The organism is Amycolatopsis sp. NPDC114484 (assembly GCF_055633755.1).
On sequence record NZ_JBVKDQ010000016.1, the window covers coordinates 1 to 55,357 of the forward strand.

Sequence of the window (55,357 nt, forward strand, 5' to 3'; positions counted from 1 at the left end):
CCAAACCCTCGGCTGGCACACACCCGCCGAAGCCCTCGCCACGCTACTCTCAGGCCACCAGACACCAGGTGTTGCAACCACCACCTGAATCCGCCTTCCCCTCACGGACATCCATCGCGGACCAGGCCAGTCAGCCAGGGAACTCCCGCGCCCCGCCGCCACCGCACCGGCTACTGAGAAAACCTCATCACGGCAGCCGGGAATCCCTCAGCGCCTCGGCCGCCCGCAGTTCTTCGGCGGTGAGCTGGTCCGGGGAAACCCGGGCAACACCGCGGAAACGGTGGCACACCGGGCATTTCTGCACCCGCCGGTCGCCGAGCCGGATCGCCTTGAGCGACACGAACGGGAGCCAGATGGCGGAGAAGTAGTGGCCTTGGCTGCACTGAACGATCGTGTAGTCCGGCATAGCCACCTCCCTCGGAAGCGATGCGGCTCAGTATCCGCTATTCGAGCACCGCCAGAAACTCAGCCGGTACCGCCGAGGTAAGCCACACCCCGTTGTCACTCACCTGAAACGCGTGTCCGCGCGCGGCCATTTCCCCTGCCGCGACCGTCAGCACCACCGGTTTCCCGTGCCGCGACCCGACTTTCCACGCCGTCTCGCGGGTCGCCGACAAATGCACCGCGTGCCGTTTCATCGGCCGTAATCCCTCCGCCCAGATCGACGGCAGGAACCGTGTCGCTGTGCCGTGGAAGAGGATTTCCGGCGGCGGCGCGTCGGACAGTTCCAGATCCACGCGGACGCTGTGCCCCTGGCTGGCGCGGATCAACGTCCCCGTCTCGTCAAAGGCGAACCGCTGTTTGACGCAGTTCGCGACGACCTCGTCCAGCTCCGCCCGGCTCACCGGGAAGCGGTGCCGGGCGAGTGCGGCGAGCAGTTCGGCGACCGGGACCCAGCCGCCGGGGGAGAGGGTCAGACCGAGTCCGCCGGGATCGTGGCGCAGGTGCCGGGACAGTCGTTTCGATACCCGGGTTCGATGTTTCTCGTTCATTGCGAACCGCAGTAACCCACACCGACACCCTGTCGCGCAACGGAATTCAGATGCCGCCCTCCAAGACTGGGCGGAGTTTGCTGGCTCCGGGTCCGAAGCGGGCGAGTTCGTCCTCCGCGTTGTACAGGCCGCAGCTGCGCAGCGACAGGCATCCGCAGCCGACGCATCCGGTCAGCCGGTCCCGCAGCCGCTGCAGCGCGTCGATCCGGGCGTCGAGTTCGGTCTGCCATTCGCGCGACAGCCGCGCCCAGTCCGCTTTCGTCGGCGCGTGGTCCGCGGGGAGCGTCTCCAGCGCCGCGCTGATGTCTTCCAGCGACAGCCCGACCCGCTGCGCGGCGCGGATGAACGCGATCCGCCGCAGCACCGAGCGCGCGTAGCGGCGCTGGTTGCCCGCCGAGCGCTCGGACGTGATCAGGCCGCGCTCCTCGTAGAACCGCAGTGCGGTGTGCGGCACCCCGCTGCGTTCCGCGACCTGCCCGATGCTCAGCTTGTCCGCCAACCTCGTCATTGCTTCAGGTTAGCGCTTGACCTTCAGTTTGGTCGAGGTTGCATTGTCGGGACCATGACCACGACGACCTCGCAGCCGGGCTACGCGGACCTGCCCCGGCTGATCTCGCTGATGACCGGCGACGACAAACACCACGCGGCCGCGGAGTCCACAGTGGACGTCCTGTGGGTGCTGTTCGACCGCGTCCTCGACCTCGGCCCGGAGACCGCCCGCCGGCCCGGGCGCGACCGGTTCCTGCTCTCCAAGGGGCACGGCCCGATGGCGTACTACGCGGTGCTCGTCGCGAAGGGCTGGCTGGACGAGGACGAACTCGCCGACTGGAGTTCGGCGCGTTCGCGGCTCGGCCACCATCCCGACCGCGTCCGCGCGCCCGGCGTCGAGATCTCCAGCGGCTCGCTCGGGCACGGACTGCCGATCGCCATCGGCACCGCGCTCGGCCTGCGAGCCCGCCGGTTCAGCTCGCGCATCGTCACGCTGATCGGCGACGCCGAACTCGACGAGGGCTCCAACCACGAGGCGATCGTCGTCGCGGCCCGGCTCGGGCTCGACAAGCTGACCGCGGTGGTCATCGACAACCAGTCCTCGACCCACGGCTGGCCGGGCGGCATCGCGCGCCGCTTCGAAACGGAGGGCTGGGCCGTGCGGACGGTGTCCGGCCGCGACCACGAAGCGCTGTACGACGCGTTCACCACCCCTCATCCCGGACGCCCGCTCGCGGTCGTCGCCGTCGTGGAACCGAAAGGCGCGCACTGATGCCGAACATGCGGGACACCTTCCTGGCCACCGCGGAAGAAATCGTCAACACCGACCCGGACGTGGCGGTCGTCCTCGCCGACATCTCGGCCGCGGCGCTCGCCGAGGCCGCGCGACGGCATCCGGACCGGGTGATCAACGTCGGGATCCGCGAGCAGCTGCTCGTGAGCACCGGGGCCGGCCTCGCGCTCGCCGGGCTGCGGCCGATCGTGCACACCTTCAACGCGTTCCTCGTGGAGCGCGCGTTCGAACAGATCAAATTGGACCTCAGCCACCAGGAACTCGGCGCGGTGCTGGTGTCCTGCGGCGCTTCCTACGACATGCCGATGGAAGGCCGCACGCATCAGGCTCCCGGCGACGTCGCGCTGATCGATTCCCTGCCCGGCTGGTACGTGCACGTTCCCGGCCATACCGAGGAAGCGCGGCGGTTGCTGCTCGATTCGGTGCCGGGGGACAGCCGGACGTATCTGCGCCTGTCCGCGCAGGAGAATTCCGCACCGCACCTCGGCGTCGGGCTCCAGACGATCCGGCAGGGCGCCCGCGGCGTGGTGATCGCGGTCGGCCCGATGCTGGACCGGGTGCTGCAAGCGACCGAGGGCATGGACGTGACGGTGCTCTACACCTCGACGGTGCGCCCGTTCGACGCCGAGGGGCTGCGCGCCGCGATGACCGACGTGGCCGAGGTGGCGCTGGTGGAGCCGTATCTCCAGGGAACGTCCGCGCACTGCGTCGCCGACGCGCTGGCCGGCCGGCCGCACCGGCTGCTGAACCTCGGCACCCGCCGGGACACCGAGATCCGGATCTACGGCACGCTCGCCGACCACGATCTCGTGCACGGGCTCGACCCGGATTCGATCGCGTTGTCCCTCAAGGAGTTTTTCACCGGATAGGGAGGGATTTCGGCAGCGGGCAACCGCCCGCGCTCACCAGCCGCTGTCGGCGCGTCGCACGGGGTTCGCCGTGCGCGCGGTCGACCGGCGCGCCAGGTCGATCTCCGCGCGGGTCTTCTGCAGCGGGATCGTCAGTTCCCTGAACTGCGGGAACGGCACGCTGTCGATGTCTTCCCGCCAGGCTTGGAACATCCGGCACAGCAGATCGGACTCGGACATCTCGTCCTCTTTCCGGGTCCGGGGGCACCGGCGGTGCCACACATAGCTTGGTGGGTACCCGTTCGCCGCGCGGACCAAACGGGGTCGGAACGAAAATCTCCGGGGGACTACGCTCGGGAGCGTGTCTCGTGTGGTGATCCTCGATTACGGTTCCGGAAACCTCCGTTCAGCCGAGCGCGCCGTCGCGCGCGCGGGCGCCGAGGTGGAGGTCACCGCCGACCCGCACGCCGCGCTCGAAGCCGACGGCCTCGTGGTGCCCGGCGTCGGCGCGTTCTCCGCGTGCATGAGCGGGCTGCTGGGCGTGCACGGGCACCGGATCATCGGCAAACGGCTGGCGGGCGGGCGTCCGGTGCTGGGCATCTGCGTCGGCATGCAGATCCTGTTCTCGCGCGGCGTCGAGCACGGCGAGGAGACCGAGGGCACCGGCGAATGGCCGGGCACGGTCGAGCGCCTGCACGCCGACGTGCTTCCGCACATGGGCTGGAACACCGTCCGCGCGCCCGCCGATTCGCGGCTGTTCGCCGGGATCGACCCGGAAGAGCGGTTCTATTTCGTGCACTCCTACGCCGCGCGGAAGTGGGAGCTGGACTCCGGCCTCGCCGGACTGCAGCCGAAGGTGACGTGGGCGAACCACGGCGAGGATTTCGTCGCGGCGGTGGAGAACGGTCCGCTGTGGGCGACCCAGTTCCACCCGGAGAAGTCCGGCGACGCGGGGGCGCAGCTGCTGCGCAACTGGCTCGGCACGCTGGCGTAACCGGAGTTCCGGCGGGTTCGCAGGGCCGGGACGGGCAGGCGCTGGCCGCGGAACGCCGCGGCGACAGGCGGATGTGCTGCTGCTCACTTCGCCGGTTCCGGCGGGCGGCCGCCTCGCCCAGATCGCTGGGGCCGTCGGGCTGAGCGGATATCCCCCGGACGGTGCGCCGGACCCCGCCGCATAGTCTGTGCGCGTGACTTTCACGCTCCTTCCCGCAGTTGATGTTGCCGGCGGCCAGGCGGTCCGACTCGTCCAGGGCGAGGCGGGCACCGAGACCTCCTACGGCAGCCCGCTCGAAGCGGCCCTGCAGTGGCAGCGCGACGGCGCCGAGTGGATCCATCTGGTGGACCTCGACGCGGCGTTCGGCAAGGGCAGCAACCGCGAACTGCTCGCCGACGTCGTCAAGCGGCTCGACGTGCAGGTGGAGCTGTCCGGCGGCATCCGCGACGACGCGTCGCTCGAGGCCGCGCTCGCCACCGGCGCGCGCCGGGTCAACCTCGGCACCGCGGCGCTCGAGGACCCGGACTGGACGGCGAAGGTCGTCTCCGAATACGGCGACCGCGTCGCGATCGGGCTCGACGTGCGGATCACCGAGGCCGGGCACCGGTTGTCCGCGCGCGGCTGGACGTCCGACGGCGGCGACCTGTGGGAGGTCCTGGAGCGGCTCGACCGCGACGGGGCCAGCCGGTACGTCGTCACCGACGTGAGCAAGGACGGCACGCTGCGCGGCCCGAACCTGGAGCTGCTGCGCGAGGTCACCGCCCGCACCGACGCACCGGTGATCGCCTCCGGCGGAGTGTCCAGTGTGGACGATCTGCGCGCGCTGGCCGGGCTGGCTTCCGACGGGGTCGAGGGTTCGATCGTCGGGAAGGCGCTGTACGCGGGCGCTTTCACGCTGCCGGAGGCGCTCGCCGCGGTTCGCTGACGGCGGGAATTGGTGCTGGGCAACGGAAATCACCCACTGGTGGCCCGGTCGAGTTGTCACGGCGGCGGGTCAGTCCGTCGATCCAGCCGTGGCAGAGCGCTTCGTCGCTGAAGATCCTCACGACCGCACCAGCGTTTCCCGGACCGAGACGTAGTGCGGGTTGTACATCAGCCCGAGGACGTTGCCCCACGGGTCGATCACCGACGCGGTGATGAACCCGGTGCCGCGGTCGCGCGGGGCGTCGTGGACCTTCGCGCCCATCGCGACCACCCGATCCAGCGTCGCGGGGACGTCCTCGACGTGCCAGAAAACGACCGCGCCCGCAGGCTGCCCGACGGTGGCGAGGTCGGCGGTCCGGGACAGCTCGCTCGTGGCGTAGGAGCTGTGCACGATGCCGAATTCGTGCTGGTAGTCGCCGATGCGCCACTCCAGATACGCCGGGGTGTCCATATACGGCGCGACGCCCAGAAGATCGGTGTACCAGCGCTTCGCCGCCTCGAAGTCGGGGGAGTAGAAGGTGACGGTGCTGAGTCCTCGAAGCATCTCTGATTCCTTGTCTGCTCGGTTACCGGACTAGCTTCTCCGGCAAAGTGCTCATCTTCTGAGCACTTTTGGCGGGAGAATCGAAAACATGCGCGCTGACCGTCTTGTCGCTGCCGTCCTGCTGCTGCAGGCCCGCGGCCGGGTGACCGCTGCCGAGCTGGCTGCGGACCTGGAGATCTCCGTGGCGACCGCCCGTCGCGACCTGGAAGCGTTGTCGGCGGCCGGGATCCCGGTCTATCCGCAGCCCGGGCGCGGCGGCGGATGGTCGCTCGTCGGCGGGGCGCGCACCGATCTCAGCGGGCTGACCGCGGCCGAATCCCAGGCGTTGTTCCTGCTGCTGGGCCCGGCGGCGGCCGGCGGGCCGGAACTGTCGTCGGCGTTGCGCAAGCTCGTCCGCGCGCTGCCCGCCACGTTCCGGGCCGACGCCGAAGCCGCCGCGCGGGCCGTCGTGTCCGATCCGGCGGGGTGGGGCGAGCGGGATCGCGAGCCGCCCGCGCTCGTGCGGTCCCTGCAGCAGGCGGTCGTGCGGCGGCGCAAGGTGCGGTTCGACTACAGCGGCAAAGGGCGGCTAGCCGATCCGTACGGTCTCGCCGACAAGGACGGCGTTTGGTATCTCATCGCCGGAACCCCTGCGGGACAACGGACTTTCCGCGTCGACCGGATCTCGGCGGCGGAGACCACGGACGTGCCTTCGGAGCGGCCGGACGACTTCGATCTCCGGGAACAGTGGGCGCGGGTCGTGGAGGAGATGGAGCAACGGCGCTCGCTCGTGTCCGCCACCGTGCTGATTGACGCGCGGTACTTGTCCGTCCTGCGATCGCATTTCGGGCGGCATTGCGAGGTGGTCGGGGAGCGGGACGGCCGGGTTAAGGTGAAGGTGGCGGCGCACTGGGCGCGCTCTGTCGCGGAACAGCTGGCGGGGTGGGGAGACCTGGTCGAGGTGGTGGAACCGGAGCCGGTCCGGGCCGAACTCGCCCGCATCGGACGGGAACTGACGGCTCGCTACGGGAGCTGAACGATTACCCGCGACGTAATCGACGCTGTGCACCGAAGCGGACAGGATTGCTTGGCAGGCAACGGAATCGACCCGAGGAGCCGGACATGCCCGCCTACGCCATCGCCCACCTTCGCCAGCCCGGAATCGTGGACGCCGAGGTCTACGAGTACATGGAGCTGATCCAGGCGACGCTCGACCCGTTCGAGGGCCGGTTCCTGGTCCACGGCGGACGCACCCGGGTGCTCGAAGGCGCCTGGCCGGGCGGGACCGTCGTGCTCGAATTCCCGGACTTCGCCGCCGCCGAGGCGTGGTACGAATCGGCCGGCTACCGCAAGATCCTGCATCTGCGCACCGACCATCTGGTGGGCGACGTGGTCCTGGCCGAGGGCTGCGGGCCGGACCACGATTCGGCCGCCATGGGCGCCCAGCTCCGCGCGACGGCCCGGTAGCTCACCCGGCGAGCTTGATCGCGATCCCGATCGTCCGCTCCGGCCCGCCGCGGAGCCGGCTGAAGAACATTGTCACCCGCCCGACGATGCCGTAGTCCCGGGCGATCACGCCGCGAACGCGGTCGCTGTCGGCGGCGTCGAGCAGCCGGGCCGTCCCGCTCGCCTCGGTGCCGTGCACCCGGCGGCCGCGGACGTCGCACGCCTGCAGCCGGACCTCGCCGTTGTTGCGGATCCGCTTGACCTTGCCCGCGGTGCGTTCGGAGAACAGCACCAGTTCGTCGCCGTCGCGGGACGCCCACACCGGGGTCGGGACCGCGCGGCCGTCGCGGCGGAAAGTGGTCAGCACGACGTACTTCTCGGCGCCGAGACGCTCCAGTTCGGACATAGCCCTACGGTAGACGGCGTCACAGCCCTTGGCAGCGGTCGGCGGGCTGCTGCCCGCCGGGTGCCGTCGGCACGGCGACCGAGGTGCCGTGGTCGGCCACCTTGTGCATCACCACGTGGGTCGTCGCCACGTAGCCCCAGGTGAACAGGACGACCAGAGCCGCGCAAATGCCGACAGCCGTCTTGCGCACCCAGATTCGTCCGAGGAGCGCGGAAATCCCGGCTCCGGCGAGCAGGAACAGCACAAGAGAACTGACCTGCCACAGCGTCACGCCCAGTCCTGACCACGGCAGGAGATTGCGCAACCGGCAGATCAGCTGCTCGCCCGCGGTCAGCTGCGCGAGGTAGTTGGCGCCAACGCACCAGGCCACCAGAACGGCGATGATCGCGGCGCCGATCCCGACGGCGTACGCCACTCGCGAAAGCGTGCTCCGAGACTCCCCCAGTTCGGACATGGCTTCACGGTAGTGGTCAGCGGGCGCCGAGCCAGGCGTAATCCGGCGCCGAATCGAGCACGATCCCGTCCGCCACCGCGACGAGCTGTTCGCGCGGCAACCGGCCGGAAGCGGTCAGCCAGCGTCCGGACGACAGCCGCACGGTGACCTGCGCGTCGGCCGGGCCGGAGGCGGGGACGTAAGCCCCGGGCAGGCCGCGCACCTGCACCGGTCCAGACCCGCTGAGCGCCGGGGAGCCGCCGCCGATCGTCACGCGCACCTTGCCGGTCGGACCGCTGGCGTCGAGCACCGTCGTCGCGTTGTCCGAGTTGCTTCCGCGCACCGTCGTGGACTCTTCGCGCATTCCCTCGGGCAGCGGTCCGAACCGCGCCTCACCACGGACCAGCACTGGCTCCTGGGTGACCGAATCGGCCACTTGCTCGGCCACCGTGCGCGCGTCCGGGACGCCTTCCACCTTGGCGGTGAGCACGTGCCGGTCGTCCGGCATCCAGGTCAGCGTGGCGATCGTGTCGCTCGGGCCGGTCACCATGGCGACCCGCCCGTGCACCACGACCTGGTCCTTCAACGCCGAGATGCGCAGCGCGGTCTGTGCCCATTCCGGATAGGCCGTGGAGTGCGCCGCGAGCTCCACCCGGCTCGCCCCGTCCTGCCATTGCCGCACCTGCGCGGCGTTCCCGGGCCCGCCCGAGCGGTACTGCTCGGTGAAGCCGTCCGGCAGCCAGCCCGGCGTGTACGCGAGCACCGGCCGCCCGGCGGCGGGCGTGAGCTGCGCGGGCGCTTCGGTGACGGTGTTGACCACCAGCGGCACCCCGGCGGCGACCGCGATCACCGCGGCGGCCGCGGCAGCGAGCGCGAGGCGAGGACGGCGTCGGCGCTGGCGGGCTCGTGCGAGCGCGTTGAGGACTTCATTGCCGTCCGGTGCCCGCTCCGCGAGCCGTTCGAGGCTGTCGCGCACCAGCGTCTCGGTCTCGTTCGACGGGGTCATTCTCCTGCTCCGGTGGTGAGGACGGGCGGCAACGAGGGCATGCCGGCGCGCAGTGTCGCCAGCGCGCGCGAGATTTGGCTGCGCACGGTCGAGACGCCGCAGCGGAGGAAAGTGGCGATTTCGGCGTCGGTGTAGTTCTCGTAGTAGCGCAGGACGACCGCGGCGCGCTGTTTCCGCGGCAGCGTGGCCAGCAAAGCGAGCATTTCGTCGCGTTCGTCGTAGGCGGTGCTGGGATCGGCGGTCGGCGGCCCGAGCGAATCGAGCACCGAATGGTTCGACGGGACCACGCGGCGGGCGGCGCGGCGGCGCCACGAGAGGTACTCGTTGGTGATCATCCGGCGGACGTAGGTGGGCGGCGAGCCGATCTTCGCCCAGCGCTGCTGGGCACGCAGGAGCACGTCCTGCACGATGTCCTGCGCCAGATGCGGGTCGTCGGCGAGGACGGTCGCGTAGCGCAGCAGCCCGTCGAGGCGTTCCGCCACGAAATCGTCGAAACCGGTGGTCACGATCATCAGACGCGCGACGGTCCGGTTTTGATGCTTCGGAGCGCGAATTGGTGACGAAGCCGTGGTGGCGGGCTTGACCGAGCGGCCGACTAGGCTGCGGGGCATGGCTGTGGCGGTTCGGGTGATTCCCTGTCTCGACGTCGACGCGGGCCGGGTCGTGAAGGGCGTCAACTTCGCCGACCTGCGCGACGCGGGCGACCCGGTGGAGCTCGCGCGCCGGTACGACGCCGAGGGCGCCGACGAGCTGACCTTCCTCGACGTCACCGCGTCGTCGGGCGACCGCGAAACCACCTTCGACGTGGTCCGCCGCACCGCCGAGCAGGTCTTCATCCCGCTCACCGTCGGCGGCGGCGTGCGCTCCACCGACGACGTCAACCGGCTGCTGCGCACCGGCGCGGACAAGGTCAGCGTCAACACGGCCGCGATCGCCCGCCCGGAGCTGCTGCGCGAGGCGTCGCGCCGGTTCGGGGCACAGTGCGTCGTGCTGTCCGTCGACGCGCGGCGGGTGCCGGAAGGCAGCGAACCGACGGCGTCCGGCTTCGAGGTCACCACGCACGGCGGCCGTCGCGGCACCGGGATCGACGCGGTGGAATGGGCCGCGCGCGGCGAGGAACTCGGCGTGGGCGAGATCCTGCTCAACTCGATGGACGCGGACGGCACCAAAACCGGCTTCGACCTCGAACTGATCGGCCTGGTCCGCAAGGCGGTGCGAGTCCCGGTGATCGCCAGCGGCGGCGCGGGCGCGACCGAGCACTTCCTGCCCGCCGTGGAAGCGGGCGCCGACGCGGTGCTGGCGGCGAGCGTATTCCACTTCGGGCAGCTGACGATCGGCGACGTGAAGGGCGCGCTGCGCACCGGCGGGGTGGTCGTGCGATGAGCCTCTCGCCGGAACTTTCCGCACGGCTGAAGCGCAACGCGGACGGGCTGATCGCCGCGGTCGTGGTGGACCACGCGACGTCGGACGTGCTGATGATGGCGTGGATGAACGACGACGCGCTGGAGTCCACGCTCACCACGCGGCGCGGGACGTACTGGTCGCGCAGCCGGCAGGAGCTGTGGGTGAAGGGGGAGACCTCGGGGCACGTCCAGCACGTGCGAGAGGTCCGCATCGACTGCGACGGCGACACGGTGCTGCTGCGGGTGGACCAGACCGGCCCGGCTTGCCACACCGGGACGCACACGTGCTTCGACACCGACGAGCGGCTGCTGCTCGCGGACGAGAGGGCGTCATGACTGTCGTCGCGAACGTGCTGATCGGGCTGGTCGCCCTGATCCACCTGTACATCGTGGTGCTGGAGATGGTCCTGTGGACCACGCCGCGGGCGCGCGCGGCGTTCGGCACCACCGAGGAATTCGCCCGCGAGAGCAAGACTTTGGCGGCGAACCAGGGGCTGTACAACGGATTCCTCGCCGCCGCGCTGATCTGGGGGCTGATCGCGGCCGACCCGGCGGGCTTCCAGCTGAAGCTGTACGGCCTGGCGTGCGTGATCGTGGCCGGTCTCTACGGCGCCGCGACGGCGTCGAAGCGGATCCTGTTGGTGCAGGTCCTGCCGGGCGCGCTCGCGCTGGTCTTCCTGTTGCTGTCGCGCTAGTCGATGTCCCCGGTCAGATAACGCTGCAACGTCGGAGCCACCGCCGTGATCAGCGTGTCCGCCTCCGCCGCCACCATCGGCGGGAACCGCGCCACGTACCGGATCAACCCCATCCCCACCAGCTGCGAAGCGCACAACGCCACCCGCAGCTCGCGCCGGTCGCCGCCGAGTTCGCTCAGCAATTCGGTGAAGAACTGCGAGAAGAACTCGCGCAGCACCGTGCTCGCCGCCTCGTGGCTGGCGATGCTGCGGATCAGTGCCTGGAACGTGTCGCCGCCGACGCCGTCCCAGCGGGTCAGGAAGGTGTGCGCGATCCGGACTCCCAGTTCGTCGGCCGGCCCGTCGCGCAGGACCGTGACCAGTTCCGCCGGTTCGAACGGCAGTTTCAGCACCGCTTGGGCGAACAGGCCTTCCTTGCCGCCGAACCAGTGGTTGACCATGGCCGCGTCGACCCCGGCGCGCCCGGCGATGGAACGGACCGTCGCGCGTTCGTAGCCGTTCTCGGCGAACACCGTGCGGGCGGCTTCGAGCAGCACCGCGCGGGTGTCCTGACCAGCGGGGCGGCGGCCGCGGCGGCGCGCGGTAGTGTCTTCGGTGCTCACCGGACCATCTTGACTGGTCGCCGCCTCGAATTCAACAGTCATTGAATTGAGAGCCCGCCGACCGGCGGACGCGGCGGTAGCGGCACAATGAGAGGCATGGTCAGCTCAGCAGCCACGTCCACGGCCGGGCCCGGCCCGGTCAGCCCGTCCCGTGCGGACTTCCGCGCGCTGGCCGAGAGCCGCCGCGTGATCCCCGTGGTGCGCCGGGTGCTCGCCGACGGCGAGACCCCGCTGGGGATTTACCGCAAACTCGCCGCCGACCGGCCCGGCACGTTCCTCTTCGAATCCGCCGAGAACGGGAAATCGTGGTCGCGCTGGTCGTTCGTCGGCGTGCGCAGCCCGGCCGCGCTGACCGTCCGCGACGGCAAAGCGGTCTGGACCGGCACCCCGCCGGACAACCTGCCCACCGAGGGCGACCCGCTGCAGGTGCTGCGCGCGACCGTCGAGGCGCTGCACACCGAACCGCTGCCCGGCCTGCCCCCGCTGACCGGCGGGATGGTCGGCTACCTCGGCTACGATTCCGTGCGCTGGCTGGAAAAGCTGCCCGAGCTGGCCGAACGGGACCTCGACATCCCCGAGCTGACCATGCTGCTCGCCACCGATCTCGCCGCGTTCGACCACCACGAGGGCACCGTCACGCTGATCGCCAACGCGGTCAACTGGGACGACTCGGCCGAACGCGTGGACGCCGCGTACGACGACGCGCTGGCCCGGCTGTCCGCGATGACCGAGCAGCTGCGGGTGCCCGCGCCGCCGACCGTCGCGACGTTCGACCGGCCCGCGCCGGAATTCCGCCGCCACCGCAGCAAGGAAGACTTCCACGCGGCCGTCGACAAGGCGGTCGAGGCGATCAAGGCGGGCGAAGCGTTCCAGGTCGTGCCGTCGCAACGGTTCGAGATCGAGACCGGGGCCGACGCGCTCGACGTCTACCGCGTGCTCCGCACCTCCAACCCGAGCCCGTACATGTACCTGCTGCGGCTGGAGGGCTTCGACATCGTCGGCTCCAGCCCGGAATCGCTGGTGACGGTCCGCGACGGCCGCGCCACCACGCATCCCATCGCGGGCACCCGCTGGCGAGGCGCGGATCCGGAGGAGGACGCGCAGCTGGCCAAGGACCTGCTCGCGGACGAGAAGGAGCGCGCCGAGCACCTGATGCTCGTCGACCTCGGCCGCAACGACCTCGGCAAGGTCTGCAAGCCGGGCACCGTGCACGTGGTCGACTTCTTCCAGATCGAGCGCTACAGCCACGTCATGCACATCGTGTCCACGGTGACCGGCGAGCTGAAGGACGACGCCACGGCCTTCGACGCGGTCACCGCCTGCTTCCCGGCGGGCACGCTCTCCGGCGCGCCGAAGGTGCGGGCGATGCAGCTGATCGAGGAACTGGAACCGGTCCGCCGCGCGCTGTACGGCGGCGTGGTCGGGTACCTGGACTTCGCGGGCGACGCGGACACGGCGATCGCCATCCGCACCGCGCTGATGCTCGACGGGACCGCGTACGTGCAGGCAGGCGGCGGCGTGGTCGCGGACTCGGTCCCGGACTACGAGGACACCGAATCGCTCAACAAGGCCCGCACCGTGCTGTCCGCGATCGCCGCGGCGGGCACGATGATCCCGGCGGGGGAGCTGGACCCGGCTGAGGACTCGGCCGGTGTCTGAGCGGTCCGGGGAGGCGGAACCGCGGCGCGGCGGTGCCGCGGCGCACGAGGCCGCGGCTCTTCCTGATGCGGCCGAATCGGCGGATGTCGGTGAAAAATCGCCTGGCTCGGGGAAAACCGCTGCCGGAGAGTCCTCGGACAGCGGGAAATCGCCGACGACGGCCGAACCCGCCGCTTCGCCCCGCCGTCCACTGTGGACGATCATTCTCGCCCTCCTGCTCGGCGCGCTGGCCCTCTGGGGAGCGTCCCGGATGGTGTGGTTCGCCGAATTCCGCGACGAGGGCGTGCGCGGCACCGTCCTGTACACCGAACCCGGCGAGCAGCGTTCCACCGCGCTCGTGCCGCTCGCGATCCTCGCGCTCGCGGGCGTCGCCGGGGCCGTCGCGACCGGCGGCTGGCTGCGCCGCGTGCTCGGGATCGTGCTGGTGCTGGCCGGTGTGGCGGGCGTCTGGAGCGGCGTCGACGGGATCTCCTTCGGCGGGTTCGCGCCCGGGCTGCCCGGCACGGAAATCGTGCTCGGCCACCTGATCGCGGTGCTCGGCGGAATTCTTGTCGCGTTCGGCGGGTTGGCAGCGATCAAGTGGGCGGGAGCCGCGCGGAAGCTCGGAGCCCGTTACGCCGCACCGGGAGCCAAGGCGGCGCGCAAGGATCCGGACACCGAATTGTGGGAGGCGCTGTCGGAGGGGGACGACCCGACCGACGGCCGGGATCCGCGTCGCTGAGCAACCCGGGACCGGCCGGTCATCGAGCGGGGGTTAGCATCGTTTCGGCGGGAAGGGGAAGGTTTTTGTGAGCGAGCTTGCGAGTGGACCCAGGAGTGCGGCAGCGGGTAGGGGCGTCCGATGAGCGTGCTCGAAGACATCGTCGCCGGCGTGCGCGAGGATCTCGCGCAGCGGGAATCCGCGCTGCCGTTCGACGAACTGAAGGCCAGGGCGGCCAAGGCCGTCCCGCCGCGTGACGTGATGGCGGCGCTGCGCGAATCCGGCATCGGCGTCATCGCCGAGGTGAAGCGGCGCAGCCCGTCGAAGGGCGAGCTGGCCACGATCCCCGACCCGGCCGCGCTGGCCCGCGACTACGAGGACGCCGGCGCGCGCGTGATCAGCGTGCTCACCGAGCAGCGCCGTTTCGGCGGATCGCTCGCCGACCTCGACGCGGTGCGCGCCGCGGTCGACATTCCCGTGCTGCGCAAGGACTTCATCGTCAGCCCGTACCAGGTGCACGAGGCCCGGCTGCACGGCGCGGACATGGTCCTGCTGATCGTCGCCGCGCTGGAGCAGAACGCGCTCGCCGCGCTGCTCGACCGCGTCGAATCGCTCGGCATGACCGCGCTCGTGGAGATCCACAACGCCGAGGAGGCCGACCGCGCGCTCGAAGCGGGCGCGAAGGTCATCGGCGTCAACGCGCGCAACCTGCACACCCTCGAAGTGGACCGCGACGTGTTCTCCCGCCTCGCGCCCGGCCTGCCGATGGACGTGTTCAAGGTCGCCGAGTCCGGCGTCCGCGGCCCGGGCGACCTGATGTCCTACGCCGGCCACGGCGCGGACGCGGTGCTCGTCGGCGAGGGCCTGGTGGCCTCCGGCGACCCGAAGGGCGCGGTCGTCAAGCTGGTCACCGCCGGTTCGCACCCCGCCTGCCCGAGGCCCTCGCGGTGACCGAGCGCGGCAAGCACGACCCGGACGAACGCGGCTACTACGGGCCCTACGGCGGCCGGTTCATGCCGGAAGCGCTGATCGGCGTGGTCGACGAGGTCGCGGCGGAGTACGAGAAGGCCCGCCACGACCCCGCGTTCACCGGCGAACTGAACCGGCTGCTCACCGAGTACGCGGGCCGTCCGTCGCTGCTCACCGAGGCCAAGCGGTTCGGCGAGCACGCCGGCGGCGCGCGGGTGTTCCTCAAGCGCGAGGACCTCAACCACACCGGTTCGCACAAGATCAACAACGTGCTGGGCCAGGCGCTGCTCACCGTGCGGATGGGCAAGAAGCGCGTCATCGCGGAGACCGGGGCGGGCCAGCACGGCGTCGCGACGGCCACCGCGTGCGCGCTGCTCGGCCTCGACTGCGTCGTGTACATGGGCGAGGTCGACACCGAGCGGCAGTCGCTGAACGTCGCGCGGATGAAGCTGCTCGGCGCCGAGGTCATCCCGGTGAAGACCGGATCGCGCACGCTGAAGGACGCGATCAACGAGGCGCTGCGCGACTGGGTCACGAACGCGGACACCACGCACTACCTCTTCGGCACCGCCGCCGGCCCGTACCCGTTCCCGATGATGGTGCGCAATTTCCACCACGTCATCGGCGAGGAGGCGCGGGCGCAGATCCTGGAGAAGGCCGGCCGGCTGCCGGACGTCGTCGCGGCGTGCGTCGGCGGCGGGTCCAACGCCATCGGCATCTTCTCCGGCTTCTACGACGACCCGTCCGTGCGGCTGGTCGGCCTGGAGCCGGGCGGCGAGGGCATCGAGGGCAACCGGCACGGCGCGACGCTCACCAAGGGCACTCCCGGCAACCTGCACGGCGCGATGTCGTACCTGCTGCAGGACGAGGACGGCCAGACGGTCGAATCGCATTCGATCTCCGCCGGGCTCGACTACCCGGGCGTCGGCCCGGAGCACGCGTGGCTCAAGGACTCCGGCCGCGCCGAATACCGCCCGGTCACCGACGCGGCGGCGATGGACGCGTTCCGGCTGCTGTCGCGCACCGAGGGCATCATCCCGGCGATCGAATCGGCGCACGCGCTCGCCGGGGCCCTGGAACTGGGCCGCGAGCTGGGCCCGGACGGGCTGATCGTGGTCAACCTGTCGGGCCGGGGCGACAAGGACATGGACACCGCGGCCCAGTGGTTCGGGCTCGTGGACGGGGAGGGCAAGTGAGCGGCCTCGACGAGCTGTTCGCGGCGACGCGGGCGGAACAGCGGGCCGCGCTGGTCGGCTACCTCCCCGCCGGATTCCCGTCCGTGGACGGCTCGAAAGACCTGCTGGCCGCGACGATCGACGGCGGCGCGGACCTGGTCGAGGTCGGTGTCCCGTACTCCGACCCGGTCATGGACGGCCCCACCATCCAGGCGGCCGCCGAGTCGGCGCTGGCGAGCGGGTTCCGGCTGAAGCAGCTGTTCGAGGTCGTGGAATCGGTGTCCGCGCGCGGCGGTCGCGCGGTGGTGATGACGTACTGGAACCCGGTGCACCGCTACGGGGTCGACGCGTTCGCGCGCGACCTGGCGTCGGCCGGCGGCCTGGGCTTGATCACGCCGGATCTGATCCCGGACGAGGCCGACGAGTGGCTGGCCGCGTCCGCGGAGCACGGTTTGGACCGGATTTTCCTGGTCGCGCCGTCGTCGTCGGAGGAGCGCCTGGCGAAGACCACGGCGGCCTCGTCGGGCTTCGTGTACGCGACCGCGGTGATGGGCGTGACCGGTGCCCGCGACGCGGTCGGCGTGCACGCCGAGGACCTCGTGCGGCGGACGCGGGCGCACACGGAACTGCCGATCGGGGTGGGCCTCGGGGTCCGCTCGCGGGAGCAGGCCGCGCAGGTGGCCGGGTTCGCGGACGCGGTGATCGTCGGGTCCGCGCTGGTCACGGCCGCGGCGGACGGTCCGGACGGGGTGGCGAAGCTGGCTTCGGAGCTGGCGCAGGGGGTGCGTGAGGCGGTCGCTCCGGCCTGACCTTCGGGTCGGAGGACGGAAACTGTCGGTGGTCGTTCGTATTCTCTCGGTATGCGGACCAGCGACATCAACCCAGGTGAGGCTCCGGGGTTGGCGGAAGTACTTGCCCTGCCGAACGAACAGCTCCTCGGCAACCGGATAGAAGGCGTCGACGGGACCCTGGTGATGGTCCCGGCTCCGGCCGCGCCGCACCAGAAGTGGTTGTAGCTCGCACTCGTGCCAGTCTTGCCGAAGGGCGGCGAGTTGCTCCCCGGCGTCGCGGTCCGTTGCGGCGAAAGCCGGCTGCTGATCCCGGACTTCGTGATCGTCACCTGCCCGGACGTCGCGACGACCTGGTACCCGGCGTCCGAGGTGCTGCTGGCCGCGGAGATCGAATCGCCCTCCACCAGGGTGCAGGACCGGATCTTCAAGAAAGCCCTCTACGCCGAAGCGCTCATCCCGTACTACCTGCTCGTCGACCCGGAGCAGGAAGCCGCCACCGTGTACGCGCTTTCCGGCGGCGACTACCTGCCGCACGCCACAAGCGAGGGCGGCGTGCTCACCCTGGCCGAACCGTTCGCCGCGGAGCTGGATCTGCGCGCCTGAGCGGCCGGTTGTACGCATCGTGTACGCCGTCCGCGCACAGTGCGGCGCATGGCTTTCGACATCGGACAAGTTCCCCGGAGGACGTTCCTGCGCGGGGCGGCCGGCGTGAGCGCTGCCGCGGCGGCGGGGCTCGTGCTGCCCGGTCTCGCGGACGCCGCGACCGCGCCGCGCGTCTACAGCTGTGCGGAATGGGGTGCGCGCCCGCCCGCGGATCCGCTCACCACGCTCGACCATCCGGCCAATCGCGTGCTCATCCACCACATCGACTGCCCGAACAGCACCGACTACTCGCTCGAGCACGCGTTCCAGGTCGCGCGCGACGACCAGGCCGACCACATCGACAACAACGGCTGGTCCGACACCGGCCAGCACTTCACGGTCTCGCGCGGCGGTTACCGCCTCGAAGGCCGGCACGGCAGTCTGGACGCGTTGCGCAGCGGCAAAAAGATCGTCCGCGCGGCGCATTGCCCCGGACAGAACGACAACGCGATCGGCATCGAGAACGAGGGCACCTACATGCAGGTCGCCCCGCCGAAGGCGCAGTTCGATTCGCTGGTCGTGTTCGTGGCGTACGTGTGCCGCCAGTACGGCATCCCGGTGAAGGAAATCAAGGGACACCGCGACTTCTACAACACCGACTGCCCGGGCGACAAGCTGTACGCGATGCTGCCGGAACTGCAGTCCCGGGTGGCGGCACTGCTTCGTTGAGCGGGCGTCAGTGGAGGAAACGCATCGCGCGGCACAACTCCGCTGGCTCCAGGGATCCCAGCTCGGCCACCTCGGCGCGGCGCACGTCCGCCAACGTCGTGGCCAGCTGGGATCCGAACGCGCCCGTCAGCACATCGTCGGCCTCGAACGCGGCGATCGCCTCCGGCAGCGATTGCGGCAGCCGCGCGACTCCGGCCGCCGCGGCGTCCGCGGGGGAGAGCGAGCCAGGGTCCACACTGACCGGTTCCGGCAAGCGCGCCTCGGCGTCGATGCCTGCCTGTCCGGCGAAAAGCAGCCCCGCCACCACCAGATACGGGTTAGCGGTGAGGTCGAAGCACTTCACCTCCAGGTTCGCCGCCGTGTCGCGCTGCCCGGCCGCGCCGCGGATCAGCCGCAATGGTGCTTCGCGGTTTTCCAGTCCCCACGCGGTGAACACGCCCGCCCAGTGGTGCGGTTCCAGCCGCAGATAGCTGACCACCGACGGCGCGCCGATCGCCAACAGCGCGGACAACCGGCGGAAAATGCCCGCACCGAAGGATTCCGCGGTCGAGGTCAGTCCGAACGCTCCGGTCCCGCCCGCGCACCGATTCCGTTCGCTGTCCCAGAGGCTCAGGTGCACGTGCCCGCCATTGCCGACGCCGCCGGGCTCGAACTTCGGCGTGAACGACGCCCGCAGCCCGTGCGCGGCGGTCACCGTTCGCACGGTTTCCCTTGTCAGCACAGCTAAATCGGCCGCACGTACTGGATCCGTCGCGGCGATCGACAGCTCGAACTGGCCCGCCGCGTATTCCGGATGGATCTGCTCCGCCTCGATGCCCTGACTATCCAAAGTGGACACAATCGCGCGGAGATACTCGTGGTTCGCGCTCAGCCGGGAGTATCCGTAGGCGGGACCGGGCAGCGGAACCCCGTCCGAGTCGGTCGCGATCCACTCCAGTTCGAAGGCCATCCGCGCGGTCAGTCCGCGATCGGCGAGCTGCGCCACGGCGGTCGCGGCGAGAACCCGGGTGTCCTGCGGGTGCGGCTGGCCGTCCTGGTCGAAGCGCCACGCCGGGGCCCACGCCCAGCCGGGTTGGGCGGCGAGGACGGTGAGCGCGTCGAGGTCGGGGTGCAGCCGCAGGTCGCCGACTGGGCCGAGGGAGTGCTCGCCGTTCGCGATGCTGTCGGTGCCGAGGAAGAAGTCGAACGAGTTCGACGCGCCGACGCCCCACGCCGCGACCGACGCCAGTCTCGCCACCGGCACCGCCTTGACTCGCGAAATGCCGGAGTTGTCCACGAAACTCAGCGCGACGAGGTCGACGCCCGCCTGCTCCATTCGACCGGCGGCAGCAGCGCCGAGTTCAGCGAGCCGGTCGCGGTCGAGCCCGGCGGAAGACGAGAAAGGGGACGGCAAGGTTTGCTCCTTCAACGCTGGATGGGGTTCGGCCGAGTTGGCGGGAGACGGGGGAGTGGATGGCCGCGTGTTTCTGGCGGGGCGGGGGGTGTGGTCGGGCTTGGCGGGTGTCGAGAGGGGCGCTCCTTCGACGTTGGAGGGGGTTCGGCCGAGTTGGCGGGAGCCCGGGGGAGTGGATGGCCGGGCGTTTCTGGCGGGGCGGCGGGTTGTGGTCGGGGTTGGCGGGTGTCGAGAGGGGCGCTCCTTCGACGTTGGAGGGGGTTCGGCCGAGTTGGCGGGAACGGGGAAGCGGATGACCGAGCGTTCCCGGCGGGCCACCCGGGTCACGGTCGGACCTGGCGGGAATCGAGAGGCGCTCCTCATCGCCACACGAGAGGTTCAGCCGGTCGGCGCTCGCTCTCCGTGCCGCCCGGACGGTTCACTGTGTACTCCTCGGGAAAGGAGCGCATCCGTGTCCGGAGACCGTCCCGAATTGCGGCGCACCCTCTCGGTCTGGCAGGCCGTCGGGCTGTCCGTCGCGCTCATGGCACCCAGCATGGCCGCGAACATCAATCCACAGCAAACAGCCGCGGCCGCCGGGCGCGCGGTTCCGCTGGCGTTCCTGCTCTCGGCGGCGGGAGTGCTGCTGGTCGCGTACGGCTTCGTCCAGCTCTGCCGCCACTATCAGCACGCGGGATCGGTCTACGCGTTCGTCGGCGCGACCCTCGGTCCGCGCGCGGGCGTCGTGTCCGGCATCGGGCTGCTCGGCACGTACACCTTCTACGCCGTAGTCACTAGTTCCGCGGCTGGTGTGCTCGGTACGGCGTTTCTGACGCAGGTCGGGATCTGGCCGCATCCGCCGTCGTGGGGGCCGTTCGTGCTGACCGCGGTCGCGCTGATCGGCAGCTGGCTGCTCGCGGTCGCCCCGGCCCGGCGCGGCACCAGCACGTTGCTCGCCGTCGAAGGCGCGACTATCGCGCTCATCTTGCTGGTCACCGTGGTCATCCTGGTCCGGCTCGTCGCGGGCGACGCCCCCAGCGGCCGGTTCACGATGCAGGTTTTCGTGCCCGACACCGGGGTCTCCGGCATCTTCCTCGGCGCGGTGTTCGGCTTCTTGTCGTTCGCCGGTTTCGAGGCCGCCGCGACGCTCGGCGAGGAGACCCGCGACCCGCGCCGCAACATCCCGCGCGCGATCCTCGGTACGGCCGTCTTCGGCGGTGCTTACTTCGTGCTCGTGACCGCCGTCGAGATGATGGCCTTCGGCGGCGACGCCACGGCGTTCCACAATTCTCCGTCGCTGCTGGGCGATCTCGGCAGCCGCTTCGTCGGCCCGTGGGTCGGCGACGTCATCAGCGCGGGTGCCGCGATCAGCGCGTTCGGCTGCTGCCTCGCCTGCGTCGTCGGCGGCTCGCGCCTGCTGTTCGCCCTCGGCCGCGACGCGTTCGACGGCCGCGGCATCGGCCGGATCTCCGCCAAGGGCACACCAGCCGTCGCCGTGACCGTGGTCGCGCTCGCGTCGGCGCTGATCATCTTGGTGTGCGCGGTGTTCTTCGGTGCCACCGCGGACGACACCTTCGCCTGGGCAGGTTCCATCGGGACGTTGCTCCTATTGGTGATCTACCTGCTCACGACGCTCGGCGCGATCCTGCTGTTGTTCGTGCGACGGCGCATGCGTGTGCCGTGGTGGCATCTGGTGTTCCCGATCGGCGCGTTGGTCCTGCTCGGCTACACCGTGTACGTCAACGTTGTGCCGTATCCGACAGAGGGCCCCGCGCGGTGGTTCCCGGTCGTGGCGGGCGGGGTGCTCGTGCTGGCTGTCGTCGTGGTCGCCTCGGCGCCGGGGTTCGCCCGTAGGGTGGGGGAGAGGCTCGCTGAAGGAGAGGCATGACCGGACTGCTCGATTTCGTCGCGGACCTGCCGTTGGTCGACCACCACTGCCACGGCGTCCGCACCGGAGACGTCGACCGCGACGGGTTCGAGCGGATGCTCACCGAGGCGGACACCGTGTCGCCGCTGGGGACGTCGCTGTTCGACTCGCTGATCGGCCTGGCCGTGCGCGAACGCTGCGCGCCGATCCTCGACCTGCCGAAACACGCCCCGGCCGACGACTATCTCGCGCGTCGGCAAGAACTGGGCGCAAAAGAGGTCAACCGGCGGTTCCTCCGCGGCACCGGCAGCACGGATTACATGCTGGACGGCGGTTTCCTGCCCGAATCCCTCACCGCCACGAAAGACTTCGCCGAACTCGCCGACGCTCGCGCGCACGACATCGTCCGGCTGGAGCAGGTCGCCGAAGACGTCATCCGCGGCACCAGCGCTGCCAGTTTCGCCGAGGACTTCGCCGCCGAACTCGACCGCCGCACCACGAACGCGGTCGGCGTGAAGTCCATCGCGGCATACCGGGTCGGGCTGGAGCTGCCCGGCGAACGCCCGGCTCCGGCCGAGGTCGAAGCTGCCGCCGGACGCTGGCTGACCAAGATCGAGGCGGGCGAACCGGTCCGGCTGGCCGACGAGGTCCTGCACCGCCACCTGATCTGGTCCGGGATCGACCGACGGCTGCCGGTGCAATTCCACGTCGGCTACGGAGACTCCGACGTCGACCTCCACCGCTGCGATCCCTTGCGGCTCACCGGTTTGCTGCGCGCGACCCGCGACGCGGGCGTCCCGATCCTGCTGCTGCACAACTACCCGTTCCACCGCAACGCTGCCTACCTCGCGCAGGTCTTCGAGCACGTCTTTGTCGACGTCGGCCTCATCACGCACAACGCGGGCTTCCGCGCGCCCGCCATCCTGGCCGAGACGCTGGAGCTGGCGCCGTTCGGAAAATTGCTGTTCTCCACCGACGCGTTCGGCCTGGCCGAGCTGTATCACCTGGGCACCGCGCTGTTCCGGCAAGGACTGTCCGACTTCCTGCGCACCGCCCTCGCCGCCGACGCACTGTCCGAAATGGACGCGATCCGGCTCGCCCGGTCGGCCGGACACGAAAACGCGGCCAGGATCTACCGGCTGGAGCGGAAATGAACGACCTGGTCGAGGCTTGGCGTGCCGCGTTGTCCGAGGAACTGCCCGCCGCGATCGAACTGCGCCACCGGATTCACGCCGATCCGTGCGCTTCCGGCGACGAGGACGACACCGCCCGGGCCGTGGCCGCCGCGCTGGGGGAGGGCGAACGCGTCGCGAAAACCGGGCGGCTCATCGAAATCTCCGCACCGCACCCTGGCCCAGCCGTAGCCCTGCGCGCCGAACTGGACGCGCTGCCGGTAGTTGAGCGCACCGGCGTCGAATGGGCCGCGAAGACCGGCCTAATGCACGCCTGCGGCCACGACGTCCACCTCGCCGCATTAACTGCGGTCTGCCGGGCGGCGCGGCGCGTCGAACTCCCGCGTCCGTTGTTCGCGATCCTGCAACCGCGCGAGGAAACGCCCCCGTCCGGAGCGCTCGACCTGGTCGAATCGGGCATTCTGGAAGAGCGCGGCATCGACACGGTGATCGGCGCGCATGTCCAGCCGCGGCTGCCGTACGGCGTCGTTTCGGCCGCGCCGGGGCCGGTGAACGCGTCCACCGACGAGTTCGAGGTCGTGGTGCACGGCCAAGGCGGCCACGCCGGATATCCGCATCTGCTGCGCGATCCGGTTCTGGCGCTCAGCCAACTGGTGGTGAGCCTGCAGCAGGTAGCGAGCCGCCGGATCGACCCGATGCACGGCGCGGTCTGCACCATCGGACGGCTCAGCGCAGGAACGGCAGCGAATGTCGTACCGAACACTGCGTCCGCGTTCGGTTCGCTGCGGCTGATGCGCGCGAGCGACCGCGAACGCGCGCTGGAAGTCCTCGACGAGGTCGTGCACGCCACCGCACGCGCCTACGGCTGCACCGCCGACCTCCGGATCAGCCCGTGCGAGCCCGTCCTGGTCAACGACCCGGCGCTCGCCGCCGCCGCGAGGAGCTGGCTCGAACGCGGCGGCGCCGATGTCGATGTCGATTTCCGGTCCTTCGGCGCGGACGATTTCGCGCATTACTGCGGCGACGGCATCCGCGGCCTGATGCTGTTCGTCGGCCTCGGCGAGACCGCGGGCGCGCCCAGCCTGCACGGCGAAACGTTCCTGCCCGAGGACGCCGCGGTCGGCCAGGTCGCGGACGCGCTGCTGGCCGGATACCTGGCCGCGGCCTCCGACCCGGAGTATCCGGAGGCGGCCGTGACCGGGCTGTGACCGGGTCTTGACGAAGGGTTCCCCGGCTCCCGGACCACGGCCGGAGCCCGACGCGCTACGGTGGCCGCGTGTACTCCGCAGCGTTCCTGGCCACGATCCCGAGCCCCGACCAAGGCGTCTGGCACCTGGGCCCGATCCCGATCCGGGCGTACGCGCTCTGCATCATCGCCGGCATCATCGTCGCGATCTGGTGGGGCGAGCGGCGCTGGGAGGCCCGGGGCGGCACGAAGGGCACAGTGCTCGACATCGCGGTGTTCGCGGTGCCGTTCGGCCTGGTCGGCGGCAGGCTCTACCACGTCATCACCGATCCCGAGCTGTACTTCACCGAGGGCAAGAACCCCTGGAACGCCTTCGCCATCTGGGACGGCGGGCTCGGCATCTGGGGCGCGGTCGCGCTCGGCGCGGTCGGCGCGCTGATCGCCTGCCGGCGCCGGGGGATCCCGCTGCCCGCGATGGCCGACACGATCGCGCCCGGCATCATCGTCGCGCAGGCGATCGGGCGGCTCGGCAACTACTTCAACCAGGAGCTGTACGGCGGGCACACCGACCTGCCGTGGGGCCTGGAGATCTACCAGCGCTTCGACCCGGCCACCGGGGCCCCGGACGCCCTCGGCGGCGTCGCGACCGGGCACATCCCGCTGCCGGAAAGCCCGGTGCACCCGACGTTCCTGTACGAGCTGGTCTGGAACCTGCTCATCGCGCTGGTCGTGGTGTGGGCGGACCGCAAGTTCAAGCTCGGCCACGGCCGCGCGTTCGCGCTCTACGTCGCGGGCTACACCGTCGGCCGCTGCGGAACCGAACTGCTGCGCAGCGACCACGCGAACCACATCCTCGGCCTGCGGGTCAACGTGTGGGTGTCGATCCTGCTGTTCATCGGCGCGGTGGCGTACTTCGTCGTCGCGGCCAAACGCGGCCCGCGCGAAGCCCCGGAGACGTTGCGCAGCAAGGGAGACGAACGGGACGCCGCCGTCGAGTCCACTTCGGACGAAGCGGGGGAGAATCCGGAACCGGACGAGAAGGCCGCGGAAGACACTGTCGACGCCGGTTCTTCCTCCGGCGAGAACGGCAAGTCCGAGAAGTCTTAGGCACAGAGCCGAAAAAGAGGCCCCCGCCCGGATCGGGCGGGGGCCTCTTCGCGGTGTGCTCGGCCGAGGTCCGTGAGGGGAACCCTGAAGGAATCAGAGTCCCTCAGGGTTCCCCTCACGGACTTCTGCGAGAGCGGAGCGGGGTTCAGCCGAGGAACGAACCGCCGAAGTAGTCGTCGTCATCGCCGGAGTCCTGCCGCCGTGCTCGGCGGCCGGACGACGGCGGCGGCTGCGGCGCGGACCGCTTCGGCCGGTCGCCCCGGTCGGCGAGGGGATCGGCGAAATCGTCCTCCGGCTCCGGTTCCGGGGCGCGATGCCGCGGCGGAGCAGGCGGCGCCGGCGGTTCTTCCTTCGGCGGGGCCGGAGGCGGGGGCGGCGTCCGGTCGGCGAGCGGATCCTCGTTCGAGTACTCCGCCGGTCCCGGCGCGGGCGGGGCCGGGGGCATCGGCCGGCCGCTGCTCGCCAGCGGGTCCTCGGCGGAGAACCCGGCGGGCTTGTCCGGCGCGTCCGGATACGTCGCGCGTCCGGTGTCCGACAACGGATTCCCGGCGCCGCCGGTGCGCGCCTCGAGGATCTCTTCGGGGGTCTGGCCCTCCTCCAGTTCCTCGAGGATGTCCTTGGCCTCGCTGAGCTTTTCGTCGGCGAGAGCGCGGACCTCGGGGTCGGCGAAGGCCCGGCCCGCGGCGACGTCCTCCCAGGAGAACTCGCCCGCGTCGACCTTCCGCTTGATCAGCCGCAGCTGAGCGGGAGCGTCCGGACGCGAGGCGGCCTTCTTGATCGCCTCGATCCGTTCCGGGGTGTCGGTTTTCGGCAGCGGGCGGAGCTTGATCTTCTCCAGGTCCTTCAGCAGCTGCTGGGACTTGCGGACCGTCCGGTCGAGCGCGGCCTCGGCCTCCCGCAGCTCAGGCGTCTTCCACGAATCGTCCGCGGTCGCGGGGTGGGACATCTCGGCAGTTCCTCCTTAGTCGATGCGGCCGTGGATCCGGCCGCTCGCCGAGCGCCGGGGCGGATGGGACGGCGGATGGTTCGCGGGCGGGTGGTTCGGCTGGGACGGCGGGTGGTTCGGGGGCTGCGGCGGCTGGTGGTTCTGCTGGTTCCGCGGGGACTGGTGCTGCTGCCCGTTCGGATCGACCGGCTGGTTCTGCCCCCGTTCGCCCGACCCCCGCGACCGGTCGCCGTCGTCGCCGGAGCGGCGGTTGCCGTTCCCCTCGTCGCCGGAGGTGCGGTCGCCGTCCTCGTCGCCGGATTCGCGCGAGCGCCGGTTCTCCTCGTGCGCCTCGCGAGCGCCCTTGACGCCTTCCTTGCCCGCTTCCACGGCGTCCTTGGCGTCCTGGCCGATGCCCTTGGCGTTGTCCTTGATGTCGCCGACGTCCCCGCCGATGTTCTTGGCGATGTCGGCGAGGTCGCCGATGCTGCCGACGTCCTTGATCTTCTGCAGCTGCGACCCGATGTCCTTGATCGAGTTCCAGATGTCCTGGACCTTGGTGATGATGTCCTGGATCATCTCGATGATCGAGATCAGGGCGTCGATCAGCGGGATCAGCTCGGACAGCGCGGTGATCGCGTCGGCGATCCAGCCCGCGATCGGGACGCACGCCTCGGCGGCCATCACCAGCAGCCGGTCGATCAGGCTCTTGAGCAGGTCGAGCGCCTTGGCCGCGAGCTTCTTCGACGTGTCCGACAGGAGGTCGAAGCCCTTGGCGATCAGCGACGCGATCCCGGCCTCGGCGGCGAGCCCGGCCCGCCACCCGGCCTGCACGTAAGCCTTGTGCTCCAAGGAAGCCATGCCGTGCCAGGAATCGCTGACGGTCTTCTCGTTGGCGACCATCACCTCGGAGAACGCCTTCATCGCCTCGGAGATGTTGCGCCACGCCTCGGCGTCGGCCGACATCTTCGAGAAGTCGCCGGTGAGCGGTTCGATGAACTGCTGGGTGAGCGTCGTGCCGGTGAACTTCTGATACACCCACTCGACAGCCATCACCTCGACGCCGGCGTCCTTCACCAGCGCTTGGACGTCCTCGCCGGAGGTGTCTTCCGGCGGCTGCAGCAGTTCGGTGATCGAGTCGCCGCGGTCGAAGTCGCCGGAGGCGCCGGGAACCCCGCCGGGCTCTCCGCCCGAACCCCCGCTGCTGCCCTCGCCGCCGTTGCCGCCGCCTTCGCCGCCTTCGCTGCCGGAACCGCCCTCGTCGCCCCCGTCGCCCCCGTCGCCGCCTTCGCTGCCGGAGCCGCCCTCGTCGCCGCCCCGGTCGCCGCCTTCGTCGCCGCCCTCGTTGCCGCGATCGCGGCCCCGGTCGTCGCCGCCTTCTTCGCCGCGGCCCCGGCCGTTGCCGCCGTCGTCATTGGACTGTCCGTTGTCGTCGCCTTGCCGGTCGCGGCGCCTGCCGTTGCCGTTGTCGTCGCCGGAGTTGCCGCCGCTGCCGCTCGGATGCGTCTGGTCGTCCCCGCCGGACGGACGGCGTCCGTCCGGACCGGTGCCGCCGGGATGGTTCCCCCCTGGATGGGTGGGCTGATTCCCTCCCGGAGGCGGCTGATTGCCGGGATGCGGCTGGGTGTTCCCGGGATGCGGCTGGTTGCCGCCCGGGCGGGACGGCGGATGCGTCGTCCCCGTCCCCCCGGGGTGGTGGCCGCCGCCGTGCCCGCCGCCGTGCCGTGCCATGTCTTGTCCCCCTCGTCAGAACCGTGTGGTGCGGATGCGCATCAGGCCGCGCCGCGGCCGGCGTCGATGCCGTCGAACTGGTCGATGAACTGCTGGAGCAGCTGCGCCGAGTTGGCGTCGTGGTGCGCGTAGGCCCGCGCCGCCTGCTTGACCCCTTCGGACAGTGAGGTCAGCCGCGAGTGGCCGAAGTCGAGCGTGCCGCCGTAGAGGTTCGCGACCAGCTGCACCACCGGCTGCAGCACCACGAACAGGCCGGTGAAACCGGACGTGTCGCACGCGGTGGAGCGCATGTAGTCGTTGATCTTGCTGATCTTCTCGTGGAGGCTGTCGAGCACCTCGGCGTACTGGTTCATCGTCTCGACGTCGACTTCTATGCCGGACATGAAAGAAACCGCCCTCCCCGTGAGCTATTCGGTTGCCGAACACTATGGCAACCGACGATCACCGAGTGTGGGCGGTTCCGGGAAATTTGTGCGATTACCTGGGAAGATCGGGCGAAGGGGACGAAGCGGGCGCATCGACTTCGTCACGTGACAGGTGCGCGAGGCGGCTCCGGGGCTTATGCTTCGCGGACCGAAGCATTGGGAACCCATCCGGAACTATGTCGTTCCGCGCTGCCGGATCGTTACCGTTCTTCCCCGTTAGGGGAGCTCCGAGGCGCTGCTGGGGTGTTTCCCAGGTGTTAAAGTCGCGCTAACAAGCGGGCCATCGTCGTCCCGTGCGCTCCCCGCGGCCGGTTCGCCGGCCACCGCACGAAACGACGAAGGAGGTCCCTTTTCCATGATCTTCTCCGCCATCCCCGGCAAGCAGGGTCTGTACGACCCGGACACCGAGCAGGATTCCTGCGGCGTCGCCATGGTCGCCGACGTCCAGGGCCGCCGCACGCACGGCATCGTCACCGACGGTCTCGCCGCGCTCACGAATCTCGACCACCGCGGAGCCGCGGGAGCCGAGCCGACGAGCGGCGACGGCGCCGGGATCCTGTTGCAGCTGCCCGACGAACTGCTGCGCGCCGAGGCGGGATTCCCGTTGCCCGCCAGCGGTGCCTACGCCGCCGGGATCGCGTTCCTTCCCGCCGAGGACGAGCAGCGCCGCAAGGCGATCGGGCTCACCGAACGGATCGCGGCCGAGGAAGGGCTCGCCGTCCTTGGCTGGCGCGAGGTTCCGGTGGACACCGACGGCGCGGAGATCGGCCCCACCGCGCGTTCGGTGATGCCGCACTTCGCGATGCTGTTCGTGTCGTCGCCGCACGGCGAGACCGGCCTGGAACTGGACCGGCTGGCGTTCTGCCTGCGCAAGCGCGTCGAGCACGAGAGCCTCGCTTCCGGCTGCGGCACGTACTTCCCGTCGCTGTCCGCGCGCACGATCGTCTACAAAGGCATGCTCACGCCCGAGCAGCTGCCGCGGTTCTTCCCCGATCTGCGCGATTCCCGGCTCGCCAGCGCGATCGCGCTCGTGCACTCCCGGTTCTCCACCAACACTTTCCCGTCGTGGCCGCTCGCGCACCCTTTCCGGTTCGTGGCGCACAACGGCGAGATCAACACGATCCGCGGCAACCGCAACCGCATGCGCGCCCGCGAGGCACTGCTCGAATCCGACCTGCTTCCCGGTGATCTCTCGCGGCTGTACCCGATCTGCTCGGCCGACGCGTCGGACTCGGCGTCCTTCGACGAGGTGCTGGAGCTGCTCCACCTCGCGGGCCGTTCGCTGCCGCACGCGGTGCTGATGATGATCCCGGAGGCGTGGGAGAACCACACCTCGATGGATCCGGAACGGCGGGCTTTCTACCAGTTCCACGCCAGTTTGATGGAGCCGTGGGACGGCCCGGCGTGCGTCACCTTCACCGACGGCACGCTCGTCGGCGCGGTGCTCGACCGCAACGGACTGCGCCCGGCGCGCTGGTGGCACACCGCCGACGGCCGCGTCGTGCTGGCCAGCGAGGCCGGAGTCCTCGACGTGGCACCGGAAAACGTCGTGGCGAAGGGCCGTTTGCGGCCCGGCCGGATGTTCCTCGTGGACACCGCCGCGGGCCGGATCGTGGACGACGAAGAGGTCAAGTCCGGGCTGGCGCGCAACCAGCAGTACAGCGACTGGCTGCACGCCGGGCTGCTCAAGATCGCCGAGCTGCCCGACCGCGACCACGTGGTGCAGAGCCACGATTCGGTGCTGCGCCGCCAGCTCGCTTTCGGCTACACCGAAGAAGAACTGAAGATCCTGCTCGCGCCGATGGCCGCCAACGGGGCCGAGCCGATCGGGTCGATGGGTTCGGACACCCCGGTCGCCGTGCTGTCCAAGCGGTCCCGGCTGCTCTACGACTATTTCAAGCAGAACTTCGCGCAGGTGACCAACCCGCCGCTGGACGCGATCCGCGAAGAGCTCGTCACGTCGATGAGCCGGATCATGGGGCCGGAGCGCAATCTGCTCGCGCCCGGGCCCGCGTCGTGCCGGCACCTGAACCTGCCCTACCCGGTGATCGACAACGACGAGCTGGCCAAGCTCATCCACATCAACGACGACGGCGACCTGCCCGGTTTCTCCTGCAGTGTCCTTTCCGGACTGTACGAAGTGGACGGCGGGGCGGAAGCGCTGGCAGCGGCGATCGAGCGGGTGCGGCGCGACGCGTCCGAGGCGATCGCGGCGGGCGCGCGCACGCTCGTGCTGTCCGATCGCGATTCCGACCACCGGATGGCGCCGATCCCGTCGCTGCTGCTGGTTTCCGCGGTGCACCACCATTTGGTGCGCACCAAGGAACGGCTGCGCGTCGCGCTGGTCGTGGAGACCGGCGACGCCCGCGAGGTGCACCACATCGCGCTGCTGCTCGGCTACGGCGCGGCAGCGGTGAACCCGTACCTCGCCTTCGAAACCATCGAAGACATGATCAGCCAGGGCGCGATCACCGGCATCGAACCGGTGAAGGCCGTCCGCAGCTATGTGCAGGCGCTCGTCAAGGGCGTCCTGAAGATCATGTCCAAAATGGGCATCTCCACCGTCGGCGCGTACACCGCGGCGCAGGTGTTCGAAGCCCTTGGCCTGAGCCAGGAACTGCTCGACGAGTACTTCACCGGAACGTCGTCGAAGCTCGGCGGCGTCGGGATGGAGGTGCTCGCCGAGGAGGTCGCGGTGCGGCACCGCCGGGCGTACCCGGACAACCCGACCGACCGGGTCCACCGCGGACTCGACACCGGCGGCGAATACGCGTACCGCCGCGAGGGCGAGCTGCACCTGTTCACGCCGGAGACGGTGTTCCTGCTGCAGCACGCGTCGAAGACCGGGCGCGACGAGGTGTACCGCCAGTACACCGAAGAGGTGCACCGGCTTTACCGCGAGGGCGGCACGCTGCGCGGGCTGTTCAAGTTCCGCGACGGCGAGCGCGAGCCGATCCCGCTGGACGAGGTCGAGCCCGCGTCGGCGATCCTGCGCCGGTTCAACACCGGGGCGATGTCGTACGGCTCGATTTCGGCCGAGGCGCACGAAACGCTCGCCATCGCGATGAACCGCATCGGCGGCCGGTCCAACACCGGCGAGGGCGGCGAAGACCCGGAGCGGCTGTACGACCCGCAGCGGCGGAGCGCGATCAAGCAGGTCGCGTCGGGCCGTTTCGGTGTCACCAGCGAGTATCTGGTGAACGCGGACGACATCCAGATCAAGATGGCGCAGGGCGCGAAGCCGGGCGAGGGCGGGCAGCTGCCGCCGAACAAGGTGTACCCGTGGATCGCCCGCACGCGGCATTCGACGCCGGGCGTCGGGCTGATTTCCCCGCCGCCGCACCACGACATTTACTCCATTGAGGACTTGGCGCAGCTGATCCACGACCTCAAGAACGCCAACGAGAAGGCCCGCATCCACGTGAAGCTGGTGTCCTCGCTGGGCGTCGGCACGGTCGCGGCGGGGGTGTCCAAGGCGCACGCGGACGTCGTGCTGATCTCCGGGCACGACGGCGGCACCGGTGCGTCGCCGATGAACTCGCTCAAGCACGCCGGGACGCCGTGGGAGATCGGGCTCGCCGAAACGCAGCAGACGTTGCTGCTCAACGGTTTGCGCGACCGGATCACGGTGCAGGTGGACGGTGCGATGAAGACCGGCCGCGACGTCGTGATCGCGGCGCTGCTCGGCGCCGAGGAGTACGGCTTCGCGACGGCCCCGCTGGTGGTCGCGGGCTGCATCATGATGCGCGTTTGCCACCTCGACACCTGCCCGGTCGGCGTCGCGACGCAGAGCCCCGAGCTGCGCAAGCGCTACACCGGACAGGCCGACCACGTGGTGCGGTACTTCGAGTTCGTCGCCGAAGAAGTGCGGGAAACCCTGGCACAGCTGGGATTCCGCACTCTCGACGAGGCGATCGGGCACGCCGAGATGCTCGACACCGACGAGGCCGTGCAGCACTGGAAGGCCTCCGGGCTCGACCTCAGCCCGGTGTTCGACATGCCCGCGGAGACGCCGTACGGCGGTTCGAAGCGGCGCGTGCGCGAGCAGGACCACGGCCTGTCGCACGCGCTCGACCGCACGCTCATCCAGCTCGCCGAGGCGGCGCTGGAGGACGCGCATCCGGTGCGCCTGGAACTGCCGGTGCGCAACGTGAACCGCACCGTCGGCACGCTGCTGGGCTCGGAGATCACCCGCCGCTACGGCGGCGAGGGCCTGCCGGACGACACGATCCACGTGCTGCTCACCGGTTCGGCCGGGCAGTCGCTCGGCGCGTTCCTTCCGCGCGGCATCACGCTGGACATGGTCGGCGACGCCAACGACTACGTCGGCAAGGGCCTGTCCGGCGGCCGGATCATCGTCCGTCCGCATCCGGACGCGAGCTTCGCCGCCGAACAGCAGACGATCGCGGGCAACACGCTGGCCTACGGCGCTACGTCCGGCGAGCTGTTCCTGCGCGGCCAGGTCGGCGAACGGTTCTGTGTCCGCAACTCCGGCGCGACGGTCGTGGCCGAGGGCGTGGGAGACCACGCGTTCGAGTACATGACCGGCGGCCGCGCGGTGGTGCTCGGCCCGACCGGGCGGAACCTGGCGGCCGGGATGTCCGGCGGCAGCGCGTTCGTGCTCGATCTGGACCGGGCGAAGGTCAACCAGGACATGGTGGATTTGCTTCCGCCCGCCCCGGAGGATCTGGCCTGGCTCAAGCAGATCGTGCAGCGGCACCACGACCTCACCCGCTCGGCCGTGGCCGCGTCGCTCCTGGGCGACTGGACCCGGCGCGCGGCGGCGTTCACCAAGGTGATGCCGCGCGATTACCAGCGGGTCCTCGATGCGGCGAAGGCGGCGCGCGCCGCCGGCCGCGATGTCGACGAAGCGATCATGGAGGCGGCTCGTGGCTGACCCCACCGGTTTTCTGAAGCACCAGCGGCAAGAGCCGAAGAAGAAGTCCTATGAGGACCGTCTCGCCTCGTGGGGCGAGGTCTACGCGGACGTCGCGCCGGACGAGCGCAACGAGCAGGTCCGTACGCAGGCTTCGCGGTGCATGGACTGCGGAATCCCGTTCTGCCATTCCGGCGGTTCGGGTTGTCCGCTCGGCAATCTGATTCCGGAATGGAACGACCTCGTCCGCCGCGGCGACTGGGCGGCGGCGAGCGATCGCTTGCACGCCACCAACAATTTCCCGGAATTCACCGGGAAATTGTGCCCCGCGCCGTGCGAGGCGGGCTGTGTGCTGTCGATTTCGCCGCTGTCCGGCGGACCGGTGGCGATCAAGCGCGTCGAAGAGACGATCGCGGCGCAGTCGTGGGAAGCCGGATACGTGCAGCCGCAGGTGTCCGAGGTGTCCTCGGGCCGCAAGGTGGCCGTCGTCGGCTCCGGTCCCGCTGGGCTCGCCGCGGCGCAGCAGCTGACCCGCGCGGGCCACGAGGTCACCGTGTTCGAACGGGACGACCGGCTCGGCGGCCTGCTGCGGTACGGGATTCCCGAGTTCAAAATGGAGAAGAAGGTCCTCGACCGGCGCCTCGCGCAACTGCGCAAGGAGGGCACGAAGTTCGTCACCGGCTGCGAGGTCGGCGTCGATCTGTCGGTGGAAGACCTGCGCGCGCAGTACGACGCGGTCGTGCTCGCCGTCGGCGCCCTGCGCGGCCGTGACGACCGCACCACGCCGGGCCGTTCGCTCTCCGGGATCCACCTGGCGATGGAACATTTGGTGCCAGCCAACAAGTTCGTCGAAGGCGACGGCCCGTCCCCGGTCGACGCGAACGGCAAGCACGTGGTCATCATCGGCGGCGGCGACACCGGCGCGGACTCCTACGGCACCGCCACCCGGCAGGGCGCGCTGTCGGTCACCCAGCTCGACCAGTACCCGACGCCGCCGCAAACCCGCGACGACGAACGGTCTCCGTGGCCGACCTGGCCCTACATCCTGCGCACCTATCCCGCGCACGAGGAAGCGGGCGAGCGGAAGTTCGCGGTGGCCGTCAAGCAGTTCGTCGACGACGGCGACGGCCACGTGAAAGCCGTGGAACTGCAGGAAGTCCGCGTGCAGAAGGACCCGGAAACCGGCCGCCGCGAGGTCATCCCGGTGAACGACGAGGTCGAAACCCTGCCCGCGGACCTGGTCCTGCTGGCGATCGGCTTCGAAGGCGTGGAGGAAATGCCGCTCCTGGAAGGCCTGGACCTGACCCTGACCCGCCGCGGCACCCTGTCGTGCGGTTCGGACTGGCAAACGGAAACCCCCGGAGTCTTCGTCTGCGGCGACGCCCACCGCGGCGCTTCGCTGGTCGTGTGGGCCATCGCGGAAGGCCGCTCGGTCGCGGCCGCGGTGGACACCTTCCTGACGGGCGCTTCGGACCTGCCCGCCCCCGTGCACCCGACCGCATTGCCGCTCGCGGTGGTGTGATCGGTTCAAGCTCGGGCCCCGGCGCAACGGCGCGCCGGGGCCCGTTTCTTTAAACTGGGCGAGGTGCGGATCGGCGAACTAGCCCGAAAGACCGGAGTCAGCGCCCGCTCGCTGCGGTACTACGAGCAGCAGGGCCTGGTACAGAGCACGCGGTCCGCGGGCGGACAGCGGCAGTACCTGGCGACCGAGGTCGAACGAGTCGAGCTGATCCGCCGGTTGTTCGACGCGGGCTTGAACAGCAAGGTGATCGCCCGGCTGCTGCCCTGCGTGCACAGCGACGACGCGGACGTCATCGAAGACGCTTTCACCACGATGGTCGGCGAACGCGACCGCCTGACCGCCGACATCGCCCGGCTCGCCGATGCCCGCGACGCCCTGGACGTGCTGATCGAGGCGAACACCCGATACCGGCAGGGTGCGGGCAGTTCGTGCTAGAGGCTGATGACTAGCTTGCCCGAGGCGTGCCGGGATTCGACGAGGGCCAACGCCTCCTGTGCTCGCGCGAGCGGATAAATCCCGGTGATGTGCGGATCGAGCCGCCCCTCGGCCATCAGTTCGGCCGCTCGCTCGAGACTCGCCCGATCGAGGCGACGATGGACAAACGCGCCGCCGAGTTCGGTCACCGACGGATCCCCGACCGCGATGAGCTTCTCCGCCAACGGCGCGACGTTGCGCAGGGATTCGCCGCCGACGGTGTCGACCACGGCGTCGAAGCTGCCTAGGTGGTCCGCGACGTTGCCCGCGGTGTAGTCGATGAAACTCGCCCCGTACTTCGTCGCGAGATCCCGCTTGGCCGCGCTGCCCGTGCCCGTCACGACGAGCCCCCGGTTCCGTGCCAGCTGAGCCAACGCGATGCCGACGCCACCACCGATCCCGTTCACCAGCAGGGACGCGCCCGCGGGAAGGTCGAGCTGGTCGAGCACGTCGAGCGCGGTGGTGCCAGCGACGGGGATGGTCGCCGCCCAGGTCCACGGCAAGGTATCCGGAATCCGGGCGGTCGATTCGCCGAGCAGCAGCGTCGTTTCCGCGTACGTGCCCGCCCCGGTCAACGCGAACCCAGTGACCCGGTCGCCGATCTTGAGCCCGCTCACGTCTTTCCCCGCTGCGAGCACAGTTCCCGCTGCTTCCATCCCGAGGACCTGGGGGAACGGCAGGTGCCCGTTCAAGTCGGGAACGTGCCCGGACCGCAGCAGATGATCGAGCGGATTCACCCCCGCCGCCGCGACACGGACGAGAACCTCGGCCGGGCCGGGCGTCGGATCCGGCCGGTCGAAGAACTCCTGGACGTCGGCAGCGCCGAATGCCCGGTATCCCAAGGCGGTGCTCATCGCGTGTCCCTTCCGCAGCAGGTCGATTCGGGAGCGACGCTATTCGTTGACATCGGTGTCAACTTCCAGTCGAAGTGACCGGGCCAACACGGTTCGTGGGAAGCTGAGCCGTCGGAGGGGGACTCCAGGTGGACGAACGGATCACGAACCAGATCCTGGGGCCGGTCACGGGAAACGTCGTGCAGGTGGGCCACGCCGATTCGGTCAGCTGCGCGGCTCCGCCCGTCCGGTCGCGGTACCTGGAATGGGTGCGGCAGATCGCGCCGCGCGAACTCGTCGGCCGTTCCGGGGAATTGGCCGGGCTGGCGCGCTTCTGCACCGCCCCGGACGGACCGGGCTACGTCTGGTTCCGCGCCGAGCCCTGGACCGGCAAATCGGCCCTGATGTCGACCTTCGTGCTGGATCCGCCCGCCGGGGTGCGGATCGTCTCGTTCTTCGTCACCGCCCGCTCGGCCGGAGACGACACGAGGGAGGCGTTCGTCGACGCAGTGCAGGAGCAGCTGGCCGAAATCCTCGGCGCGGCAAAGGATCCGCAAGCGCGGAATCTCCCCGCGGTGTTCGCCGACGCGGCCGCGCACTGCCGCACTCGCGGCGAACGACTGGTCCTCGTGGTCGACGGCCTGGACGAGGACCGCAGCGCGGGCGGGCACAGCATCGCGGCTTTGCTGCCGTACCCCTCGGACGGTCTGCGGGTGATCGCCGCGAGCCGGCTCAACCCCGACGTGCCCGCGGACGTCCGGCCGGACCACCCGCTGCGCGCGCGGGAAATCGAACAGCTGCTTGCCCCGTCCCCGGCGGCCCGCTTCGCTCGCGGCGACATGGAACACGAACTGGACGCCCTCCTCGCCGGGGAACCGGTTTTGCTCGGCCTGCTCGTGACCGCCCGCGGCGGACTCACCGCTGCGGATCTGGCCGAATTGACGCAGCGGCGGCCCCGCGATGTCGAACGGATCCTCAACAGCGTGGCGAGCCGGTCGTTCTCGCGCCGCCCGCCGCACTGGCGCTCCGGCGACGCACCCGAGATCTACTTGCTGGGCCACGAAAACCTCCAGCGCGCGGCCGAAGACGCACTGGGCCCGGAGGTGCTCGCCCAGCATCGGTCCACTTTGGACAAATGGGCTCACGGCACCCGCGAAGCGGGCTGGCCCGCGGACACCCCGCAATTCCTGCTGCGCGGCTATTTCCGGCTCGTGCGGGAGTCCGGGGATGTCGCCGCGCTGGCCGATCTGGCCGTCGACCCCGCGCGGCACGCCCGGCTGCTGGACGTGTCCGGGAACGACCTGGCGGCTTTGGCCGAACTGGATTCCGCCCTGCTGGCGGCGCTGGAAGCACCGGAACCGGACCTCGTGCGGATCATCACGCTGGAGACGTACCGGGACAACTTCCGCGACCGCAACAACCAGATCCCCGAGCGGCTCCCCGGGCTCTGGGCCGAACTCGGCGACGTCGACCACGCGATCGCGCTGGCGCAATCCATCCTCGATCCGTCGCGGCAGCGCGCCGCCCTGCTCGGCGTGGCCGGCGCCTTCGCTCGCGCCGAGCGGGCGGACCTGGCCCGGCGGCTGGCGGAAGATCAATCTGATCCGGATTTGCGAGACGATCTCCGCGCGGAGATCGCACTAACCCTGATCGAAGACGGACGCCGCCGCGAAGCGATCCTCGACGGGCTCGCCGAGGACGGGCGCAAACAGGTCGAGGCGCACCTCGCGGTCGCCCGCCCCGACCCGGATTTCGCCAGGGCGCTCCGGCGTACCGACGAGGCAACGGCGCTCGCCCGGCTAGGACGGTTGGTCGTGGCCGTGCACCCGGAAATGGCCGAGCGCTTCCTCCAAGCGGCGAGTACGCACCGGGAATTCGACGCCTTGGCGCACGACATCGCTCTCGCGCTTCGCCGACGCGGCCAGGACGCCCGGGCCAACGCGCTGGTGGAGCGGTACCGCCTGGCGGATTTCAAGCTGCCGGCCGGAGGACTGGGCCGCGAGGCCAGCGACGACTGGCAATTGCGGCAATTTGTCGATGTCCTGGCGATGGTCGGGCAGTTGTCCGGCATCCCCGATTCGCTCGTGGCGATCCCGGATTTCTCCGTTTGGCCACCCGCCATGTCGCAGTACATCGCGGTACTCGCCGAGAGCGGCGACACATCTCTCGCGAGTGCTCTGGCGACTCGCATCCGGGCGAAGTCGCCGTATCCCGGTTCGGGCCGCGAGATCTTGGATTTCCTCGTCCTGATCACCGAAGCCGCGCTGCGGGCGGGGCACCGGGGCCCGGCCCGTGAACTCGCCGTCAAGACCGAGGGGCTGGCCCGCCGTCCCGTTCTCGACCGGCGCGTCGCGGAAGCGGTCGTGGCACTGGCCGGAGCGACTGTCGCGTCCCGGGACGTCCGGCGCGCCGAGATCCTGGCCCCGCTGCTGCCTCCCGGCTGGCAAGGCTTCCCCGAGATGAACAGGTTCGTGCGGTTCCTCGCGGCCGAGGGGGACCGCGCGATCGCGGAGAAGGTGATCGCCGGGCTCCGCGATCTGCCCGGGACGGCCAAGCCGTTGCTGCTGCTGGCCCGCAGGTCGCGGCAAGCAGGCGACACCGCGGCGCTCGCCCGGCTGGCCGCGCACGTGCGCGGCCGGATGGATTCGCTCGACGACGCCGGGGGTCTTGGCTGGACCTGGTGCGTGACGATGATGTGCGCGGTCGGCTCGAGCCAGGAGATCGCCGAACTGCTCGCCCGCCGGGTGGAGATCCGGTCGAAGTCGATCGAGGACGGGGTCGCCGAACTGGCCGCGCGGGGCGAGGACGGGCTGGCCCTCGAACTGTGCTCGCGCATCTCCGAGTCCGTCCGCCGTGAAGCCATGGCCCGCTTGGTCGCGGGACTGGCCGAAGCGGGCTACGCGGACCGGGCCGAGACCATCGTGAGCCGCATCCAGGACGAAGACTCGCGCCGCGACCTGCTGAAGGCGTTCGTGCGAGGGCTCGGCCCCCGGGAGCTGGAGCGCGCGCTGACCGCGGCCGCCCGGATCGAGCCGCCGCGAGACCGAGCGGAAGCGCTCGCTGAGCTGGCCGCGCACGCGGGCCCGGACGAACGTCGCCGAATCCTCGCCGAAGCAGCGGCCCTCGACCACTGGTCCGTCATCGTCCCAGCCCTCGATACGGACGAACTCGCCGGTCTCCTGGACGTAGCCGACCGATTCGGCGCCCTCTACCGCCAAGACGCCCCGGACGCGTGACCCTCGACGCCCACCGCCCCGGGCAAACGCGGGAGACCCTATCCTGAGACTCGTGAACTGGACAGTCGACGTTCCCGTAGACACTCTCCCCGAGCTGCCTCCCCTGCCTCCCGAGCTGCGGGACCGCCTCGACACCGCCTTGTCGCTGCCTGCCGCGCAGCAGCCGGAGTGGCCGGACGTCGCGCTGGCCAAGCGGGTGCGGGGCGTGCTGGAGAGCGTGCCGCCGATCACCGTGCCCGCCGAGATCGACCGGTTGAAGAGCCGGCTCGCCATGGTGGCTCGCGGGGAGGCCTTCCTGCTGCAGGGCGGCGACTGCGCGGAGACCTTCGAGTCCAACACCGAACCGCACATCCGGGCGAATCTGCGCACGCTGCTGCAGATGGCCGTCGTGCTGACCTACGGGGCCAGCCTGCCGGTGGTGAAGGTCGGACGGATCGCGGGCCAGTACGCGAAGCCGCGTTCGTCCGGCACCGACGCGCTCGGGCTGCCCGTCTACCGCGGCGACATCATCAACTCGCTCGTCGCCAAGCCGGAGCTGCGGGTGCCGGACCCGGGCCGGATGATCCGCGCCTACGCGAACGCCGGCGCGGCGATGAACCTCGTCCGCGCGCTCACCGGGGCCGGCATGGCCGACCTGCACCAGGTGCACGACTGGAACAAGGACTTCGTGTCCTCCTCTCCGGCGGGGGAGCGGTACGAGGCGCTCGCCGCCGAGATCGACCGCGGCCTGCGGTTCATGAACGCGTGCGGCGTCACCGACACCTCGCTGCAGTACACCGAGATCTTCGCCAGCCACGAGGCGCTCCTGCTCGACTACGAGCGCGCGATGCTGCGGCTGGACCAGGCCGACGCGGCGAACCCGAAGCTGTACAACCTGTCCTCGCACTTCCTGTGGATCGGCGAGCGCACCCGGCAGCTCGACGGCGCGCACATCGCGTTCGCCGAGCTGCTGTCGAACCCGATCGGGCTCAAGATCGGCCCGACGACCACGCCCGAGCAGGCGCTCGAGTACGTCGAGCGGCTCGACCCGCGCAACGAGCCGGGCCGGCTCACGCTCATCTCCCGGATGGGCAACGGCAAGGTCCGCGAGGTGCTGCCGGCGATCGTGGAGAAGGTCGAATCGTCCGGGCACAAGGTCATCTGGCAGTGCGACCCGATGCACGGGAACACGCACGAGTCGTCCACCGGCTACAAGACCCGGCACTTCGACCGCATCGTCGACGAGGTCCAGGGCTTCTTCGAGGTGCACCGCAAGCTCGGCACCTACCCCGGCGGCATCCACGTCGAGCTGACCGGGGAGGACGTCACCGAATGCCTCGGCGGGGCACAGGAAATCTCCGACGTCGATCTCTCCGGCCGTTACGAGACCGCGTGCGACCCCCGGCTCAACACCCAGCAGTCGCTGGAGCTGGCCTTCCTGGTCGCGGAGATGCTGCGCGGCTGACGACAGCCCGAGCGATACCGAGGTCCGTGAAGGGCCCCCCTGAGGGAATCAGGTTCCCTCAGGGGGCCCTTCACGGACAGCCAGCCGTAACCGGGATCAGCGCTCACGAGGCGGCCAGCAGTTCCGCCGCCGATTTGGCCACCGCGTCGCGCAGCGACCCGAGGTCCGCCACCGCGTCCGCGTTCGCCTGCAGTCCAATGTGGACATTGTCGAGATAGGGTGCCACCGCGATGCCCACCGCCTGGTGCGGGGCCAGCGGCACGAACGGGTACACCTGGGTCAGCGGCGCGCCGGCGAGTGCGTGCTGGACGGGCGGCACCGGCACGCTCGTCACCACCAGATCGAACAGCAGCGGCGCGGCCAGTCCGGCGGTCCGCGTGCCCAGCCAGTGCAGCGCCGCGGGCATCCGGTCGGCCAGCAGCGGAAAAGCCCCGGCGCCCCGGGAAGGTCCGGCGGCTTTGTTGCGCGTCATCGCGGCGCGCACGTGCGCCAATCGCCGCACCGGATCGTCCATTCCGATCGGCAGATCGCACAAATAGCCGGAAAGCTTGTTCCCGCCCCATTGCTCGGCCGATCTCGCGCGCACGTTCACGGGAATCAGCGCGCGCACGGAAAGCCCGGCGGCGCGAATGCCGCGATTGATGAGCCATTCGCGCAACGCGCCGGACAACACCGCGAGCACGACATCATTCGTGGTCCCGCCGTGGGTTCGGCGGATCTGGCGAAGATCAGCCGAGGCCAGCCGGGCGAAACCGAGGCGCCGTTCGGCGGTCGCGGGTGCGGCCAGCGGCAGGCACGGCGGCCGGGCCGCCCGGACCACCGACGACGCGATTCCCGCTGTCTCCAACGTATCCCTCATCGCGTCCAGCGGCGTGCGCGGCTGGGGAATCGCCGGCGCGGGCTCCGGGAGCGGCGATCCGTCGAGCAGTCCGACCGTGACGGCGTACGCGCCCGCGCCGTCGGTGAGCGCGTGGTGCAGTTTTAGCAAGATCGCGAAGGTGCCGTCCGGAAAACCTGTCACCACAGTGAGTTCCCACAACGGACGGTGCGGGTCGAGCGGTTCGGCGATCCACCTCGCCGCGAACTCCGGGAGCGGGTCCGGGTCGTACAGCGTGGTCAGCCGGTGGTGGTGAATGTGTTTCACTGCCCGGAAATCCGGGTCGTCCACCCAGGCCGCGGAGCCGGGCGGGAACAGCCCGGCGCGGATTTTCCGGCGCAGCGGCGGAATATTCGCCGCCCGCCGCGCGAGCAGGGCGGTCAGCCGGTCCGGATCGACCGGCTCCCCCGGCGCGAAAACGAGAGCCACGCCCATTTGCATCGGCGCGGTTTCCCGGGAGAGGCAAAGAAAAGCGACATCGAGCGAGCTGAGCGGGGCAGGTGCCATGCGGCCCACCTTCCAACGTCCGGCGTCGAGGGCGAATGTCGAGGGCGAATGTCACGACACTACTCGGGTATGACCGGCGGACGGCCGTTATGTTTCAGGGACGCTAATTTCCCGGAATTTCACTCGCCCGGGGCACGGCGCGGCTGCCGCCGCGGCAGTCCGGGCCCGGCGGAATCGTTGACCTCGGCGGCGATCTGGCGCATCGCGACGCCGTTGCCCGGCCGCTTCGGCAGCCCTGGCCACAGTTCGCCGGCCTCGTGCGCCGCCGCGCGCAGCCGTCCGCCGTCGAGTTTGGTGTGCGTTTCCGGGATCTCGCGGTCGAGCCACTGCACGATCAGCTTCACCGGGCCGGCGCTGGGCAGCGGCCACACGAAGACCGGGTGCTCGTAGCGGAACTCCGACCCGCTGCCGTCCTCGACGCGCAGCACCGGCTCGTGCGGTTCGCCCGCGCTCGGCACCGAAACGGTTTCGGAGCTGGCCCGGCCGCCGTCCGGGAACAGCACGCCGACCAGCAGCGAGTTGTAGTCCGGGACGCGCCGGTGGCCGATCAGCGGCGCGCCGTCCATGCGGTCGCGCGAATACACCGCGATCCGCAGCGTCATCGCCTCCGGCCACACCTCGACCGCGCGCAGCGCCACGATGGTGCGCTCGGACCGGCCCAGCGGCGTCGCCCACGGCACCAGCGCGGGCACGATGTGGTCGGCGGGCGGGCCGGTCCACGGACGGCCCTCGTAGCCGAACAGTTCCTGTTCCCGGACCGGGAACAGGGGCCGCTCGCGAGGACCGTCCGTGAAGAAGCTCATCAGTCCTCGCGAGGGGCGAGGCTGCCGTCGGAATCGGGCTTCTTGGCACCCATGGCGTCCATCAGCTGGCGGGCGAGGCCGAGGCCCGTGCCGCCGAGGGAGAGCGCCTTGGTGAACATGTCCGACATCCCGTCCGCGCCGTTCAGGACCACCATGTGGTCGACATTGCTGAAGGCCTGCGCGCCCGCTTCGACGATCTCCGGCCAGCGCTCGGCCAGCTGTTGTGCTACCACAGCCTCCTGGTTCTCCGCCAGTGCGGCCGCGCGCGCCTTGATCGACTCGGCCTCGGCGAGCCCCTTCGCCTTCGCAGCTTCGGCTTCGGCCAGACCCTTGGCTTTCGCCGCTTCGGCGTCCGCGAGGCCCTTCGCCTTGGCCGCGGCCGCTTCGGCCTCACCAGTAGCCTTCGTCGCGCTCGCACTCGCTTCTGCACGGGCCTTCGTGGCTTGCGCTTCGGCGTCCGCCGCGGTCTTGACCCGGGTCGCGTCCGCGCCCGCCCGCAGTTCGGTTTCCTTCGCCTGTGCCTGCGCGCGAGCGATTTGCGCGTCGCGTTCCGCGTCGGCTGTGGTGCGCGTTTCGTACGCCTTGGCATCGGCCGGTTTGCGGACCTGCGACTGCAGCCGCTGCTCGGACAGCGCCGCCTCGAGTTCCGCCGCCCTGGTCTCCTGGACCACGACCTCCTGGCGCGCGGTCGCCTCGGCCAGCGGACCGGACTGGCTCGCCTTCGCCTTGGCCTGGTCCACCTCGGCCTGGTACCCGGCCTGCTGGATCTGGCTTTCCCGGATCGCGCCCGCCTTGCGCGCGGCGGAGACCTGCTCGGCCTCGGTGGCCTCCTGGTCGCGCTGCGCCTCGGCGATCCGCGCGGCGGCGGCGATCGCGGCCGCGTGCGGTTTGCCGAGGTTGACGATGTAGCCGGACTCGTCGTCGATCTCCTGGATCTGCAGCGAGTCCACGATCAGCCCGAGCTTGATCATCTCGGTCGCCGACGACTGGCGGACCTCGCCGGTCAGCGCGTCGCGGTTGTGGATCATCTCCTCGATGGTCAGCCCGCCCACGATCGAGCGCAGATGCCCGGAGAACAGCTCGTGGATGGTGTCGTTCATGCCCTTCTGCTGGTCGAGGAACCGGCGGGCGGCGTTCGCGATCGAGGCGAAATCGTCGCCGACCTTGTAGATCACGACCGCGCGCACGGTGACCGGAAGGCCCTGCTTCGTCACGCACGAGACCTGCAGGTTCACCCCTCGGGTGTCCAGCGAAAGCCTGCGCGCGGTCTGGAAGCCCGGCAGCACGTTCACGCCGCGGCCGGTGATGATCTTGAACCCGAGGCTGTCGGCGGTTTCGGTGCGCTCGACACGGACGCCCCAGCCGGAGATGATGAGCGCCTCGTTCGGCTCCGCCACCTTGTAGAGGATCCGCAGGAGCCCGAACAGCAGGATCACGGCCACGACCGCGATCACCACGATGACCCAGATTTCCATAGCCCTCGCCGCACTTTCCGTATTCAGCTGGCACGGCGCTCAGGCGCCGTCAGCACTGCGACGCGGTCAAGCGCGCAACGGTTGCCACCTTTCCACGTAGACCGTGCGCGGAGGCTCGAAATCGACCACCAGAACGGGCGTTCCGACGGCGAACGTGGTGTCCGGCTCGGCCGGATAGGCGTAAAAGGCCTCGGTGCCGCCGCGGACGCTGAGCAGCACCTCGCCGATCAGCCCCGGCCCGACGGTGCCGGTCACCCGGCCGCGGCTGCCGATCATCCGCCGAACCCCCGGATCTTGACCTTGGTGCCCTTGGGCACGAACGAGCCGGGGGCCGGGTCCTGCTGCAGGACGAAGTCGAAGCCGCCGCCGTGCCCGTGGCCGTCGCCGCCCTTGCGGTCGACCTCGAGCCCGGCCTGCTTGAGGATGTCCGCGGCCTGGTCGAACGGGCGGTACCGCACGTCCGGGACCTGCACCGCGTTGGAGACATAGACCTTGACCTTCTTGGTCCCCGGCGTGCCCGCGCCCGGGTCGGTGCGGGTGACCGCGCCCGCGGGCACGCTCTGCGAGAACTCGTCGCCGCCGTCCTGCGGCTGGAACCCGGCCCGCTTGAGGATCTGGAACGCCTCGTCCTTGGGCCGCCCGGTGACGTCGGGGACCGGCGGAAGCGGCTCCGGGCCCTTGGACAGCACCAGCGTCACCTGCCCGCCGATGTCCACCGGGGTGCCCGCCGCCGGGCTCACGCTCACGACTGTGCCCTGCGGCGCGGTGTCGCTGTACTCCGGCGTGCCCTGGACCACGGTGAGCTTCTGGGCCTGGATCGCCTTCGTCGCGGTGTCGAGCGCGGTGCCGACCTGGATGTCGGGCACCTTCGGCTTGCCCTTCGAGACGACCACGGACACCGCGGCGTCCTGGTCGAGCGTGGTGCCTGGGGCCGGGTCGACCTTGATCACCCGGTTGGCGTCGACGGTGTTGTCGAACTCCTGGCTGTAGCGCGGGTTCAGCTTCGCCGCGCGCAGTTGGTCGCCCGCCTCGGCCTGGGTCAGCCCGGCGAGCTTCGGCACGGTCGTGGTCGTGACCTTGGAATCGCTCAGGATGAACGCGAACGCGCCGATCAGCCCCCCGAGCACCAGCACCCCGGCGATCGCCAGCGCGATCAGCTTGCGCTTGTCGCGCGGTTTCCGCGGTTCGTCCGGCGGGGGAGGCACAGTCGCGGCGGGCGGCCCGGCGTGCGGCGGTCCGGACGGGGGAGGCGCGGCGGGCACGGCCCGGGTCATGGCGCGCGTGCCGCGAGGCCCGGAGACCGGCATGGTCTGCTGGGTCTGCTGGGTCTGCTGAATGGCCGGGATGTTCGGGAGTGTGCGTTCGACGTCCGACACCCGGTCGCCGTCCGGCGGCGGGGGCACCGGCACCGCGACCGGCTGCAGGCCCAGCTCGGCGCGCGCGGCCTGCAGCTGCGCCAGGAACTCGCCGGCGTCGGCCGGGCGCTGCTCCGGGTCGCGGCGGGTGGCGCGCAGGATCAGGTCGTCGAGCACCGGCGGCAGGTCCGGGCGCAGTTCGCTCGGGCGGGGCACGTCGTCGTTCACGTGCCGGTAGGCGACCGAGATCGCGGTGTCGCCGGTGTAGGGCAGGCGGCCGGTCAGCATCTCGTAGAGCAGGATGCCCGCCGAGTAGACGTCGCTGCGGGCCGTGGTGTCGCCGGTGGCGACCTGTTCGGGGGCCAGGTAGCCGACGGTGCCGAGGATGACGCTCGAGCTCGTGGTGCCCGCGCTGGCCACCGCGCGGACCAGTCCGAAGTCGCCGACCTTCACCACGCCGCCCGCCAGTTGCCCGCTGCGGCCGATGAGCACGTTCTCGGGCTTGACGTCGCGGTGCACCAGCCCGGCGGCGTGCGCGGCGGTCAGCGCGGCCAGCACCGGCTCCGCGACGCTCAGCGCGAGCGAGACGTCCAGCTGCCCCTGCTCGTCCAGCAGGTCGCGCAGGGTGCCGCCGTCGACCAGCTCCATCACCAGGAAGGCGAGGCCGGTGTCCTGGCCCGCCGGGGTGTCGAAGCCCTGGTCGTGCACTGCGACCACGTTCGGGTGGTGCAGCTGGGCGGCCGACCGCGCTTCGCGCACGAACCGGTCGACGAACGACCGGTCGTCGGCGAAGCGCGGATCCATGATCTTGATCGCCACCGCCCGGTCGAGGCGGGTGTCGAGGCCCCGGTAGACGGCCGACATCCCGCCCCTGGCCAGCAGCTGGTCAACGCGGTACCGGCGTTCGAGCAGGGTGCCGACGAGGCTGGGCTGGGTGCGCGTCACGGTGGGCAATCGTACGGAAGGGCGCGTGTGCCGGGGCGGGTCACCCGTGCGTAGCAGTGGGCCGGACGGGGGAATGTGGCACAGTGTCACGTGTGAGTGGGATTCCTGTTGCCGACGACATCCTCGACACCGCGGTCGCGGTCAAGCCATTGCCGGAGGTGGCGGCCGCATTGGGGGTGTCGGCCAACAAGGTGCGCCAGATGCTGCGGGACGGCGAGCTGATCGCTGTCCGGCGCAAGGGCGAACTCTGCGTGCCCGGCGCCTTCTTCGTGAAAGACGGCATCGTCAAGGGGCTGAGCGGCACCATCACCGTGCTCGGCGACTCCGGGTTCAGCCGCACGGAGATGCTCCGCTGGCTCTTCACCCCCGACGACACGCTCCCCGGCGGCACGCCGATCAACGCGCTGCGCACCAGCCACGGGACCGAGGTCAAACGGCGCGCGCAGGCGATGGCGTTCTGAGCCTTCCGGCATTGCTCCGGACGGTCTGACAACAATTGGCCTTCCGGACAGAAACCGCGTTTTTCGTTGACGCGGTCAATTGGTCCAGTCCATCCTCGGAAACCGTCCTGAAAATCCTGCTCGGCCGCATGCTGGAGAGGAGCATCGGGCATGGGAGGACGGGTTTCCGGAAGACGCCGCGCGGTCGCGTCGATCGTGCTGGTGCTGGGCGGTTCCGCTTCGCTGGCAACGCCCGCGGTCGCCGCGGCCGCGCCCTTCGCGGCGGAACCGAGAGCGCGGGAAGCGACCCTGCCGACGGGGGACCGGCTGACGGTTTTCCCGGGGCCGAACGGCGGTACGAATTACGCCCTTTCGTCGCCGCCGCGCACCGCTTTTCAGTCGTATCAAGCCGACGGCGGCGACCGTTATGTCATTCCGAGCGACGCCGTTCCGTTTCTCGGACGGCTGGACAAATCGTTGTTCGACGTCACCGCGCTCGCCCGGACGCAGTCCGGGAAGCCGCCCCTTGAGCTGACGTTCCCCGCTGGAGCGGCCCCGACGGCGCTGCCCGGCATCACGATCGTCTCGTCCGCCGGGAACACCGCGACCGGCTACCTCGCTTCCCCCGCCGAATTCACCGCTGACCTGCACCGACGTCTCGCCCAGGACGCGGCCGCCGGACGTCCGGCAGGCAGCAGCGCGCTGCCCGCGACGATCCGGCTGGCCGGCGCGCCCCGCGAACAGCAGCCGCGTTATCCGATGAAAATCCTCGAACTCCGCCTCGCCGACCTGCAGGGTCGCTCGGTCAACGGCATCGTCTCGCTGATCAACACCGATTCCGCGGCCAAGCTGCTGCGGCACGTCGACGTCGACGGCGTCACCCGGATCGCGGTTCCCGAGGGGAACTACGCCGCGTCCGCGACCTTCTCCGACTTCGACAGCGCCGGGCACGTGATCGCCACGCGGACCTCGTGGGTCGAGGGGTTCGCCGTCGGCGATTCGCCGGACACGCAGACCCTGACCGTGGAAGAGAAGTACGCGACCGCCGAGGTCAAGGTGGCCCCGTCGAAGTCGACCACGCAGGATTCGCTCACCACCAACTTCTTCCGCGAGGACCCGACCGGCCGCGGGTTCGCGATCGGCATCTCCGGCAGCACGACCAAGCAGTACGTGCGGCCGGTGCCGAAGCCGGCTCAAGGCGTGCTGCACTACGTCGTGCAGTGGGGCGGCAAAGCGCCCAAGCCCGAGGACCGCTACCGCGCCGATCTTTCGTTCGCCAGCGAGGGCATCGCCGAGAACCAGTCGTTTTCCACTAAGGACAGTGAACTCGCGACGGTCCGGGACCGGATGTACGCCGATCCCGCCGACACTCTGCCGGTCGCGATCGACAACGGTCCGGTCGACCCGGTGATCCAGCGGCATGGCCTCGGCGCGATCGGCTTCTTCATCCCGGCTCCTGGAGTTTTGACTGACTACCTCGGCACCACGCACACGAAGGAATGGGTGCAGTACGAGCAAAAAGGCTCGTCGTACACGCTCATGACCGCCGATCCGCGGACCTACCGGCCGGGCAGCACCACGACCGTCGACTGGTCGCGCGGCCCGTTGAGCGCCGGTCTCGGGCAGTGGAAGCGGGATCGGTTGTGCGAGACCTGTTATTCCGGCGGCACGGTTTCGGTCGCCATCCCGGAACTGCGCGACAGCGAGCCGGACCACACCGCGATCCCGTTGTTCTACGCGCCGCGGATACATTTCTCCTTGTATCGCGACGATCAGCAAGTGTTCGATCAGGACGGTGCCTACGGCGCGGCGGTTGACGTGCCGAAGACGCCGGCGACTTTCCGAGGCGTGCTGGACGTCGACCGGACCGCGATGCCCGGCGTCGGCCAAGCCGGAAAACTGCGCACTGAATTGACGCTGCAATACGACCCGGCCGCGGGTGGTGCCACGCTGCCGTCCCCGCATCGCTGCCAGGCAAGCGATCCGACGCAGCCGTGCCGGATCCTCGGCGCGCTGACGGTGGACTATCGGCTGGATTCCGATCTCTCCACGACGTCCTCCTCGCCGTTGCAGGTTCTTGAGCTGCACATCGGCCACGCCGCTTACAGCGGTGCCGGTTCGCATTCGCCGATCGCCGCGGCGACGGTTTCGGTGTCCGTCGACAACGGAGCCACTTGGCAGCCCGCACAGGTCTTCGGACTGTTCGGCGAATACGTCGCGCTGTGGCGGAATCCTCCGGCCGGGACGTCGCCGTCGCTGAAGGTGACCGCACGGGATCTGGCGGGCAACGCGATCACGCAGACGATCAGCAACGCCTACACTGTCGGGAAGGCCGAGCGATGAGCCGCATCAGTTTCCTGGCCGTACTGATTGTCCTTGCCGCCCTCGTCCCGTCCGTGGCCTCCGCCTCTCCGAGAGACATCTGCGATCCCGCCGCACCCGGATTCGCCCGCTGCTACGCCAAAGTGGACAGTCGCGCTGCCTTGCGCGCCAACGGATACAGCCCGGCTGATCTGCGTTCCGCCTACCGCTTGCCCGACACCGGCGGTACGAGCGAAACGATCGCTATCGTCGACGCCGGCGACGCCCCGACCGCCGAAGCTGATCTGGCGGTATATCGACAAACCTACGGCCTTCCGCCCTGCACCACGGCGAACGGCTGCTTCCGCAAAGTCAACCAGCGCGGCGATCCGGCGCAGCTCCCGCCACGGCAGGGCGATTGGCCAGTAGAGATCGCGCTGGACCTGGACATGGCCTCCGCCGCCTGCTCCCAGTGCAAAATCCTGCTGGTGGAAGGCGACGACGCGTCCTTCGAAGCACTCGGCACGTCGGTGGACACGGCAGTGAAACTCGGCGCGACGATTGTGTCGAACAGCTATGGCGCGCCGGAAAGCCATTGGTCCGGCGATTTCGCCGCGCACTACCGGCATCCCGGCGTGGCAATCGTCGCGTCGAGCGGTGACGGCGGATTCGCGGTACCGAGCGCGCCCGCGGTGTACTCCAGCGTCGTCGCAGTCGGCGGCACCTCACTGTCCAAAGCGGACAACGCGCGTGGCTGGACCGAATCGGTGTGGAAGGGCGCGTCGAGCGGATGTTCGGCCTGGATCGCGAAACCGGGGTGGCAGAAGGACCCGAACTGCCCCGGCCGGACCGTCGCCGATGTGGCCGCGGTAGCCGATCCCGCCACCGGACCCGCCGTTTACGAGACAACAGTCCTCTCCGGCTGGACGGTAGTCGGCGGCACCAGCGCGGCCGCCCCGTTCATCGCCGGAGTCATCGCTTTGGCCGGACACCACGACCAGTATCCGGACGCTTCGCGACTGTACGCCGGGAAACTCAACGACGTCGTCGGCGGAGACAACGTCGTATTCGAGGAATGCGGGGACTACCTCTGCACGGGCGTCCCGGGATACGACGGTCCGACCGGGAACGGAACCCCTAACGGACTAGCTGCTTTCTGACCGTCCACAACGGATGCGCGACCGCCGCGATCACCTGCGTCCCCGCCGCCGCGGCCAATCCGACGGCGGGGGAGCAGGCGGCCAACGGCCCGGCGACCGCGTTGCCCAGCGCTATCCCGGCGATCTTGATGCTGGCCGCGGTGGTGAACACCTGCGCCCGCATTTCCGGCGGCGCTTCCCGATGCCGAACCGCGAACAACGACGCGAGCTGCGGTCCTTCGCCAATCCCGGTGAGTGCCACTGCAAGCACGAGAAGCACCGCATTCGGTGCCACTGCCGCCCCCGCGAGCCCAATCCCAATAGCGACAGTGCTCAACTGCACCGCGCGGTCCGGCGAGTACGACCGTCGCGAGAGAACCGAATTCGCCAGCAACGACGCGACCGACAAGCCGACGAGCAACAACGTCCCGTAGCCCGCACTGCCCAGCCGCTGCTCGCTGACCAGCGGATAGCAGACGAACGCCATCCCGATCCCGACGCACGACAACGTCGAGGTCGCGGTCGACTGTCGCAGCGCCGGATTTCGAACCAGAACCGTTGCCGCTTCAAAGAATCGAGGGCGCTGCTTTTCGGTGCTCCCAGGAAGCCGCCACGCGAACGGCACCGCGATCAACGCCAGCACCCCGGCCACAACCATCGCGACCGGAGCTCCCGCAGCCGTGGCGAGCACTCCCGCGAGCCCCGGCCCGATGAGCGCCGCCGCGGTGAACGTCATCGCGTCGAGCGTGCTCGCCCTGCCGAGCTTCGCCGCGGGTACCAACGCGGGCACCTGCGCCGTCCACCCGCCCCCGATCGCCGGTACCAGCAACCCAGTCAGCACGGCAATCCCTACTACCAGCGCAAACGGCACCGCTCCGAACAACGCGGTGATCGCAGCCAACCCCACCGCGTACCCGATCAGCCCCGCCGCGAGGATCCGGCCAGGCCTGCGCGACCGGTCCAGGACCGCGCCCAGCACCGGCCCGCCCACCGCCGCCGCGATGGTGAGACCGGCCAGCAGCGTCGACCCCGCGACCGCCCCCGAAGCGCCCACGCCGAGCAGCAGCACGGCCGGACTGGACAGCTCGTCGCCAGTGCGCGCAGCGGTCGCCCCGGTGAGATACGCCGCGAACCTGTAACGGCTTGTCATTGATGAGATGTTACAGTGGCTCATGCCTGGAACGCAGCCGGATTCCGCGGGCCGCTCCGCTCGGGACGCGGTCCGCCGTGCCGTAGCGCTGCTCGATGTGCTGCTGGCGGCTGAGCCATCGCCGGATTCGGTAGCCGCGGTGCTGGTTGAGCACGGCGAACCGCAGCCCCGGCTTTCTGTCCACGAAGTGGCCGAGCTGCGCGAAGCCGCGTTGGAACTGCGGGAGGTCTTCGCCGCACCGGACGCCGCCACGGCCGCCGAGGTGTTGAACGCACTGTTCGCCGCCTGCGCCGGACCCCCGCGCCTGACCGCGCACGACGACAACTTCGGCTGGCACCTGCACGTCGACTCGGCCGATGACGGCCCGTGGGGTGCCTGGTTGATCACGTCGTCGGCGCTGGCCTTGGCCACCCTGCTGGCCGACCGGCAGAGTGTCCCTGGCGGGCTGTGCGCGTCGCCGTCGTGCGGGAAACCCTTCGCGCACCTAGGCGGGGGAAGTCCGCGCCGTTACTGCTCTTCCCGTTGCGCCACAAGGGAACGCGTCGCTGCCCACCGTGCCCGGTTAACCTGACCGCCATGGAGACTCTTTCCTTGATGGCGTTCACCAGCATCGTCCGCGCCAACCCGCGCGCCGCTGCGGTCATCAGCCCGAGTCAGCGAAGGCGTCCCGGCCTGGAACTAAGCGCGCGCCGCACTAAGGCAGGCAACGCGACCGCGACCCGCCGCCCCTTACCGACGACTGCGCGCCGGTTCAACACGGCGTAGTCCATCGCCTCGATCTCATCGAGAATACCTTCGTACAATGTGATCGCCGTCCGCACGCAAGGCCGAGACTCCGGGCGCAGCAAGGGAATCCCCGCCTCGGCCCGCCGATACACCGCCCGCGTCCGCGAAACCGCCACCGCGAACGCCGCCCGCACCCGAGGATCCGGCCGGTTATTCCGCCGCGCGTCCAGCAACACGGTCCGGTCCACTCCGAACGCCGCCAATTCCTCCGTGGGCAGATACAACCGCCCGCGGTCGAGATCCTCGCCGACGTCGCGCAGGAAATTGGTCAGCTGAAACGCTTCCCCCAGCGCCGCCGCGCTCGGCGCAGCTTCCTCCACCGGCACGACAGTCCCGAACACCGGCAACATCTGCAGCCCGATCACGCACGCCGAACCGTAGATGTACTCACCGAGTTCGGCGTAAGTCGCGTACTCCGCAACCGTCAAATCCATCCGCATGGAATGCAGGAACGCATCCACAAGAGCGCGTCGGATGTCGTAGCGGCGCACCGTGTCCGCGAGCGCCGCCAGCACCGGATCGGCCGGGACGCTTCCGTCGTAGACCTCGTCGACGAGCCCGGCGACCTTGTCCAGCGCGACCGCCGGATCGGTGCCGGGCTCGGGGTTGTCGACCAGTTCGTCGGCCATCCGCGCGAAGCCGTACAGCGCGTGCGCGGCCGGTCTCGCTCGCGCCGGAAGCAGCCGCGTGGCAAGGAAAAACGTGCGGCCGTGATGGGCGTTGATGCGCCGGCACTCGGTGTAGGCGGCGCGCAGCGCGGGTTCGGCGATGCCGGCCGCGTCGAGTTCGCTCACCGGCCGGTGATCCTTTCCGCGGCGAGCCGTCCGGAGATCAGCACCGGCGGGATGCCGACGCCCGGCGTCGTCCCGCATCCGGCGAGCACCACGTTTTCCGCCGCCCGCACCAGGTTCGCCGGACGGAACGGGCCGGTCTGCGGAAAGGTGTGCGCGAGCGAGAACGGCGTGCCCGCGGCCAATCCGCGCGCCGCCCAATCAGCGGGAGTGAGCTGTTCGTCCACAATGTACTCTTCGCGGAACCCGGTGAGCCCGCGCGATTCCAGCGTACGCAACAGTTCTTCGCGATAAGCCGGACCGACGCGCGCCCAGTCGATCGGGCCGGTGTTCAGGTTCGGGGCCGGAGCGAGCACGGAGACGATCTCGCCGCCGTCGCCGGCGAGCGACGGCTCCGTCGCGGTCGGGCGCGTGACCAGCAGCGACGGATCGCTCATCAGCTTGCCCTCGCGGACAATCTCGGCGAAGGTCCGTTCCCACGCCTGGCCGAAGAAGATCGTGTGATGGTCCAGTTCCGGCCACGAACGGTCCGCGTGCCCGTGCAGCACGAACGCCGACGGCGAGTACTTCAACGGCAGCACACGCCGCGGACGCGCCCCGATCAGCCGGTACGCCGCCGAAAGCTCCGTCGCGAGCACCACGGCGTCACACTCAATACGCTCGCCCGAACGCGTGCGTACAGCACGTACGCGCGACGACACTCGCTCAAGCCATGCGGCTTCCGTACCGAATCGCAGTTCGGCTCCCGCACGCGTCGCAGCGTCGGACATCGCGCGCGCGATCGCGCCCATGCCGCCGCGCGGGTAGTACACGCCGCCGACAGTGTCCATGTACGCGATGACGCCGTACGCACCCAACGCACGCGCGGGGTCGAGACCCGCGTACAGCGCCTGAAACGAGAAGAGCCGCCGTACGCGCTCGTCGCGCAAGAAGCTGGAGACGCGCGGCCCTAACCGGCCGAAGCCGCCCAACGCGGCGAGTTTCACGAGTTCCGGCCGGACGAGATCCAGCGGCGAATTGAAGTTCGCGCCGATGAAGTGGTCCTTCTGCGCCGCGTACAGCTCGGTGAGCCACCGCCGCAGCCGCCGGTAGCCGTCCGCCTCGGCCGGACCGGCGAACGACCGGATCTCGGCTTCCATCGCGTCGCCGTCGGTGTGCAAGGCGAGCGTGCTGCCGTCTGCGAAGCGAGCCCGATACGCCGGGTCGAGCCTGGTCAGCGGCACAGTGTCGGCCAGCGATTCGCCGACCGCGTGCAGTGCTTCGTCCACCAGTTCCGGCATGGTCAGCACGCTGGCCCCGGTGTCGACGGCGTTCGCGCCGAAGTCCTGCTGCCCGGCCCGTCCGCCGGGCATCTTCTGCTGCTCCAGCAGCGTCACCCGCCGTCCCGCGCCGAGCAGGTGCAGCGTCGCCGACAGCCCGGCCAGCCCCGCGCCGACGACCACCACGTGGTCGGCGTGCCCGTTCACCGTCCGCATCAGAAGTTCCGCTGGGTCGCCAGCCGGATCAGCCCGGCGAGCGCCGACGGGGCGGGCTCGGCCAGGTGCGCGCGGTCCAGCGCGGCGTTCGCGGAGGCGGTCAGCTCGTCGATCTGGCGCTCCACGGCGGCGACCGCGCCGACCGAGGTCAGCGCCTCGCGCACCTGGTCCACGGTGCCGTTGGTCAGGTCGGCCGCCCCGATCGCGTCGCCGATCACCTTGGCCGCGGCGTGGTCGCCCTGCTCCGCGGCCAGCTGCAGGCCCAGCGCCACGAGCAGGGTCCGCTTGCCCTCGCGCAGGTCGTCGCCGGCGGGCTTGCCGGTCACCGACGGGTCGCCGAACACGCCGAGCAGGTCGTCGCGCAGCTGGAAGGCCACGCCGACGTCGCCGCCGAACTCCAGCAGCGTGGCGACCAGCCGGTCGTCCGCCCCGGCGAGCGAGGCGCCGAGGTGCAGCGGCCGCTGGACGGTGTACGCGGCGGTCTTGAGCCGGTCGATCCGCAGCGCGGCCTCGGGCGAAGCGTCGCCCACCGCCTGCGTGCGCACGTCGAGGTACTGCCCGGCGAGGACCTCGGTGCGCATCGCGCGCCAAGCCGGGCGAGCCGCCGCGATCGTGGCCGCGGGCAGCGGGGCCCCGGCGAACATGTCGTCGGCCCAGGCCAGCGCCAGGTCGCCCACCAGCACCGCGCTGGCCAGCCCGAACACCGACGGCGAACCGAGCCAGCCGCGGTCCGCGTGCAGTTTCTCGGCGGCCACGTGCACGGTCGGCCTGCCGCGGCGCGAGTCGGAGGAGTCGATGAGGTCGTCGTGGATCAGCGCGCACGCCTGGATCAGCTCCAGGCTCGCGACCGCCTGCAGCGCGCCCTCGGCGAGCGGACCGGAAGCCGCGCCGCCCGCGCCGCGCCAGCCCCACCAGGCGAACGTCGGGCGGATCCGCTTGCCGCCGCCCAGCACGAAACCGGACAGCGCTTCGATCCCGGCCGCGACGCTCGGCTCGGTGCGCAGGATCTCGGTCCCCGCCCGG

At 70.3% G+C, this 55,357-nt stretch carries 54 protein-coding genes (1 of these 54 cut by a window edge); 30 read left to right on the forward strand and 24 right to left on the reverse strand.

The window, feature by feature from the left end; all coding sequences use genetic code 11:
- Positions 1–187 precede the first annotated feature (187 nt).
- Genes ACZ7SW_RS32045 through soxR form a run of 3 tightly spaced genes read right to left on the reverse strand, consistent with a single transcriptional unit; the run spans position 188 to position 1,500 of the window.
- On the reverse strand, positions 188–406 hold the full coding sequence (locus tag ACZ7SW_RS32045; RefSeq protein ID WP_470234103.1) for a hypothetical protein: 219 nt from the start codon (positions 404–406) through the stop codon (positions 188–190).
- A 37-nt stretch (positions 407–443) separates the two neighbouring features.
- The gene (locus tag ACZ7SW_RS32050; RefSeq protein WP_470234104.1) at positions 444–992 is read right to left on the reverse strand and encodes an RNA 2'-phosphotransferase; all 549 of its coding nucleotides are present in this window, start codon (positions 990–992) and stop codon (positions 444–446) included.
- Positions 993–1,038: 46 nt separating this feature from the next.
- Positions 1,039–1,500 (reverse strand): redox-sensitive transcriptional activator SoxR, encoded by a 462-nt coding sequence (gene soxR, locus ACZ7SW_RS32055; RefSeq protein ID WP_116202239.1) that lies wholly within the window; start codon positions 1,498–1,500, stop codon positions 1,039–1,041.
- A gap of 54 nt (positions 1,501–1,554) precedes the next feature.
- Here soxR and ACZ7SW_RS32060 point away from each other — a divergent pair, with 54 nt between their 5' ends.
- Together ACZ7SW_RS32060 and ACZ7SW_RS32065 are read left to right on the forward strand one after the other, a co-directional pair.
- Complete coding sequence (locus ACZ7SW_RS32060) at positions 1,555–2,253, forward strand: thiamine pyrophosphate-dependent enzyme (RefSeq protein ID WP_470234105.1); 699 nt, start codon at positions 1,555–1,557, stop codon at positions 2,251–2,253.
- Entirely contained in the window at positions 2,253–3,143 is an 891-nt protein-coding gene (locus tag ACZ7SW_RS32065) for a transketolase family protein (RefSeq protein ID WP_470234106.1), read from the forward strand. Before ACZ7SW_RS32060 ends, ACZ7SW_RS32065 begins: the two co-directional genes overlap by 1 nt.
- A gap of 33 nt (positions 3,144–3,176) precedes the next feature.
- Here the strand turns inward: ACZ7SW_RS32065 and ACZ7SW_RS32070 are convergent, their stop codons facing one another.
- Positions 3,177–3,362 (reverse strand): hypothetical protein, encoded by a 186-nt coding sequence (locus ACZ7SW_RS32070; RefSeq protein ID WP_043828918.1) that lies wholly within the window; start codon positions 3,360–3,362, stop codon positions 3,177–3,179.
- A 130-nt stretch (positions 3,363–3,492) separates the two neighbouring features.
- Between ACZ7SW_RS32070 and hisH the strand changes: the two genes are divergently transcribed.
- Entirely contained in the window at positions 3,493–4,116 is a 624-nt protein-coding gene (hisH, locus tag ACZ7SW_RS32075; protein ID WP_470234319.1) for an imidazole glycerol phosphate synthase subunit HisH, read from the forward strand.
- 193 nt (positions 4,117–4,309) lie between these two features.
- Positions 4,310–5,041 carry a bifunctional 1-(5-phosphoribosyl)-5-((5-phosphoribosylamino)methylideneamino)imidazole-4-carboxamide isomerase/phosphoribosylanthranilate isomerase PriA gene (gene priA, locus ACZ7SW_RS32080; protein ID WP_470234107.1) on the forward strand — a complete coding sequence of 244 codons (732 nt, stop codon included), beginning with the start codon at positions 4,310–4,312 and terminating at the stop codon, positions 5,039–5,041.
- A 117-nt stretch (positions 5,042–5,158) separates the two neighbouring features.
- Here priA and ACZ7SW_RS32085 read toward each other — a convergent pair whose 3' ends face one another.
- A complete protein-coding gene (locus tag ACZ7SW_RS32085; RefSeq protein ID WP_470234108.1) occupies positions 5,159–5,584 on the reverse strand; it encodes a VOC family protein in 426 nt (141 codons plus the stop codon).
- Between the two features lie 88 nt (positions 5,585–5,672).
- On the opposite strand from ACZ7SW_RS32085, the gene ACZ7SW_RS32090 reads away from it, so the two are divergent.
- Positions 5,673–6,599, forward strand: a complete 927-nt coding sequence (locus tag ACZ7SW_RS32090; RefSeq protein WP_470234109.1) for a helix-turn-helix transcriptional regulator — start codon at positions 5,673–5,675, stop codon at positions 6,597–6,599.
- Between the two features lie 86 nt (positions 6,600–6,685).
- The gene (locus ACZ7SW_RS32095) at positions 6,686–7,030 is read left to right on the forward strand and encodes a DUF1330 domain-containing protein (RefSeq protein ID WP_470234110.1); all 345 of its coding nucleotides are present in this window, start codon (positions 6,686–6,688) and stop codon (positions 7,028–7,030) included.
- 1 nt (position 7,031) lies between these two features.
- Here ACZ7SW_RS32095 and ACZ7SW_RS32100 read toward each other — a convergent pair whose 3' ends face one another.
- From ACZ7SW_RS32100 to ACZ7SW_RS32115, 4 genes are read right to left on the reverse strand one after another with little or no spacing between them, the layout of a single operon-like run.
- Complete coding sequence (locus ACZ7SW_RS32100; protein ID WP_470234111.1) at positions 7,032–7,415, reverse strand: PPOX class F420-dependent oxidoreductase; 384 nt, start codon at positions 7,413–7,415, stop codon at positions 7,032–7,034.
- 19 nt (positions 7,416–7,434) lie between these two features.
- Positions 7,435–7,869, reverse strand: a complete 435-nt coding sequence (locus ACZ7SW_RS32105) for a hypothetical protein (RefSeq protein WP_470234112.1) — start codon at positions 7,867–7,869, stop codon at positions 7,435–7,437.
- Between the two features lie 16 nt (positions 7,870–7,885).
- Positions 7,886–8,854, reverse strand: a complete 969-nt coding sequence (locus ACZ7SW_RS32110) for a hypothetical protein (protein ID WP_470234113.1) — start codon at positions 8,852–8,854, stop codon at positions 7,886–7,888.
- The gene (locus ACZ7SW_RS32115; RefSeq protein WP_470234114.1) at positions 8,851–9,366 is read right to left on the reverse strand and encodes a SigE family RNA polymerase sigma factor; all 516 of its coding nucleotides are present in this window, start codon (positions 9,364–9,366) and stop codon (positions 8,851–8,853) included. Before ACZ7SW_RS32115 ends, ACZ7SW_RS32110 begins: the two co-directional genes overlap by 4 nt.
- Before the next feature lie 97 nt (positions 9,367–9,463).
- On the opposite strand from ACZ7SW_RS32115, the gene hisF reads away from it, so the two are divergent.
- From hisF to ACZ7SW_RS32130, 3 genes are read left to right on the forward strand one after another with little or no spacing between them, the layout of a single operon-like run.
- Positions 9,464–10,237, forward strand: a complete 774-nt coding sequence (gene hisF, locus ACZ7SW_RS32120; RefSeq protein ID WP_470234115.1) for an imidazole glycerol phosphate synthase subunit HisF — start codon at positions 9,464–9,466, stop codon at positions 10,235–10,237.
- Positions 10,234–10,593, forward strand: coding sequence for a phosphoribosyl-AMP cyclohydrolase (gene hisI, locus ACZ7SW_RS32125; protein ID WP_470234116.1), 360 nt, complete (start codon positions 10,234–10,236; stop codon positions 10,591–10,593). Before hisF ends, hisI begins: the two co-directional genes overlap by 4 nt.
- Positions 10,590–10,952, forward strand: a complete 363-nt coding sequence (locus tag ACZ7SW_RS32130) for a DUF1304 domain-containing protein (protein ID WP_470234117.1) — start codon at positions 10,590–10,592, stop codon at positions 10,950–10,952. The genes hisI and ACZ7SW_RS32130 overlap by 4 nt, the downstream gene beginning before the upstream one ends.
- On the opposite strand, the gene ACZ7SW_RS32135 is transcribed toward ACZ7SW_RS32130, so the two are convergent.
- Complete coding sequence (locus tag ACZ7SW_RS32135) at positions 10,949–11,554, reverse strand: TetR/AcrR family transcriptional regulator (protein WP_470234118.1); 606 nt, start codon at positions 11,552–11,554, stop codon at positions 10,949–10,951. The two genes, ACZ7SW_RS32130 and ACZ7SW_RS32135, sit on opposite strands and share 4 nt — an antisense overlap.
- Before the next feature lie 96 nt (positions 11,555–11,650).
- Between ACZ7SW_RS32135 and ACZ7SW_RS32140 the strand changes: the two genes are divergently transcribed.
- The 8 genes from ACZ7SW_RS32140 (at position 11,651) to ACZ7SW_RS32175 (ending at position 18,159) form a co-directional block, all read left to right on the forward strand.
- Positions 11,651–13,213 carry an anthranilate synthase component I gene (locus tag ACZ7SW_RS32140; RefSeq protein WP_470234119.1) on the forward strand — a complete coding sequence of 521 codons (1,563 nt, stop codon included), beginning with the start codon at positions 11,651–11,653 and terminating at the stop codon, positions 13,211–13,213.
- Between the two features lie 202 nt (positions 13,214–13,415).
- Positions 13,416–13,934, forward strand: a complete 519-nt coding sequence (locus tag ACZ7SW_RS32145) for a Trp biosynthesis-associated membrane protein (RefSeq protein WP_470234320.1) — start codon at positions 13,416–13,418, stop codon at positions 13,932–13,934.
- A gap of 120 nt (positions 13,935–14,054) precedes the next feature.
- Positions 14,055–14,864 carry an indole-3-glycerol phosphate synthase TrpC gene (trpC, locus tag ACZ7SW_RS32150; RefSeq protein ID WP_009074973.1) on the forward strand — a complete coding sequence of 270 codons (810 nt, stop codon included), beginning with the start codon at positions 14,055–14,057 and terminating at the stop codon, positions 14,862–14,864.
- Positions 14,861–16,078, forward strand: a complete 1,218-nt coding sequence (gene trpB, locus ACZ7SW_RS32155) for a tryptophan synthase subunit beta (protein ID WP_470234120.1) — start codon at positions 14,861–14,863, stop codon at positions 16,076–16,078. The genes trpC and trpB overlap by 4 nt, the downstream gene beginning before the upstream one ends.
- Positions 16,075–16,866, forward strand: a complete 792-nt coding sequence (trpA, locus tag ACZ7SW_RS32160; protein ID WP_470234121.1) for a tryptophan synthase subunit alpha — start codon at positions 16,075–16,077, stop codon at positions 16,864–16,866. Before trpB ends, trpA begins: the two co-directional genes overlap by 4 nt.
- A gap of 51 nt (positions 16,867–16,917) precedes the next feature.
- Positions 16,918–17,073 carry a hypothetical protein gene (locus ACZ7SW_RS32165; protein WP_470234122.1) on the forward strand — a complete coding sequence of 52 codons (156 nt, stop codon included), beginning with the start codon at positions 16,918–16,920 and terminating at the stop codon, positions 17,071–17,073.
- 9 nt (positions 17,074–17,082) lie between these two features.
- Complete coding sequence (locus ACZ7SW_RS32170; protein ID WP_470234123.1) at positions 17,083–17,451, forward strand: Uma2 family endonuclease; 369 nt, start codon at positions 17,083–17,085, stop codon at positions 17,449–17,451.
- 48 nt (positions 17,452–17,499) lie between these two features.
- Positions 17,500–18,159, forward strand: a complete 660-nt coding sequence (locus ACZ7SW_RS32175) for a peptidoglycan recognition protein family protein (RefSeq protein WP_470234124.1) — start codon at positions 17,500–17,502, stop codon at positions 18,157–18,159.
- Between the two features lie 7 nt (positions 18,160–18,166).
- On the opposite strand, the gene ACZ7SW_RS32180 is transcribed toward ACZ7SW_RS32175, so the two are convergent.
- The gene (locus ACZ7SW_RS32180; RefSeq protein ID WP_470234321.1) at positions 18,167–19,474 is read right to left on the reverse strand and encodes a type I glutamate--ammonia ligase; all 1,308 of its coding nucleotides are present in this window, start codon (positions 19,472–19,474) and stop codon (positions 18,167–18,169) included.
- Positions 19,475–20,003: 529 nt separating this feature from the next.
- On the opposite strand from ACZ7SW_RS32180, the gene ACZ7SW_RS32185 reads away from it, so the two are divergent.
- From ACZ7SW_RS32185 to lgt, 4 genes are all read left to right on the forward strand, one after another.
- Positions 20,004–21,419, forward strand: a complete 1,416-nt coding sequence (locus ACZ7SW_RS32185; RefSeq protein WP_470234125.1) for an APC family permease — start codon at positions 20,004–20,006, stop codon at positions 21,417–21,419.
- Positions 21,416–22,552 carry an amidohydrolase family protein gene (locus ACZ7SW_RS32190; RefSeq protein WP_470234126.1) on the forward strand — a complete coding sequence of 379 codons (1,137 nt, stop codon included), beginning with the start codon at positions 21,416–21,418 and terminating at the stop codon, positions 22,550–22,552. Before ACZ7SW_RS32185 ends, ACZ7SW_RS32190 begins: the two co-directional genes overlap by 4 nt.
- On the forward strand, positions 22,549–23,739 hold the full coding sequence (locus ACZ7SW_RS32195; RefSeq protein WP_470234127.1) for a M20 metallopeptidase family protein: 1,191 nt from the start codon (positions 22,549–22,551) through the stop codon (positions 23,737–23,739). Before ACZ7SW_RS32190 ends, ACZ7SW_RS32195 begins: the two co-directional genes overlap by 4 nt.
- Positions 23,740–23,807: 68 nt before the next feature.
- A complete protein-coding gene (lgt, locus tag ACZ7SW_RS32200; protein ID WP_470234128.1) occupies positions 23,808–24,824 on the forward strand; it encodes a prolipoprotein diacylglyceryl transferase in 1,017 nt (338 codons plus the stop codon).
- 145 nt (positions 24,825–24,969) lie between these two features.
- Here lgt and ACZ7SW_RS32205 read toward each other — a convergent pair whose 3' ends face one another.
- From ACZ7SW_RS32205 to ACZ7SW_RS32215, 3 genes are read right to left on the reverse strand one after another with little or no spacing between them, the layout of a single operon-like run.
- The gene (locus tag ACZ7SW_RS32205; RefSeq protein ID WP_470234129.1) at positions 24,970–25,770 is read right to left on the reverse strand and encodes a hypothetical protein; all 801 of its coding nucleotides are present in this window, start codon (positions 25,768–25,770) and stop codon (positions 24,970–24,972) included.
- A 15-nt stretch (positions 25,771–25,785) separates the two neighbouring features.
- The gene (locus ACZ7SW_RS32210) at positions 25,786–27,480 is read right to left on the reverse strand and encodes a hypothetical protein (RefSeq protein ID WP_470234130.1); all 1,695 of its coding nucleotides are present in this window, start codon (positions 27,478–27,480) and stop codon (positions 25,786–25,788) included.
- A 41-nt stretch (positions 27,481–27,521) separates the two neighbouring features.
- Positions 27,522–27,863 carry a hypothetical protein gene (locus ACZ7SW_RS32215; RefSeq protein WP_470234131.1) on the reverse strand — a complete coding sequence of 114 codons (342 nt, stop codon included), beginning with the start codon at positions 27,861–27,863 and terminating at the stop codon, positions 27,522–27,524.
- Positions 27,864–28,260: 397 nt separating this feature from the next.
- On the opposite strand from ACZ7SW_RS32215, the gene gltB reads away from it, so the two are divergent.
- From gltB to ACZ7SW_RS32230, 3 genes are all read left to right on the forward strand, one after another.
- Positions 28,261–32,802: a glutamate synthase large subunit gene (gene gltB, locus ACZ7SW_RS32220; RefSeq protein ID WP_470234132.1), complete on the forward strand. Its 4,542-nt coding sequence runs from the start codon at positions 28,261–28,263 to the stop codon at positions 32,800–32,802.
- Positions 32,795–34,303 (forward strand): glutamate synthase subunit beta, encoded by a 1,509-nt coding sequence (locus ACZ7SW_RS32225; RefSeq protein WP_470234133.1) that lies wholly within the window; start codon positions 32,795–32,797, stop codon positions 34,301–34,303. Before gltB ends, ACZ7SW_RS32225 begins: the two co-directional genes overlap by 8 nt.
- Before the next feature lie 63 nt (positions 34,304–34,366).
- On the forward strand, positions 34,367–34,738 hold the full coding sequence (locus ACZ7SW_RS32230) for a MerR family transcriptional regulator (protein ID WP_470234134.1): 372 nt from the start codon (positions 34,367–34,369) through the stop codon (positions 34,736–34,738).
- Here ACZ7SW_RS32230 and ACZ7SW_RS32235 read toward each other — a convergent pair.
- Positions 34,735–35,631 carry an NADP-dependent oxidoreductase gene (locus ACZ7SW_RS32235; RefSeq protein ID WP_470234135.1) on the reverse strand — a complete coding sequence of 299 codons (897 nt, stop codon included), beginning with the start codon at positions 35,629–35,631 and terminating at the stop codon, positions 34,735–34,737. The genes ACZ7SW_RS32230 and ACZ7SW_RS32235 overlap by 4 nt on opposite strands.
- Positions 35,632–35,759: 128 nt before the next feature.
- Between ACZ7SW_RS32235 and ACZ7SW_RS32240 the strand changes: the two genes are divergently transcribed.
- Both ACZ7SW_RS32240 and ACZ7SW_RS32245 read left to right on the forward strand, forming a co-directional pair.
- On the forward strand, positions 35,760–38,846 hold the full coding sequence (locus ACZ7SW_RS32240) for a hypothetical protein (RefSeq protein ID WP_470234136.1): 3,087 nt from the start codon (positions 35,760–35,762) through the stop codon (positions 38,844–38,846).
- Positions 38,847–38,898: 52 nt separating this feature from the next.
- The gene (locus ACZ7SW_RS32245) at positions 38,899–40,290 is read left to right on the forward strand and encodes a class II 3-deoxy-7-phosphoheptulonate synthase (protein ID WP_470234137.1); all 1,392 of its coding nucleotides are present in this window, start codon (positions 38,899–38,901) and stop codon (positions 40,288–40,290) included.
- A 103-nt stretch (positions 40,291–40,393) separates the two neighbouring features.
- Here the strand turns inward: ACZ7SW_RS32245 and ACZ7SW_RS32250 are convergent, their stop codons facing one another.
- From ACZ7SW_RS32250 to pknB, 5 genes are all read right to left on the reverse strand, one after another.
- Positions 40,394–41,674 (reverse strand): wax ester/triacylglycerol synthase domain-containing protein, encoded by a 1,281-nt coding sequence (locus ACZ7SW_RS32250; RefSeq protein ID WP_470234138.1) that lies wholly within the window; start codon positions 41,672–41,674, stop codon positions 40,394–40,396.
- Positions 41,675–41,793: 119 nt separating this feature from the next.
- Positions 41,794–42,477 carry a hypothetical protein gene (locus ACZ7SW_RS32255; protein WP_470234139.1) on the reverse strand — a complete coding sequence of 228 codons (684 nt, stop codon included), beginning with the start codon at positions 42,475–42,477 and terminating at the stop codon, positions 41,794–41,796.
- Positions 42,477–43,952, reverse strand: a complete 1,476-nt coding sequence (locus ACZ7SW_RS32260; RefSeq protein ID WP_470234140.1) for an SPFH domain-containing protein — start codon at positions 43,950–43,952, stop codon at positions 42,477–42,479. The genes ACZ7SW_RS32255 and ACZ7SW_RS32260 overlap by 1 nt, the downstream gene beginning before the upstream one ends.
- A gap of 66 nt (positions 43,953–44,018) precedes the next feature.
- A complete protein-coding gene (locus ACZ7SW_RS32265) occupies positions 44,019–44,228 on the reverse strand; it encodes a hypothetical protein (RefSeq protein ID WP_037809693.1) in 210 nt (69 codons plus the stop codon).
- A complete protein-coding gene (pknB, locus tag ACZ7SW_RS32270) occupies positions 44,225–46,252 on the reverse strand; it encodes a Stk1 family PASTA domain-containing Ser/Thr kinase (protein ID WP_470234141.1) in 2,028 nt (675 codons plus the stop codon). The genes ACZ7SW_RS32265 and pknB overlap by 4 nt, the downstream gene beginning before the upstream one ends.
- A 92-nt stretch (positions 46,253–46,344) precedes the next feature.
- Here pknB and ACZ7SW_RS32275 point away from each other — a divergent pair, with 92 nt between their 5' ends.
- From ACZ7SW_RS32275 to ACZ7SW_RS32285, 3 genes are all read left to right on the forward strand, one after another.
- Complete coding sequence (locus ACZ7SW_RS32275) at positions 46,345–46,713, forward strand: Rv2175c family DNA-binding protein (protein WP_470234142.1); 369 nt, start codon at positions 46,345–46,347, stop codon at positions 46,711–46,713.
- A 150-nt stretch (positions 46,714–46,863) separates the two neighbouring features.
- On the forward strand, positions 46,864–49,035 hold the full coding sequence (locus ACZ7SW_RS32280; RefSeq protein ID WP_470234143.1) for a hypothetical protein: 2,172 nt from the start codon (positions 46,864–46,866) through the stop codon (positions 49,033–49,035).
- Positions 49,032–50,153 carry a S53 family peptidase gene (locus ACZ7SW_RS32285; RefSeq protein ID WP_470234144.1) on the forward strand — a complete coding sequence of 374 codons (1,122 nt, stop codon included), beginning with the start codon at positions 49,032–49,034 and terminating at the stop codon, positions 50,151–50,153. The genes ACZ7SW_RS32280 and ACZ7SW_RS32285 overlap by 4 nt, the downstream gene beginning before the upstream one ends.
- Here ACZ7SW_RS32285 and ACZ7SW_RS32290 read toward each other — a convergent pair.
- Positions 50,131–51,282, reverse strand: a complete 1,152-nt coding sequence (locus ACZ7SW_RS32290) for an MFS transporter (protein ID WP_470234145.1) — start codon at positions 51,280–51,282, stop codon at positions 50,131–50,133. The genes ACZ7SW_RS32285 and ACZ7SW_RS32290 overlap by 23 nt on opposite strands.
- Positions 51,283–51,304: 22 nt before the next feature.
- Here ACZ7SW_RS32290 and ACZ7SW_RS32295 point away from each other — a divergent pair, with 22 nt between their 5' ends.
- Positions 51,305–51,853, forward strand: coding sequence for a CGNR zinc finger domain-containing protein (locus ACZ7SW_RS32295; RefSeq protein ID WP_470234146.1), 549 nt, complete (start codon positions 51,305–51,307; stop codon positions 51,851–51,853).
- An 82-nt stretch (positions 51,854–51,935) separates the two neighbouring features.
- On the opposite strand, the gene ACZ7SW_RS32300 is transcribed toward ACZ7SW_RS32295, so the two are convergent.
- The 3 genes in view from ACZ7SW_RS32300 to ACZ7SW_RS32310 are tightly spaced (each overlapping or abutting the next) and all read right to left on the reverse strand, a layout consistent with a single transcriptional unit that may run on beyond the window.
- Positions 51,936–52,862 carry a phytoene/squalene synthase family protein gene (locus ACZ7SW_RS32300; protein WP_470234147.1) on the reverse strand — a complete coding sequence of 309 codons (927 nt, stop codon included), beginning with the start codon at positions 52,860–52,862 and terminating at the stop codon, positions 51,936–51,938.
- The gene (gene crtI / locus ACZ7SW_RS32305) at positions 52,859–54,334 is read right to left on the reverse strand and encodes a phytoene desaturase family protein (RefSeq protein ID WP_470234148.1); all 1,476 of its coding nucleotides are present in this window, start codon (positions 54,332–54,334) and stop codon (positions 52,859–52,861) included. Before crtI ends, ACZ7SW_RS32300 begins: the two co-directional genes overlap by 4 nt.
- Positions 54,334–55,357: the 3' portion of a polyprenyl synthetase family protein gene (locus tag ACZ7SW_RS32310; RefSeq protein WP_470234149.1), read on the reverse strand. Its footprint extends 68 nt past the window's final position; 1,024 of the gene's 1,092 nt are visible here — the last part of the coding sequence; its start codon lies off the right edge, out of view; its stop codon occupies positions 54,334–54,336. The genes crtI and ACZ7SW_RS32310 overlap by 1 nt, the downstream gene beginning before the upstream one ends.

Bases quoted from the DNA above. Each gene is read 5' to 3' on its own strand.
- ACZ7SW_RS32045 (WP_470234103.1), bottom strand. From the start codon at position 406: ATGCCGGACTACACGATCGTTCAGTGCAGCCAAGGCCACTACTTCTCC.
- ACZ7SW_RS32050 (WP_470234104.1), bottom strand. From the start codon at position 992: ATGAACGAGAAACATCGAACCCGGGTATCGAAACGACTGTCCCGGCAC.
- soxR (WP_116202239.1), bottom strand. From the start codon at position 1,500: ATGACGAGGTTGGCGGACAAGCTGAGCATCGGGCAGGTCGCGGAACGC.
- ACZ7SW_RS32060 (WP_470234105.1), top strand. From the start codon at position 1,555: ATGACCACGACGACCTCGCAGCCGGGCTACGCGGACCTGCCCCGGCTG.
- ACZ7SW_RS32065 (WP_470234106.1), top strand. From the start codon at position 2,253: ATGCCGAACATGCGGGACACCTTCCTGGCCACCGCGGAAGAAATCGTC.
- ACZ7SW_RS32070 (WP_043828918.1), bottom strand. From the start codon at position 3,362: ATGTCCGAGTCCGATCTGCTGTGCCGGATGTTCCAAGCCTGGCGGGAA.
- ACZ7SW_RS32085 (WP_470234108.1), bottom strand. From the start codon at position 5,584: ATGCTTCGAGGACTCAGCACCGTCACCTTCTACTCCCCCGACTTCGAG.
- ACZ7SW_RS32090 (WP_470234109.1), top strand. From the start codon at position 5,673: ATGCGCGCTGACCGTCTTGTCGCTGCCGTCCTGCTGCTGCAGGCCCGC.
- ACZ7SW_RS32095 (WP_470234110.1), top strand. From the start codon at position 6,686: ATGCCCGCCTACGCCATCGCCCACCTTCGCCAGCCCGGAATCGTGGAC.
- ACZ7SW_RS32100 (WP_470234111.1), bottom strand. From the start codon at position 7,415: ATGTCCGAACTGGAGCGTCTCGGCGCCGAGAAGTACGTCGTGCTGACC.
- ACZ7SW_RS32105 (WP_470234112.1), bottom strand. From the start codon at position 7,869: ATGTCCGAACTGGGGGAGTCTCGGAGCACGCTTTCGCGAGTGGCGTAC.
- ACZ7SW_RS32110 (WP_470234113.1), bottom strand. From the start codon at position 8,854: ATGACCCCGTCGAACGAGACCGAGACGCTGGTGCGCGACAGCCTCGAA.
- ACZ7SW_RS32115 (WP_470234114.1), bottom strand. From the start codon at position 9,366: ATGATCGTGACCACCGGTTTCGACGATTTCGTGGCGGAACGCCTCGAC.
- hisF (WP_470234115.1), top strand. From the start codon at position 9,464: ATGGCTGTGGCGGTTCGGGTGATTCCCTGTCTCGACGTCGACGCGGGC.
- hisI (WP_470234116.1), top strand. From the start codon at position 10,234: ATGAGCCTCTCGCCGGAACTTTCCGCACGGCTGAAGCGCAACGCGGAC.
- ACZ7SW_RS32130 (WP_470234117.1), top strand. From the start codon at position 10,590: ATGACTGTCGTCGCGAACGTGCTGATCGGGCTGGTCGCCCTGATCCAC.
- ACZ7SW_RS32140 (WP_470234119.1), top strand. From the start codon at position 11,651: ATGGTCAGCTCAGCAGCCACGTCCACGGCCGGGCCCGGCCCGGTCAGC.
- trpC (WP_009074973.1), top strand. From the start codon at position 14,055: ATGAGCGTGCTCGAAGACATCGTCGCCGGCGTGCGCGAGGATCTCGCG.
- ACZ7SW_RS32165 (WP_470234122.1), top strand. From the start codon at position 16,918: ATGCGGACCAGCGACATCAACCCAGGTGAGGCTCCGGGGTTGGCGGAA.
- ACZ7SW_RS32175 (WP_470234124.1), top strand. From the start codon at position 17,500: ATGGCTTTCGACATCGGACAAGTTCCCCGGAGGACGTTCCTGCGCGGG.
- ACZ7SW_RS32180 (WP_470234321.1), bottom strand. From the start codon at position 19,474: ATGGAGCAGGCGGGCGTCGACCTCGTCGCGCTGAGTTTCGTGGACAAC.
- ACZ7SW_RS32190 (WP_470234126.1), top strand. From the start codon at position 21,416: ATGACCGGACTGCTCGATTTCGTCGCGGACCTGCCGTTGGTCGACCAC.
- ACZ7SW_RS32195 (WP_470234127.1), top strand. From the start codon at position 22,549: ATGAACGACCTGGTCGAGGCTTGGCGTGCCGCGTTGTCCGAGGAACTG.
- ACZ7SW_RS32205 (WP_470234129.1), bottom strand. From the start codon at position 25,770: ATGTCCCACCCCGCGACCGCGGACGATTCGTGGAAGACGCCTGAGCTG.
- ACZ7SW_RS32210 (WP_470234130.1), bottom strand. From the start codon at position 27,480: ATGGCACGGCACGGCGGCGGGCACGGCGGCGGCCACCACCCCGGGGGG.
- ACZ7SW_RS32215 (WP_470234131.1), bottom strand. From the start codon at position 27,863: ATGTCCGGCATAGAAGTCGACGTCGAGACGATGAACCAGTACGCCGAG.
- gltB (WP_470234132.1), top strand. From the start codon at position 28,261: ATGATCTTCTCCGCCATCCCCGGCAAGCAGGGTCTGTACGACCCGGAC.
- ACZ7SW_RS32235 (WP_470234135.1), bottom strand. From the start codon at position 35,631: ATGAGCACCGCCTTGGGATACCGGGCATTCGGCGCTGCCGACGTCCAG.
- ACZ7SW_RS32250 (WP_470234138.1), bottom strand. From the start codon at position 41,674: ATGGCACCTGCCCCGCTCAGCTCGCTCGATGTCGCTTTTCTTTGCCTC.
- ACZ7SW_RS32255 (WP_470234139.1), bottom strand. From the start codon at position 42,477: ATGAGCTTCTTCACGGACGGTCCTCGCGAGCGGCCCCTGTTCCCGGTC.
- ACZ7SW_RS32260 (WP_470234140.1), bottom strand. From the start codon at position 43,952: ATGGAAATCTGGGTCATCGTGGTGATCGCGGTCGTGGCCGTGATCCTG.
- ACZ7SW_RS32265 (WP_037809693.1), bottom strand. From the start codon at position 44,228: ATGATCGGCAGCCGCGGCCGGGTGACCGGCACCGTCGGGCCGGGGCTG.
- ACZ7SW_RS32280 (WP_470234143.1), top strand. From the start codon at position 46,864: ATGGGAGGACGGGTTTCCGGAAGACGCCGCGCGGTCGCGTCGATCGTG.
- ACZ7SW_RS32285 (WP_470234144.1), top strand. From the start codon at position 49,032: ATGAGCCGCATCAGTTTCCTGGCCGTACTGATTGTCCTTGCCGCCCTC.
- ACZ7SW_RS32290 (WP_470234145.1), bottom strand. From the start codon at position 51,282: ATGACAAGCCGTTACAGGTTCGCGGCGTATCTCACCGGGGCGACCGCT.
- ACZ7SW_RS32295 (WP_470234146.1), top strand. From the start codon at position 51,305: ATGCCTGGAACGCAGCCGGATTCCGCGGGCCGCTCCGCTCGGGACGCG.
- crtI (WP_470234148.1), bottom strand. From the start codon at position 54,334: ATGCGGACGGTGAACGGGCACGCCGACCACGTGGTGGTCGTCGGCGCG.